58 protein-coding genes and 1 riboswitch (1 of these 59 only partly in view) are annotated in these 57,671 nt (G+C 40.0%); of the genes, 44 read left to right on the forward strand and 14 right to left on the reverse strand.

Annotated features, from left to right (window positions below):
• Window positions 1–25, forward strand: the 3' portion of a protein-coding gene (locus tag LCP48_RS08765; RefSeq protein WP_004229493.1) for a hypothetical protein. The gene continues 158 nt to the left of window position 1, outside the view; the window shows 25 of its 183 coding nt (coding positions 159–183); the start codon falls outside the window, past its left edge; it ends in the stop codon at window positions 23–25.
• Between the two features lie 118 nt (window positions 26–143).
• Complete coding sequence (locus tag LCP48_RS08770) at window positions 144–2,048, forward strand: endonuclease MutS2 (protein WP_004229491.1); 1,905 nt, start codon at window positions 144–146, stop codon at window positions 2,046–2,048.
• A gap of 40 nt (window positions 2,049–2,088) precedes the next feature.
• Here LCP48_RS08770 and LCP48_RS08775 read toward each other — a convergent pair whose 3' ends face one another.
• Window positions 2,089–3,342, reverse strand: a complete 1,254-nt coding sequence (locus tag LCP48_RS08775; protein WP_004229489.1) for a helix-turn-helix domain-containing protein — start codon at window positions 3,340–3,342, stop codon at window positions 2,089–2,091.
• A gap of 121 nt (window positions 3,343–3,463) precedes the next feature.
• Between LCP48_RS08775 and LCP48_RS08780 the strand changes: the two genes are divergently transcribed.
• Window positions 3,464–4,759 carry an MFS transporter gene (locus tag LCP48_RS08780; protein ID WP_004229486.1) on the forward strand — a complete coding sequence of 432 codons (1,296 nt, stop codon included), beginning with the start codon at window positions 3,464–3,466 and terminating at the stop codon, window positions 4,757–4,759.
• A gap of 746 nt (window positions 4,760–5,505) precedes the next feature.
• On the opposite strand, the gene LCP48_RS08785 is transcribed toward LCP48_RS08780, so the two are convergent.
• The 4 genes from LCP48_RS08785 to LCP48_RS08800 all read right to left on the reverse strand — a co-directional run bounded on the left by LCP48_RS08785 (window position 5,506) and on the right by LCP48_RS08800 (window position 9,252).
• Window positions 5,506–6,222, reverse strand: coding sequence for a LutC/YkgG family protein (locus LCP48_RS08785; protein WP_216485541.1), 717 nt, complete (start codon window positions 6,220–6,222; stop codon window positions 5,506–5,508).
• Entirely contained in the window at window positions 6,222–7,649 is a 1,428-nt protein-coding gene (locus LCP48_RS08790; RefSeq protein ID WP_004229482.1) for a LutB/LldF family L-lactate oxidation iron-sulfur protein, read from the reverse strand. Before LCP48_RS08790 ends, LCP48_RS08785 begins: the two co-directional genes overlap by 1 nt.
• Window positions 7,650–7,664: 15 nt before the next feature.
• The gene (locus LCP48_RS08795) at window positions 7,665–8,381 is read right to left on the reverse strand and encodes a (Fe-S)-binding protein (RefSeq protein WP_225340868.1); all 717 of its coding nucleotides are present in this window, start codon (window positions 8,379–8,381) and stop codon (window positions 7,665–7,667) included.
• Window positions 8,382–8,520: 139 nt separating this feature from the next.
• Entirely contained in the window at window positions 8,521–9,252 is a 732-nt protein-coding gene (locus LCP48_RS08800) for a FadR/GntR family transcriptional regulator (RefSeq protein WP_004229477.1), read from the reverse strand.
• Window positions 9,253–9,771: 519 nt separating this feature from the next.
• On the opposite strand from LCP48_RS08800, the gene LCP48_RS08805 reads away from it, so the two are divergent.
• The 3 genes from LCP48_RS08805 to LCP48_RS08815 are packed head-to-tail and all read left to right on the forward strand — an operon-like array spanning window position 9,772 to window position 11,423.
• Window positions 9,772–10,482, forward strand: coding sequence for a cytochrome c biogenesis CcdA family protein (locus LCP48_RS08805; RefSeq protein WP_004229475.1), 711 nt, complete (start codon window positions 9,772–9,774; stop codon window positions 10,480–10,482).
• A gap of 34 nt (window positions 10,483–10,516) precedes the next feature.
• Window positions 10,517–10,903 carry a response regulator gene (locus LCP48_RS08810; RefSeq protein WP_004229473.1) on the forward strand — a complete coding sequence of 129 codons (387 nt, stop codon included), beginning with the start codon at window positions 10,517–10,519 and terminating at the stop codon, window positions 10,901–10,903.
• 25 nt (window positions 10,904–10,928) lie between these two features.
• Window positions 10,929–11,423, forward strand: a complete 495-nt coding sequence (locus LCP48_RS08815; RefSeq protein ID WP_004229470.1) for a CcdC family protein — start codon at window positions 10,929–10,931, stop codon at window positions 11,421–11,423.
• Between the two features lie 212 nt (window positions 11,424–11,635).
• Here the strand turns inward: LCP48_RS08815 and LCP48_RS08820 are convergent, their stop codons facing one another.
• Window positions 11,636–12,064, reverse strand: coding sequence for a DUF2621 domain-containing protein (locus LCP48_RS08820; protein WP_004229468.1), 429 nt, complete (start codon window positions 12,062–12,064; stop codon window positions 11,636–11,638).
• 121 nt (window positions 12,065–12,185) lie between these two features.
• Between LCP48_RS08820 and LCP48_RS08825 the strand changes: the two genes are divergently transcribed.
• The 7 genes from LCP48_RS08825 to LCP48_RS08855 all read left to right on the forward strand — a co-directional run bounded on the left by LCP48_RS08825 (window position 12,186) and on the right by LCP48_RS08855 (window position 15,645).
• Window positions 12,186–12,401, forward strand: a complete 216-nt coding sequence (locus LCP48_RS08825; protein WP_004229465.1) for a DUF1659 domain-containing protein — start codon at window positions 12,186–12,188, stop codon at window positions 12,399–12,401.
• 14 nt (window positions 12,402–12,415) lie between these two features.
• A complete protein-coding gene (locus LCP48_RS08830; protein WP_004229462.1) occupies window positions 12,416–12,640 on the forward strand; it encodes a DUF2922 domain-containing protein in 225 nt (74 codons plus the stop codon).
• Between the two features lie 65 nt (window positions 12,641–12,705).
• Window positions 12,706–12,828 carry a YvrJ family protein gene (locus LCP48_RS08835; RefSeq protein ID WP_004229459.1) on the forward strand — a complete coding sequence of 41 codons (123 nt, stop codon included), beginning with the start codon at window positions 12,706–12,708 and terminating at the stop codon, window positions 12,826–12,828.
• Window positions 12,829–12,932: 104 nt separating this feature from the next.
• Complete coding sequence (locus LCP48_RS08840) at window positions 12,933–13,541, forward strand: SCO family protein (protein WP_225340869.1); 609 nt, start codon at window positions 12,933–12,935, stop codon at window positions 13,539–13,541.
• A 114-nt stretch (window positions 13,542–13,655) separates the two neighbouring features.
• Window positions 13,656–14,171 (forward strand): sigma-70 family RNA polymerase sigma factor, encoded by a 516-nt coding sequence (locus LCP48_RS08845; RefSeq protein WP_004229457.1) that lies wholly within the window; start codon window positions 13,656–13,658, stop codon window positions 14,169–14,171.
• A complete protein-coding gene (locus LCP48_RS08850) occupies window positions 14,164–15,045 on the forward strand; it encodes a hypothetical protein (RefSeq protein WP_225340870.1) in 882 nt (293 codons plus the stop codon). The genes LCP48_RS08845 and LCP48_RS08850 overlap by 8 nt, the downstream gene beginning before the upstream one ends.
• Before the next feature lie 63 nt (window positions 15,046–15,108).
• Entirely contained in the window at window positions 15,109–15,645 is a 537-nt protein-coding gene (locus LCP48_RS08855) for a DUF1572 family protein (RefSeq protein ID WP_004229455.1), read from the forward strand.
• A 30-nt stretch (window positions 15,646–15,675) separates the two neighbouring features.
• Here LCP48_RS08855 and LCP48_RS08860 read toward each other — a convergent pair whose 3' ends face one another.
• On the reverse strand, window positions 15,676–16,242 hold the full coding sequence (locus LCP48_RS08860) for a hypothetical protein (RefSeq protein WP_004229454.1): 567 nt from the start codon (window positions 16,240–16,242) through the stop codon (window positions 15,676–15,678).
• Between the two features lie 203 nt (window positions 16,243–16,445).
• Between LCP48_RS08860 and LCP48_RS08865 the strand changes: the two genes are divergently transcribed.
• The 3 genes from LCP48_RS08865 (at window position 16,446) to LCP48_RS08875 (ending at window position 21,133) form a co-directional block, all read left to right on the forward strand.
• Window positions 16,446–17,162 (forward strand): hypothetical protein, encoded by a 717-nt coding sequence (locus LCP48_RS08865; RefSeq protein ID WP_225340871.1) that lies wholly within the window; start codon window positions 16,446–16,448, stop codon window positions 17,160–17,162.
• A 155-nt stretch (window positions 17,163–17,317) separates the two neighbouring features.
• Window positions 17,318–18,997: a methyl-accepting chemotaxis protein gene (locus LCP48_RS08870; RefSeq protein WP_225340872.1), complete on the forward strand. Its 1,680-nt coding sequence runs from the start codon at window positions 17,318–17,320 to the stop codon at window positions 18,995–18,997.
• Window positions 18,998–19,171: 174 nt separating this feature from the next.
• The gene (locus LCP48_RS08875) at window positions 19,172–21,133 is read left to right on the forward strand and encodes a methyl-accepting chemotaxis protein (RefSeq protein WP_004229450.1); all 1,962 of its coding nucleotides are present in this window, start codon (window positions 19,172–19,174) and stop codon (window positions 21,131–21,133) included.
• A gap of 121 nt (window positions 21,134–21,254) precedes the next feature.
• Here the strand turns inward: LCP48_RS08875 and LCP48_RS08880 are convergent, their stop codons facing one another.
• On the reverse strand, window positions 21,255–22,652 hold the full coding sequence (locus LCP48_RS08880) for an alanine/glycine:cation symporter family protein (protein ID WP_004229444.1): 1,398 nt from the start codon (window positions 22,650–22,652) through the stop codon (window positions 21,255–21,257).
• Between the two features lie 227 nt (window positions 22,653–22,879).
• Here LCP48_RS08880 and LCP48_RS08885 point away from each other — a divergent pair, with 227 nt between their 5' ends.
• From LCP48_RS08885 to LCP48_RS08940, 12 genes are all read left to right on the forward strand, one after another.
• A complete protein-coding gene (locus LCP48_RS08885; protein WP_004229443.1) occupies window positions 22,880–23,578 on the forward strand; it encodes an aspartate/glutamate racemase family protein in 699 nt (232 codons plus the stop codon).
• A gap of 1 nt (window position 23,579) precedes the next feature.
• Window positions 23,580–24,638 (forward strand): DmpA family aminopeptidase, encoded by a 1,059-nt coding sequence (locus LCP48_RS08890; protein ID WP_004229442.1) that lies wholly within the window; start codon window positions 23,580–23,582, stop codon window positions 24,636–24,638.
• A gap of 455 nt (window positions 24,639–25,093) precedes the next feature.
• Window positions 25,094–25,708 carry a M15 family metallopeptidase gene (locus tag LCP48_RS08895; RefSeq protein WP_004229440.1) on the forward strand — a complete coding sequence of 205 codons (615 nt, stop codon included), beginning with the start codon at window positions 25,094–25,096 and terminating at the stop codon, window positions 25,706–25,708.
• A complete protein-coding gene (locus LCP48_RS08900) occupies window positions 25,705–26,499 on the forward strand; it encodes a M55 family metallopeptidase (RefSeq protein ID WP_004229439.1) in 795 nt (264 codons plus the stop codon). Before LCP48_RS08895 ends, LCP48_RS08900 begins: the two co-directional genes overlap by 4 nt.
• A gap of 332 nt (window positions 26,500–26,831) precedes the next feature.
• A complete protein-coding gene (locus LCP48_RS08905; protein WP_225340873.1) occupies window positions 26,832–28,661 on the forward strand; it encodes a peptide ABC transporter substrate-binding protein in 1,830 nt (609 codons plus the stop codon).
• 82 nt (window positions 28,662–28,743) lie between these two features.
• Window positions 28,744–29,688 carry an ABC transporter permease gene (locus LCP48_RS08910; RefSeq protein ID WP_202341811.1) on the forward strand — a complete coding sequence of 315 codons (945 nt, stop codon included), beginning with the start codon at window positions 28,744–28,746 and terminating at the stop codon, window positions 29,686–29,688.
• Entirely contained in the window at window positions 29,688–30,662 is a 975-nt protein-coding gene (locus tag LCP48_RS08915; protein ID WP_004229435.1) for an ABC transporter permease, read from the forward strand. The genes LCP48_RS08910 and LCP48_RS08915 overlap by 1 nt, the downstream gene beginning before the upstream one ends.
• Window positions 30,655–31,728 (forward strand): ABC transporter ATP-binding protein, encoded by a 1,074-nt coding sequence (locus tag LCP48_RS08920; protein WP_050779462.1) that lies wholly within the window; start codon window positions 30,655–30,657, stop codon window positions 31,726–31,728. The genes LCP48_RS08915 and LCP48_RS08920 overlap by 8 nt, the downstream gene beginning before the upstream one ends.
• Window positions 31,721–32,668 carry an ATP-binding cassette domain-containing protein gene (locus tag LCP48_RS08925; RefSeq protein ID WP_004229433.1) on the forward strand — a complete coding sequence of 316 codons (948 nt, stop codon included), beginning with the start codon at window positions 31,721–31,723 and terminating at the stop codon, window positions 32,666–32,668. The genes LCP48_RS08920 and LCP48_RS08925 overlap by 8 nt, the downstream gene beginning before the upstream one ends.
• Entirely contained in the window at window positions 32,665–33,597 is a 933-nt protein-coding gene (locus LCP48_RS08930) for a S66 peptidase family protein (protein WP_225340874.1), read from the forward strand. Before LCP48_RS08925 ends, LCP48_RS08930 begins: the two co-directional genes overlap by 4 nt.
• 7 nt (window positions 33,598–33,604) lie before the next feature.
• Window positions 33,605–34,417 (forward strand): serine hydrolase, encoded by an 813-nt coding sequence (locus tag LCP48_RS08935; protein WP_225340875.1) that lies wholly within the window; start codon window positions 33,605–33,607, stop codon window positions 34,415–34,417.
• Window positions 34,386–35,213 (forward strand): C40 family peptidase, encoded by an 828-nt coding sequence (locus tag LCP48_RS08940; protein ID WP_009370890.1) that lies wholly within the window; start codon window positions 34,386–34,388, stop codon window positions 35,211–35,213. Before LCP48_RS08935 ends, LCP48_RS08940 begins: the two co-directional genes overlap by 32 nt.
• On the opposite strand, the gene LCP48_RS08945 is transcribed toward LCP48_RS08940, so the two are convergent.
• The 3 genes from LCP48_RS08945 to LCP48_RS08955 all read right to left on the reverse strand — a co-directional run bounded on the left by LCP48_RS08945 (window position 35,214) and on the right by LCP48_RS08955 (window position 38,014).
• The gene (locus LCP48_RS08945) at window positions 35,214–35,630 is read right to left on the reverse strand and encodes a hypothetical protein (RefSeq protein WP_009370891.1); all 417 of its coding nucleotides are present in this window, start codon (window positions 35,628–35,630) and stop codon (window positions 35,214–35,216) included.
• Window positions 35,631–35,736: 106 nt separating this feature from the next.
• The gene (locus tag LCP48_RS08950; RefSeq protein WP_004229425.1) at window positions 35,737–36,462 is read right to left on the reverse strand and encodes a glucosaminidase domain-containing protein; all 726 of its coding nucleotides are present in this window, start codon (window positions 36,460–36,462) and stop codon (window positions 35,737–35,739) included.
• A gap of 163 nt (window positions 36,463–36,625) precedes the next feature.
• Complete coding sequence (locus LCP48_RS08955; RefSeq protein ID WP_004229423.1) at window positions 36,626–38,014, reverse strand: hypothetical protein; 1,389 nt, start codon at window positions 38,012–38,014, stop codon at window positions 36,626–36,628.
• Between the two features lie 147 nt (window positions 38,015–38,161).
• Between LCP48_RS08955 and LCP48_RS08960 the strand changes: the two genes are divergently transcribed.
• From LCP48_RS08960 to LCP48_RS09010, 11 genes are all read left to right on the forward strand, one after another.
• The gene (locus LCP48_RS08960; RefSeq protein WP_225340876.1) at window positions 38,162–39,220 is read left to right on the forward strand and encodes an AAA family ATPase; all 1,059 of its coding nucleotides are present in this window, start codon (window positions 38,162–38,164) and stop codon (window positions 39,218–39,220) included.
• Window positions 39,221–39,223: 3 nt separating this feature from the next.
• A complete protein-coding gene (locus tag LCP48_RS08965; RefSeq protein ID WP_004229420.1) occupies window positions 39,224–41,020 on the forward strand; it encodes a vWA domain-containing protein in 1,797 nt (598 codons plus the stop codon).
• A 92-nt stretch (window positions 41,021–41,112) separates the two neighbouring features.
• Complete coding sequence (locus LCP48_RS08970) at window positions 41,113–42,069, forward strand: ABC transporter ATP-binding protein (protein ID WP_004229417.1); 957 nt, start codon at window positions 41,113–41,115, stop codon at window positions 42,067–42,069.
• On the forward strand, window positions 42,059–43,579 hold the full coding sequence (gene opuFB, locus LCP48_RS08975) for an osmoprotectant update ABC transporter permease/substrate-binding subunit OpuFB (protein ID WP_318528171.1): 1,521 nt from the start codon (window positions 42,059–42,061) through the stop codon (window positions 43,577–43,579). The genes LCP48_RS08970 and opuFB overlap by 11 nt, the downstream gene beginning before the upstream one ends.
• Before the next feature lie 120 nt (window positions 43,580–43,699).
• Window positions 43,700–44,338, forward strand: a complete 639-nt coding sequence (locus tag LCP48_RS08980) for a DUF2975 domain-containing protein (protein ID WP_004229415.1) — start codon at window positions 43,700–43,702, stop codon at window positions 44,336–44,338.
• Between the two features lie 11 nt (window positions 44,339–44,349).
• A complete protein-coding gene (locus tag LCP48_RS08985) occupies window positions 44,350–44,568 on the forward strand; it encodes a helix-turn-helix domain-containing protein (RefSeq protein ID WP_004229412.1) in 219 nt (72 codons plus the stop codon).
• Window positions 44,569–44,593: 25 nt separating this feature from the next.
• Window positions 44,594–44,917: a DMT family transporter gene (locus LCP48_RS08990; RefSeq protein ID WP_004229410.1), complete on the forward strand. Its 324-nt coding sequence runs from the start codon at window positions 44,594–44,596 to the stop codon at window positions 44,915–44,917.
• A 12-nt stretch (window positions 44,918–44,929) separates the two neighbouring features.
• Window positions 44,930–45,280: a DMT family transporter gene (locus LCP48_RS08995; RefSeq protein ID WP_004229409.1), complete on the forward strand. Its 351-nt coding sequence runs from the start codon at window positions 44,930–44,932 to the stop codon at window positions 45,278–45,280.
• Window positions 45,281–45,398: 118 nt separating this feature from the next.
• A complete protein-coding gene (locus tag LCP48_RS09000; RefSeq protein WP_009370900.1) occupies window positions 45,399–46,058 on the forward strand; it encodes an HAD family hydrolase in 660 nt (219 codons plus the stop codon).
• A 148-nt stretch (window positions 46,059–46,206) separates the two neighbouring features.
• The gene (locus tag LCP48_RS09005; protein ID WP_004229405.1) at window positions 46,207–46,638 is read left to right on the forward strand and encodes a hypothetical protein; all 432 of its coding nucleotides are present in this window, start codon (window positions 46,207–46,209) and stop codon (window positions 46,636–46,638) included.
• A 79-nt stretch (window positions 46,639–46,717) separates the two neighbouring features.
• Window positions 46,718–48,910 carry a YheC/YheD family protein gene (locus LCP48_RS09010; protein ID WP_004229395.1) on the forward strand — a complete coding sequence of 731 codons (2,193 nt, stop codon included), beginning with the start codon at window positions 46,718–46,720 and terminating at the stop codon, window positions 48,908–48,910.
• Window positions 48,911–48,986: 76 nt separating this feature from the next.
• Here LCP48_RS09010 and LCP48_RS09015 read toward each other — a convergent pair whose 3' ends face one another.
• A complete protein-coding gene (locus LCP48_RS09015) occupies window positions 48,987–50,198 on the reverse strand; it encodes an ATP-grasp domain-containing protein (RefSeq protein WP_004229393.1) in 1,212 nt (403 codons plus the stop codon).
• Window positions 50,199–50,338: 140 nt separating this feature from the next.
• Between LCP48_RS09015 and LCP48_RS09020 the strand changes: the two genes are divergently transcribed.
• Both LCP48_RS09020 and LCP48_RS09025 read left to right on the forward strand, forming a co-directional pair.
• Window positions 50,339–51,733: a Mur ligase family protein gene (locus LCP48_RS09020; RefSeq protein WP_004229392.1), complete on the forward strand. Its 1,395-nt coding sequence runs from the start codon at window positions 50,339–50,341 to the stop codon at window positions 51,731–51,733.
• Window positions 51,734–51,872: 139 nt separating this feature from the next.
• On the forward strand, window positions 51,873–53,258 hold the full coding sequence (locus tag LCP48_RS09025; RefSeq protein ID WP_004229391.1) for a UDP-N-acetylmuramoyl-tripeptide--D-alanyl-D-alanine ligase: 1,386 nt from the start codon (window positions 51,873–51,875) through the stop codon (window positions 53,256–53,258).
• A gap of 42 nt (window positions 53,259–53,300) precedes the next feature.
• Here the strand turns inward: LCP48_RS09025 and LCP48_RS09030 are convergent, their stop codons facing one another.
• Together LCP48_RS09030 and LCP48_RS09035 are read right to left on the reverse strand one after the other, a co-directional pair.
• Window positions 53,301–54,656: a C40 family peptidase gene (locus tag LCP48_RS09030; protein ID WP_004229390.1), complete on the reverse strand. Its 1,356-nt coding sequence runs from the start codon at window positions 54,654–54,656 to the stop codon at window positions 53,301–53,303.
• Between the two features lie 241 nt (window positions 54,657–54,897).
• Entirely contained in the window at window positions 54,898–55,263 is a 366-nt protein-coding gene (locus tag LCP48_RS09035; RefSeq protein WP_202341823.1) for a VOC family protein, read from the reverse strand.
• Window positions 55,264–55,516: 253 nt separating this feature from the next.
• Window positions 55,517–55,708: riboswitch (cobalamin riboswitch) on the forward strand.
• A gap of 30 nt (window positions 55,709–55,738) precedes the next feature.
• On the opposite strand from LCP48_RS09035, the gene LCP48_RS23310 reads away from it, so the two are divergent.
• The 3 genes from LCP48_RS23310 to LCP48_RS09045 all read left to right on the forward strand — a co-directional run bounded on the left by LCP48_RS23310 (window position 55,739) and on the right by LCP48_RS09045 (window position 57,622).
• Window positions 55,739–55,861, forward strand: coding sequence for a hypothetical protein (locus LCP48_RS23310; RefSeq protein ID WP_004229388.1), 123 nt, complete (start codon window positions 55,739–55,741; stop codon window positions 55,859–55,861).
• A gap of 62 nt (window positions 55,862–55,923) precedes the next feature.
• The gene (locus LCP48_RS09040; RefSeq protein ID WP_004229387.1) at window positions 55,924–56,091 is read left to right on the forward strand and encodes a hypothetical protein; all 168 of its coding nucleotides are present in this window, start codon (window positions 55,924–55,926) and stop codon (window positions 56,089–56,091) included.
• Window positions 56,092–56,260: 169 nt separating this feature from the next.
• Window positions 56,261–57,622 (forward strand): PepSY-associated TM helix domain-containing protein, encoded by a 1,362-nt coding sequence (locus tag LCP48_RS09045; protein ID WP_225340877.1) that lies wholly within the window; start codon window positions 56,261–56,263, stop codon window positions 57,620–57,622.
• The last annotated feature ends 49 nt before the right edge of the window (window positions 57,623–57,671 follow it).

Raw genomic sequence — 57,671 nt, forward strand, 5'->3', positions numbered from 1 at the left:
GATGCCAGGAAAACGCGCCTTTTAAAGATAGAGCTGTGGGGATTCCTCGCAGCTTTTTTATGTTGTTTAAACCATCATTGCTATCTATTATTGGGTAGGTATCTTCATGTATGATAAAACATTACAATGAGGAGCAAAAAGAAATGAATAATACTACACTTGAAAAATTACAATATCATGAATTAAAGGACATCGTTAAATCCTATTGTGTCAGCGGGTTAGGAAAACAGCTTTTAGATAAATTAATGCCAAGCTCAAACTTAGTAGTGGTAAAAAATCGGTTGAATGAAACAACAGAAGCTCGTGCAATATTGGATGCAGAGGGGCATGTTCCGTTTTTAGGGGTATCAAATATTGAGCATATCATGACGAAGCTTGAAAAGGGGATGCTTCTCGATCCCAGTGAGCTAGTGAGTATCTCCGATTTTTTACGGGGCTGCCGCAACATCAAAAAATTTATGTTAGATAAGACATTTTTTGCGCCTGTTCTTTCCTCTTACGCTCATTCTATGGCTGAATTTAAAAACGTGGAGGAGGAGATTAATTTTGCGATCAAAGCCAATCGTGTAGATTCCGCTGCTAGTCGTGAATTAAAACGCATCCGACATCATATGGAAACGACTGAGGATAAAATTAAAGAACGTTTAACGAAATTTTTAAATAACAGTGCCAATAAACCGTATATTCAGGAATTTTTTATTAGTCAAAAGGATGATCGCTATACGATTCCGATTAAGGCGACCTATAAAAATCATGTACAGGGAACGGTCGTTGAAATCTCCTCAAAAGGGGCAACCGTTTTTATGGAGCCAAGTGTTATCGCTAAATTAAATGTAGAATTAGCTACCTTAAAGGCTGAGGAAGCCGTAGAGGAATATCAGATTTTAGCGTCTTTATCAGGGCTACTGATGGAACATCTTCATGCCATCACCATTAACATGGAGTTGATTAGTCAATACGATATGGTTTTTGCCAAAGCAAAGTTCAGTAGACAAATTGGTGGTAGGGAGCCGCGTATAAATGATTACGGTTATATTCAACTGATCAATGGTAAGCATCCATTACTACCAGAAAATGCGGTACCCCTTCAATTTTCCATTGCAAAAGACTACCGTAGCTTAATTATTACAGGTCCAAACGCTGGTGGGAAAACAGTTGTGTTGAAAACCATTGGTCTTTTAACATTAGCTACGATGTCGGGCTTCCATATTGTAGCGGACGAAGGAACGGAAATGGCTGTATTTGATCATATATTTGTTGATATTGGCGATAATCAAAGTATAGAGAATGCACTTAGTACGTTTTCTTCTCATATGAAAAATCTTTCAGATATTATGAGAGCTGCTAATAATCATACACTCTTACTGTTTGATGAAATTGGCAGTGGAACAGAACCAAATGAAGGAGCTGCACTAGCCATTGCGATATTAGAAGAATTTTATCAAATGGGCTGTATAACTGTGGCAACTACACATTATGGTGAAATTAAACGATTTTCTGAAATGCATCCTGATTTTATGAATGCGGCAATGCGCTTCCATGCTGAAACATTAGAGCCTTTGTACCAATTACTCATCGGCACCTCTGGAGAAAGCAATGCCTTATGGATTTCTAAAAAAATGAATGTCCGCGAAACTGTTTTACAAAGAGCAAAGGATTATATAAATAATAAAGAATATCAGCTGACGCTCATTCAGGACAGTAAAATTCGAAAGCCTAAAGAAGAGAAAAAAAGCTTGGCAGCAGCGTATACATTTGCCAAAGGGGATCGTGTGAAATTATTGGACTATGATGATGTGGGATTGGTGTATGAAGAAATGAATCCGTACAATAATGTCAGCGTATTCTATCAGGGGCAAATACTAGAGGTGAATGTAAAGCGGCTTGCCCTTGAATTACCTGCATCAGAGTTATACCCTGAAGGATATGATTTAGAGACATTATTTGTAGACTATCAGGATCGGAAGCTTCAGCACGATATCGAACGTGGGTCGAAAAAAGCGTTACGTAAGATCCATAAACAAATAAAGAGTGATCGTCAGCAATAAAAACAAGGGATTGCACAGCCTCGTGCAATCCCTTTCCTAATTAAGTTATGGAATCAATCTGTGCCTTAATCGTTCGGTAGACTTCCTCAATTTTTCGTTTATAGGGCAAATCCACTAAATCCAGTGAATCTATATAGGCCATTTTTGCAATTTCATAGGCTGTTGTTAGCTCACCAAAATGGGCATAGCAAAGGGCTTTATAGGAAAAGCATTCATTCAAGCTTAAAATATCATATGGATGATTAATATAGAGCGGTCTGTGTTTATACTGTTCGAATGCAGCCTTCGCCTCCTCATATTGTCCAAGTAAATATAAGGATTTTCCTTTTTCAGCATAGTAAAAGTTTGGATCTAGCTTGTCTAAATAATCATCGTGTCTAAGCTGATAAAAACGTTCTATTTCAATCAGAGCCTGGTCATAATTATTGCTGTAATTATTATAATAATGTGCCTTCAATACAAAGATAAAAGCATCAACCTCAACACGTTCAGCAAATGCCTGATATTGCTCCAGTTTCATAAACATATGATTGGTTTGTTCGAAATCACGATCAATCATGGCACAATAGGCACCAATTCTGTACATATTATCAATCTGATAGAACAGTTGGTTTTTATGAGCATTAGCAATCGTCTCTTGAATTAGTTTTTTCCCTTCCTCATGCTCACCAATTGCAAGTTGGAAAATACTTGTATAATAAGTCATTAATAAGGCATCACGAGAATCGAGCTGATAGTTCTCATGTTCAATAATTTCCTTTGCCTGTAAGATACGATCGTACGCCACTGTATATTGACGTTTTGCTGCTAAAATAGCTATCTCTAGGATAAAGGTTTTGAACCAATGGCTGAGTAAATTAATTTCCTTAAAAATAGTGCGGGCTTGCTGAAGTGGGCCTTCCCATGTTGTTAATCCAGCTTCATACTGGGCATCTGCGTAAATATACAATAAACGGCCAGCTTCATAACTTTGAGGCAGGCTCTCCACAGACGGCTTAATTAAATCGACAATTTCTTGATGATGATCAGCATCACCACGTTTTACTTCTGCAAATAAACTTTCCACCTGCTCTAATAGCTGGCGAATGGAGGATGGGGTTACTTCTTCCAGTAATGCACTAGCTTTTACACCTAAACGTTCAGCAATATAGTCAAGGCTTTCCATGGAAGGCTTGGCCTTATCATTTTCTATTTGGCTTAACATTCCTTTAGTTAGACGATCACCGGCAAGTGCCTCTAATGTTAATTTTTGATCTTTCCTTAATTTGCGAATTCGTGTGCCTAAAGAGTCCACTGCCTCGCCTCCTTTTGTTTAATTATATTAAACTTTTGCTTGCGTGAAAAGAGGGAGCTGTGGTATATTTTGTTTAACATAATTAAACTTTTTAATTTAGTTAAATAATGGAGGGGTTTAGATGCATGAAGCGGAAAAATTGAAAAAGGCAACCTATCACTTATGGACATTCACGGCAAGTAAAATGATTGCCATGTTGGGTGCAAATGTCATGGCATTCGGTATTAGCTTGTATATTTTAGCGATGACTGGTTCGGCAATGAGCTTCGCTACCAATATGATTTGTTCAGTATTACCACGCGCACTTGTAGCACCCTTAGCAGGCTATGTCGCAGATAATTTTTCAAAAAAACGCACGATATTACTAGCACAGGCAGGAACCATTTTGACAGTAGGGGGATTACTGCTTTATACAGAAACAGTAGGAATATCTGTTTATGCTATATACATAGCTACTGTTTTTAATACTATTTGCTCGGCCTTTTCTGGTGTAACGTTTTCATCTGCTATTGCCACACTTGTCAATCCAGAGCGATTACAACGTGCGATGTCATTTAACCAAATGTCAATGTCCGTAGCTGCAATTGGAGGACCAGTCATTGGTGGTATGATGTATGGATTTTTTAGTATGGATGTATTTTTAATGGTGAATATGGTGGCCTATGCGATTGCCTTTTGTTTAGAGGCAACAATGGATTTTAACCTTTATAGTACAAGAGGGGAAGATACGAAAAAAGAAAAGATGTGGGAAGGGCTGAAAAGTGGTTTTCATTATATCAAGCAACGTAACGTCATAAAGACCATTATGTGGGTAGCATTGTGGATTAACCTATTCTTTTCTGCCATCGCTGTTGGAGGAACGTACATCATTATTGAATTGCTAAAAGTAGAATCCACACATTTTGGCTTTATTGAAGCATCTGGTGCATTAGGCATGCTCTTAGCATCCCTTTATTTCGCAACAAGACCTGAAGTGAAGGTACCTTTACGCTTTTCGAAAATCAGCTTATTACTATTGGCGGGAAGTGTCGGCTTAGCAGTCATCCCATTAGTCACTGATTTTTCTTATATAGCCATCGTGATCTTCTATCTCATCATTTACTTTATTTTCGCAACTTTCGAAATGGGAATAAATATGCCCATCGGGGTGTATATGCAAAAAATCATTGCGGAAGAGTATCGTGGACGTGTTTTTGGGCTAATGGAAACGATGGCGATGTCTATGATGCCAATTGGTATGGTAGTCTATGGCATGTTATATGATACATTACCAGCAACTATTATTTTACCAGTAACGAGTGTCATTATTATTATCATTTCACTTGTGATGCTGCGCTCATCTATTTTAAAAGAGGCACATCCAGAGTATTACGAAAAAGCAGCTCTACCAGAAGGGGTCGCGAACACAACAACTTAAAATAACGAGGCTGGGACAGAACTCGATTATATTGAAAAACAATAAAAATGGATATTAGCTTTTTCACTTTAAGAAGTTAAATATGCCTTCCTAAATCAAAAAAATGTTAGACTAATTATATCTTGGTCTAACATTTTTTCTTTTTGTCCCAGCCTCGTTCTTAGTGTTGAAAAACAAAACAGTCAATTGAAAGGTAGAAATGGATTTCCGTTGTAGGCTACTTGCTTTCCTGTGGGCGAGCGCCGAATCGCTTCCTCCGCTACCGCTCCGTTTAGAGTTTCGCCTGTCTCGCTATCTCATGGGAGTCAAGTAGCCTTCCACTTCAACCCACTAACTTTTTAGCAAAGGTTTTCAAATAAAGTGAATGTCTTCACTACCCATTTTATGGAGGGCTTTTGACACTCATTACTTCTTCGCAATGAAATTAAGAGTCTATCCTTTCTCTAATCATACAAATAATAGGCTAATTTGATTACTATGGCTAGCTAGTATGAAAGATAAGGAAAAGCCCCTTTTGCAGAATGGTTGATTGGAGTGGAGCCAGCGTCACTCCTAGGGGATTGAGCGTCACAGAGGAGACCCTGGAGCGAACGGAAGTGAGTGAAGCGGCTCATCGGACGCCCCCTGGAAAGGACGCTGGCGGAACGGAAATCAACCCCTCACCTTGCAAAGTTGCTTTTTCTGCTGTTGACATCAGCTTTTTCAACAACATGAACAGGCATGCAGTGAAATGCATGCCTGTTCTTTTACTGATCCTCAATGACAATATAGGTTGCTTGAATAGGGCCATGAACTCCAACGATAAGAATCATTTCGATATCGGCTGAGTTACTTGGTCCCGTAACAAAGTTGATACAGGAAGCAATTTTTTCACCCTGACGGATTTTTTCACTAATCCAACGAGCTGCCTGTGTCATACGAGGCACAATTGTACTTTTAGGTATGATAATGATCGACTTTTCGGGTAAAAAGCTAATACATCTCCCTCTATCTTTGCTACTAAAGAGCACGGCAGTTCCTGATTCTGCTAACGTCATTTCACTAATGGTTATCCCGATATTTGCTTTTTCAGCTTGACGAATATTTTCCTCAGGGTGCTGTGAATTCCATTCATAAAGCTGAATATTGGCTTGTGGCCATTGTTCGTTCATAAGTGCGGATAATCCGTAGTCCTGGAACCGTTTATCCTTCCATGTAATAACAGACTGACCTCCATACTTGTCAACAACGTCCTGTAAATCCTCTGGAAGTGTGGCAGTATTAGAAATGACAATATTGGTATGGATGTTGGCACACTGCTTGATTAATATTTCCACCAATTCATCCTTTGTCGCATCTTTGAGCACACGATCTTGTGGCTGATACTGCCAAGTTGGTCGTGGTAGTTCTGTCTTAGGCGAGCGTCCGAGCTGCTTCGCAATATTTGCTAAAAAGGTTTCTCGACGCTGAATCATACCAGTCATTATTGCCCGCCTCCTTTTGTACGATGCTTCATCCAGTCTCTAAAGCTGTCTTTATTTGGTGCAGGGAAATCCCTTGCCTCAGTCCATGCTTTTAATGGGCCTGGCCCTTTAGAAATAGTCTTGTTTTTGATAAATGGAGACATGGCAGGTGCAGCCATTTTTGTCGCCATTTTATAAAGGGTAGGGGAGGAAGCCCCTAGACCAAATGCCTTCATTAAAAGCTTTTCAGGGATAGGTGCCTTGCCCTCATTTTCAACAATGACCTGACGATGGCGATGAATGAGCTGATGTAATGGAATTTTAACAGGGCAAGCATCTGTACAAGCACCGCACAATGTAGAAGCATAGGGCAGTTCTTTAAAATCATCGTAGCCTCCTAAAAGTGGAGAGAGCACAACACCTACAGGTCCAGAGTAGATAGAGCCATACGTATGCCCACCAACATGACGATAGACAGGGCAAGCATTAACACAGGCAGCACAGCGAATGCATTGTAAAATAGGCTGGAATTCACTACCTAAAATAGCCGAGCGTCCATTATCAACAATAACTAAATGAAATTCCTCTGGTCCATCCGTATCCTCTTCGTCCTTTACGCCTGTTAACGTTGTAATATAGCTCGTTAGCTTTTGACCGACAGCACTTCTTGTTAATAAACTAACAAGGACCTCCATTTCTTCAAATGTAGGAACTATTCTTTCCATTCCCATAACTGTGATTTGTGTTTTTGGTAGCGCTGTTACTAAATCAGCATTGCCCTCATTCGTAACGAGTGTAATCGATCCACTTTCAGCAATAGCAAAATTACAGCCTGTAATACCAATATCGGCTGTTAAATATTCCTGTCTTAATTTTTCACGTACATAAAGGGCAAGTTCCTCTGGTTTTTCTGTTTGACTGTAGCCTTGTTTTTCCTTAAAAACATCTCGAATTTGCTCCTTATTTTTATGCAAGGCTGGCGCCACAATATGCGAAGGGGGCTCGTGATCTGCCACCTGCAAAATATATTCACCTAGGTCTGTCTCAATCACTTCACAACCAAGCGCTTCTAAAGCCGTATTTAAGTTAATTTCTTCTGTCACCATTGATTTGGATTTCACAATTTTTGCTGCATTTTTCTTTTTAGCAATGCTTTGAATATAGTCGGTTGCTTCCTGTGCAGTTTGCGCAAAGAACACATGCCCACCTCGTTTGGCAACATTTTCACTTAATTGATAAAGGTAATAATCAAGATTTGCTAAAACATGCTTGCGAATTTCCTCTCCATGAGAACGCCATTCTTCCCAATGTCCTAATTCCTCTGCTTGTTGAAGGCGACGTGTTTGAAAACGTTCTTGCGCACTCGAAACCGCACGACGCATAAACGGATTATCTAGCTCTTTCGTGACACGTTGTTGAAACCGATCATCACTTGTTTTCATGGCCATGTTTATTTCCCCCTTTTATCGACAATTTAACACTTCTGCAATATGCATCACTTTAATTGGCTTACCCTGACGTTGAATGCGGCCACCGATATTCAATAAGCAGCCTGCGTCAGCTCCTATTAAAATGTCAGCGCCTGTGTCTTCCACATTCAGTACTTTTTCATTGACCATTTCTCCAGAAATATTGCCCATTTTAACTGAAAATGTACCACCAAATCCGCAGCATCGATCCTTACCAGGGAGATCCACATAATGCAAGCCCTTGACGTTCTTTAATAATTGGAAGGGTGCCTCTGTTACACCAAGTAATCTTGTCATATGGCATGACGTATGATAAGTAGCTTTACCTTTTAGATGCGCTCCCACATCTTCTATCTTTAATACGTTGACAATAAACTCTGTGAATTCATAGGTTTTAGCTGCTAATGCTTGCGCTTTTGGCTCCCATATGGGGTCTCCTTTAAAAACTTCTGGATATTCCTTCAACATATAAGCGCAGGAACCAGAGGGAGAGACTACATATTCAGCATGCTCAAAGGCTGTGATCATTTTTTTCATCGCATTTTTCGATTCTTCGACATAGCCGCTATTGTAAGCAGGCTGTCCACAGCAAATTTGATCCTCTGGAAAGTCGATGTCACAGCCAAGTCTTTCTAATACTTCAACAACTGCTTTTCCCACATCCCCTTGAAACATATCCACTAAGCAAGTGGCGAATAGTGTGACTTTCATATTCATCGCTCCTTTTATAAACAACTGGTCATCAGATGACTTATTAATAAATTAATCATACAACAAATTTGAAAGAGTGAAAACGTTTTTTAATGAATTTTCAGAAAAGAAAAACTACCTAGCGTGTACTAGGTAGTTTTTAGTGTGAATTGGATTCTGTTGTTTCGAAATATTGTAATAGCACTTTTTCAACATTGCTTAGATGAGATGCCATTGCATGTTTGGCTAGCTCTTCATTTTGCTGTTTAATCGCGAGGAAAATCTGCATATGTTCATCATATAATTGTTCGCTCGTTGTTTGTTGTGAGTACAACCAAATTCGCCGTGTCTCTTTCATCGTTTCGATCATTAAACCAGAAATTTGATCTAAAATTGTAGTGAGTAGTGGATTTTGAGAGGCATTGGAAATAGCTGCATGAAATTGATAATCTGCTTTTTCACCAAGCTCGCCATCACCATGTGCCTGCTTCATATCCTCTAAAATTTGTACCATTGCCTGAATATCCTGATCTGTACGTTGGAGGGCTGCACGTCCTGCTGCTCCCACCTCAATAATTTTGCGCACTTCTAGTAAATGAGCAATATCCTGTCTATTCGTTAACATAGCGGTGGATAAAGGAAAGTCAAGCTGATGGGCTGGCACACTTTTGACAAACGTTCCAGAGCCTTGTTTGATTTCAATCAATCCCATTGCTTTTAATGCAGATAATGCCTCCCGTACAGCGGAACGACTCACTTGTAATTGCTCGGCAAGCTGCTCAACTGAGTCAAGCCGATCACCAGGCTTTAGGACACCAGCTCGAATTTTTTCATGCAAGATTTCGGATACTTCTTCATAGATCTTTTTTGGTCTAATCTTTCTTAATTCCAAGGGCTACACCTCTTTTTTCGCTCATTTGCTATCACCATTATACATGAAAATAAGTCATTTACTCATGGTTTACCATGAACACGTTGTGTAGAGTAGAGGACTGTCGAAATTTAAAGAAATAATAATGAAACATATAAACATATAAACATATAATAAGGTCATCTGATGACTGTATATCCAGATGATTTAAAAGATGAGTCTAAAATAAATAGTTTCTTACTATAACATGGGCGTGATAGTGTCTATGAAAAACAGAAGCTTCTTTCAACATTAATGACAAGTAATCGACACTGTCAAGAAAAAGGTAGAAAAATTAGCTATACTCTTTTTGCAAAAGGGGGAAGATTGGCGGATTTTGTTGACAGAAAATCAACAGGAGCGCATAATGCAGAAGTAGCTTGATGGGACTTCTCAAAAATCTCATCATTTTGCCATGAAACGTTCACAAACTAGAAGGGCGCTTTTTATTTTGTTTTTTGGTACGATGGATGCAGTAACTGTAAGGAGCGAATAAAAAATATGGGATCTGATATTAACGTATTTTTAGCTTTTGGTGCAGGGTTCTTAAGTTTTATTTCACCATGTACTCTTCCACTATATCCAGCATTTTTATCGTACATAACGGGTATGACATTAGATGAGCTAAAATCAGAAAAAGGCATGCTACAAAAACGTGCCATTTTCCACACACTATTCTTTTTACTAGGCTTTTCCATTATCTTTATTATTATTGGACTAAGTGCTTCATATGCAGCAGAATTCTTCCTGAATTATCAAACATTATTACGACAGGTTGGGGCTATTTTAATCGTCGTATTCGGTTTAATGATTGTGGGATTATTGCAGATAGACTTCTTAATGAAGGATCGAAAGTTCCAATTTAAAAATAGACCATCTGGCTATTTTGGGTCTGTCTTAATTGGTATTGCCTTTGCGGCAGGCTGGACACCATGTACAGGACCAATCCTTGCATCGATTATCATGTTAGCAAGTACTAACCCAGGTGCGGGCTTTAGCTATATGTTTGCGTATTATTTAGGATTTGCCATTCCATTCTTCGTGCTATCTTTCTTCATTTCACGAATGACTTGGATTCGTACACACAGCCAGAAAATTGTAAAAGTCGGCGGGTACATCATGATTGCCGTTGGGATTTTATTATTCTTTGATGGCTTAACGTATATTACACGTGTTTTACAGCCTATTTTCGGTGGATTTACAGGGTTTTAATTTGTTAAACTAAAGAGGCATACCGAACTTTAACGTGGAGGGAGATGAACATGTGCCTACAGTTTTAGTAGTAGATGATACGCTATTTATGCGTGTTGCAATCAGTAATATGTTTACAGAATGGGGTTATGAGGTAGTCGGTAAGGCAGTAAATGGTAAGGAAGCTGTGGCGATGTATCGAGAGTTACAACCAGATTTAGTCACAATGGATGTAACGATGCCCGTTATGACAGGTATTGCAGCCGTAAAAAAAATCATCCCAGAATTTCCAGATGCAAAAATCATTATGGTAACAGCATTAGGTCAGCAAAAATTAATCGTAGAAGCGATTGAGAGTGGGGCAAAGGATTTTATTACAAAGCCTTTCGAGCCAGAACGATTAAAGGCTGTTGCTGATCAATTACTTGGACAAAATTGTTAATTAGACATTAGAGGAGGATTTTTTTATGTTAAGCAGCATCCCTTCTCACTATTATGTTATAGGGTCGACCATTATGGCCATTCTTATGGGAAGCTTTGTGATGGTCATACGAATGAGAGCTTCCAAAATGCCGACAAATGAGAAGAAAATTATTATTCCACCAATAGCGATGTCCTCAGGTGCACTGATGTTTTTATTTGAGCAATTCCGTGTACCACCAATGCAAATCTTAGAGGCGGCAGCTGTAGGAATGGTGTTCTCGACAATATTAATTGCTACTTCTAAATTCGAAGTAAAGGGTCGAGATATTTATTTAAAACGTTCAAAAGCATTCGCTTTTATATTAATCGGATTGTTAATATTCCGAGTGGTGGCGAAAATGATTTTAAGTAGCTCCATTGATGTCGGTGAATTAGCAGGTATGTTCTGGATATTAGCCTTTGCCATGTTAGTACCTTGGCGTATTGCAATGCTCATCCAGTTTAAACGCGTCAAAAAAACAATTCCAAAACTACACTAGTACTGAAGCTAGTGTAGTTTTTTTATGCTTTTAAGCGTGGGAGGAACTGGATAGCCTCAAAAAAGTAGAGGATAGAGCAGCAAAGCATGGATAGAGGTCCAAATGAAGAGGATAAAGCTAGCAAAGTGCAGGATAGCTTCTTAAAAACACAGGTTAAGACAATATCCCATAGCTAAGTAAAAACGCTGCACAAAGATTTGTGCAGCGTTTACTCATTCGAATAGATGTTCGTAGGGGGAGATGTCAATTTGCATTTGCTCTAATTTTTTGCGTAAAAATTTGTGATCGCGTTTTGGTGTTGCTTGGATATAGCCGCGAATAATGAGGTCATTGTTAATGGCTGCTGCTTTTTCTTCTAATGCGAGCTCGCCAATTTTTCCTGCAATTTTTTCCTTCGCCACTTGTCTAAAAAGCTCAGGGACGGGGCTTACGAGTTCATAGAGTAATTCTTTTTCAGCTTGTCCCCACAAGTGAACGGTTTTATCTAAATAATATTCTTGCCAATCTAAATCTGATTTTCCATCCTGCTTTGGGAGAGCCTTTAAAAATTTGCGGAACATGAAGAATCCGCCAATAGCCATCAATGAAATGAGGACGACAACCCAAAATAAAATAAACCATAAAAACCAACCTTGTAACAAATCGTTCACCTCTTTGCCTTCTCTCACTCTATTATAAAAGCTTCTGAAAAAAAATTCATCCTTAATGTCCCTTTTTTAGCAATTCGCCTTTATATAGTGTGCAGAAGGGAGGTGAAGCTACATGGCTAATGTTAACTTTGTAAATGCTACACTACGTCTCAAGTATGTGGATGGCTATGATGAGAACAATGAACCAACGTTCACCACGAAATCATATCGAAATATTAACAACACACATAGCGCGGACGATTTGTTAGCTGTTGCTTATGCGATTGCTAGTCTTTCATCACAGTCACTGGCTGGCATTGCGAAACAGGAAACACATGATTTATCTTAAGGAGGGATCACAAAATGACACAAGTTCTAGAATTACACTTTGCAACAACTGATGGGAAAACGACAACTCTTTCGATTGATGCACCGAAGCCGAATATCACGGTGACTGACATTCAGCAGGCAATGGCAACGATTATGGCTAAAAATGTCTTTACTGGGCAAGGTGGTGCACTGTCAGCCATCAAGGGAGCTCGTATTGTAGATCGTCAAGTAACAGAATTTGAAGTAGTAACAGAATAATTCAACAATGGTCTTTGCTACGAGAAGTGCAAAGACCATTTTTAACGGAAGAGAGGAGGAGAAGGGTGGAACAGTGGTTGAACATGATATCCGATATCGGTTTTCCGATTCTAGTGTCATTTTATTTATTGCACCGCGTCGAAGTAAAGCTCGATGCGATACATGCTGCACTTGTTTCATTAAAATGAAATGGATTTCACAAAGATGTACGAAAGCTGTCACTTAGAAGTTCTTGTCAACGCTTACAACCTACGTTAGGATGGGGATAGTGTAGGTTAGGGAGAGTGTTGACATGAAACGTAAATTAATAGGGCTAGTGCTGCTGTTAGCCTGTGCATCTGTTTTAGGCGCATGCGGAAATTCAAAATTTAAAGCAGATTATAGTCTAGAAATACCCGATTTCGAACATGTTAATCAACGTGGTGAAACGGTTTCGCTTGAAAGCTTAAAAGGTAAGCCTTGGATTGGCATGTATATTTTCACAAACTGTGTGTCCATCTGCCCGCCCATGTCATTAAACATGGCACAAGTCCAAGAAAAGCTTCAGAAAAAAGGCGTAGAGGACTATAACATTGTTGCCTTTTCAGTAGATCCTGATGTTGATCAGCCAGATGTGTTAGCGAATTATCTTAGTAAATACAATGTTCCAGATGAATCTAAATGGAACCTTCTTACAGGGTATTCACAGAAATATATCGAACAATTTGCGGTGAAAAATACAAAGATTTTAGTGAAAAACGACCCTAACAGTGACCAAGTCATTCATGGTAATCAATTTTTCTTAGTCGATAAAGATGGTGTCCTCGTCAAAATGTATAATGGCTATGCTGAAAACATTGAAGATGTACCGATAGATACGATAGCTTCTGATATCGAAACATATATTGATGAAAATTTATAAAGTAACAATAAACCGTCTCAAATGGTTGAGGCGGTTTTTTATATGTTTTTCTATCTGGAAAAATAATCTTTTTCTGGTTGGGAGTCGTTTATAGTGTAGAAGGAGGGTGATGGCGTGTCTGATCATGAAAAATTCGAGCAGTTAATGGCTATACATACGGAGCAATTGTTTCGAATTGCTTATTACTATACAAAGGATTTACAAATAGCCGAGGATATTGTACAGGATGTGTTTATTAAGTTCTATCATCAAAAACACTATGAGGAACGAGGAGAGATGAAGGCATATTTAGCTCGCATGACAATCAATAAATGCAAGGATTATTTAAAAAGCTGGGCATACAGAAAAATAACATTTCAGCATAAATTTTTTACCAAACAAAAATCAACATTGCCGGACACACTGATTCGTCAAGATGAACAAACGCTGTTAGATGATGCCATTTTAAGCTTACCACTCAAGCCACGAGAAGCGATTGTCTATTTTTACTTGGAGGAGATGACGATTAAAGAGATTGCGGAGCTACTTGCGATTCCTGAAGGTACTGTGAAATCGCGTTTAAAGAAAGGAAAGGAGCTATTAAAAGTAGAGTTACAACATATTGAGTGGGAGGTGCTTTTCCATGGATAAACATACAATGCAGATACTACAAGATGTTTCAGCACATAAGGAAGCCATTATTCAAAAGGTTCGACAACAAATTCAGCAAGAGCCTATTATGCCCAAGCCAAGGTGGGCATATCGTGTCGTTACGATGATGATTACCTGCTCTATTTTACTATTTATTGCCTGGCAAGCCGCCAAACCGATGGATGAGCTGGCGACACAGGATGAAGGGGTAACACCTACATTCACAGATTTATTTCAAACAGAAGTGGAGGGCAAAGACACAGCATTCAGTAATTTTTTTCCACTTGCTAATTATTTAAGTCAGGCAAAACATATCCAATATTATGCACCACTTCAAGGTTTAGAGGCAATGCAATCAGTAGCAACATCACTGGAGGATGTCGTTCATCTCACTGATCCTGAAAATTTACCATTTCAACCAAATATACAGGAGGTCTATGCACTTTCAGCAAAAATGGAGGATGGTAGCAAACAAACGCAATTTCAATTTAGCTATAAAGAAAAATCCTCCACTGGGGTGGATTTACAATTTATTAATTTTACCGTGACAAATGTAAAGTATAATCCCTTAGCGAGCTATGTGAAGTCGAAAAATATGGAAGAAACTTTAGGGATGAAAGTTTCGAATATAGGCTTAAATTTTATGAATCCCCTGTTTTATCGGGAGATGTCACCAGAACGAGGTTATGTATATACTTATTATAATTATGATGAGACGGATAAGCGAATCTTTCAAATGACTACTAGAGCCAATGAGTTTTATTCTTACTATAACGGCTATGTCTATCACATCGGGTATCAACTTGAGGGAGACCCACAGGAGGTGCAAGAAAAAATGGCGATCCTTGCAAGAGATTTTATTCTTGGCGAATAAGTCATGAGACATTTCAATTGAGCTATAATAGAATGATAGAAAAGAGGGGATGGAGGTTCGACTATGACAATAGCACAAACCTATTTACAGGTTGTTCAGAAAAGATTTCAAAGTGTGAAAGAGCTAGGGGATAAAACGCTTGCCCAAATGGAAGAGGCACAATTGCACTGGGCATACAATGAAGAATCCAATAGTATTGCAGTGATTGTAAAGCATGTAAGTGGTAATATGATTTCCCGCTGGACAGATTTTTTAACGACAGATGGAGAAAAGCCAACGAGAAATCGAGATGATGAGTTTGAGGATAGTCTTCACACCAAAGAAGCAATCATCTCAGCTTGGGACAAGGGGTGGCAAGTGTTTTTAGAGGCCTTGGCGAGTTTGACAGAATCCGATTTACAGGGACATGTTACGATTAGAGGGGAGCGGCTAGCAGTCATTGATGCTATTGAAAGACAAATGGCGCACTATGCACAGCACGTCGGTCAAATCATTTATATCGCCAAATTGGTAAAGGGCTCTGATTGGCAAACACTCAGTATTCCTAAAGGACAGTCACAAGCTTTTACTGAAGCCATGCTAGATAAACATCAACGCTAAAGAAGAAAAATCGTAGCCAAGTAGTAGGTGCTACGATCTTTTTTCTGCTAAATAGAGCTTGTATAAGGCTGTTTCTAGGTCGGTCGCTTGAGCGAGTTCAAATGCCTCCTGCTGACTTCTATGATTTGTGATTATCTCATAGAAAAAGTGAATTAGAAACATGAGATTAGCATTACCCTCAATATAATCATCAGGAGCTAGGTAGGAATGACAGCCACTCTCTAAAAAGGCTGTCGCTAGCTGCTGCCAGCCTAATGTACAGCCTGCCGCAATGACCTTGACACCCTGTAGCTGACAATAGGTTAAGACATCTTGAGGGTCAAAATAGATACTCCTTGGTTCATTTTCTTCATATACCTCTTCTCCTAGCTCAGGCAGACAAAATCGCCCCTCATCGCCGTGAAAGTTTAATAGCAAATAATCCATTTTGTGAGGAAGATCATTTCCAGATAAAATATCAATTAAATCATTTGGTCTACCAATTAAATCAAGTGTCACTCCTGCACCAAAGGATTCCAGTGCCGCTCGAATGGCCATGGATTCAAAATCACAATCAGGACCGACTACTAAATGTACATATAATTCTGGTCTACTCATACATCATCACCTCTATTTAAGTATAGCTGAAACTTATTAGCGTAGTAAATCGTATATGACAATAATTACTATAAATGTAAAGTGGTAAAGGAGGTGATAAAGTGCACAAGGGTGGTTATATTTATACACTTATTCTGGGCATGGTTCTGAGTATAAGCACACTACTACTCTTCATTTACAATGAAAGGCAGCGGGAGGAGCTAGTGCCGCTGCATACTCCCATTCAATCAATTAAAGAGGCTTGGTATTTGTCTGGAAGTAATGGCAAAGAGCACTATTTATATCCATTAAAGCAAGTATTCTACGTCGACCGCTATGAGGTGAAAGATACAGATCGCCTTCAGCAAGTTTTACAAACTAAAAAGGACCTTAGCAGTCGACCAGCAGACCATGAAGCAGTAAGTGATTTATACATACACTTCCATAATGGCAAGGAAACGGCCTTGAAAGTAATAGTCGAGGATGAACGATTCTTCCTAATGGATCAAAAAACAGGATTGTATTATGTACTGCAAGCACAAGAAGCTGAGGATTATTTTCATTTGTTAAATGAGAAAAGCAAAATGTCGTGGCTATTATTTATTGTTTATACAATTTTATTTTTTGGTCTTGTCTATATGCTTGTAAAGAAACTAATAGCCGCTAAATCCACAGAGAAAGAAAGCATTCCCTCCGATACGAGGGAAAAAAGATCACTAGCAGATTCTATTTATCCAGCCATCCTGCCCTTGGTCATCACATTCTCTATGCAGATTTATGGGGCTCAACATAGCTTACTATTACTGAGTGCGATGATGCTAACTTCAGGCATGCGAGAGTTTTTAGAAAAAAGAGGTCATTTTCTGAAAATGCTTCTACTTCTTCCGCTCTTTTGGTGTTATCTCTATGGTTTCCAAATGATTACTTCCTATTTCAACTAGTATAATAGTGGATATTATTGTCAATAGCTTAGATGCGAAATTCTCATTATTGTTAAATTTTAGCGATAGTTTAGGAGGAGGAGCATAGATTTTATAGGCTAATAGGTTTAGGTAGGCTATACTCAAGTGGATTATAGAAGAATAGAGGGAATCATATGAGACTAACTGTGGAACGGAAATTGCAATTTGCTTTTGGTATTGTCCTCATCTTTTTACTGCTTATTTCAGGGATTGCTATGTACTACTTGAATAATAATAATCAGACATTAGCAGAAATCGAAGACAATACGGAATTAATCCATTTATATCAAGATATCTCGTTCCAAACCGTACGAGCGAATGCGGCTATTCGTGGGTATATGTTATATGGCAAGGAAGAAATGCTCAACAATCATCATGAAATCCGAAATACCTTACATACGTCGATTAATCGACTTCAAGAAGTAGGCGATAGTAATCAAGATTTTGATCAATTTTTATCGCAGCTTGACGACTGGGAAAAGGCTATAGATGGGCAGATTGTGCCTCTTTATCAGCGAGGGGATCATCAGCAAGCACAACAAATGGCTTTACCGATTTTAGGTGAGGGCTCTCAGAAATTGGTTGTCTTTGGAAAAACGATGGCTACAGCTCAGCAAGAAGATATGCAGGCTCATATTGAGGCTACCAAGCAAAAAGGAGAAAGAAGTGGCCTGGAAATTATGATTCTAGTGGCTATTTCTCTACTTATAAGCATTATCATTGCAACACTATTTGGTAGACGGATCGCAAAAAATATTCAACAAACAGTAGTTGAAATGGATAAGTTTTCGGAAGGGAATTTGCATACGCATTTACAATTTAAAACCAAGGATGAGTTTGCGCACTTAGCCGATTCCTTCAATAGTATGTCAGAAAAGCTTCGACTCATGATGAAACAAGTCGGAAACTCCTCTGAGCAAGTTGCCGCAACATCCGAACAGCTAACAGCAAGTAGCATGGAGGTTACACAGGCGACAGAGGTGGTAACAGAATCTATTCATGATATTGCACAAGGTATTGATCAGCAGGATACATTAACAGGTGATGTACGAAATTTATCTGCGCATATTTTGAAGAAAATGAATGATATTTCAACAAGCATTCAAAGCGTGAATCAAGCAACAGTCAACACGAAAAATATGGCACAAACAGGTCGTTCTTCTGTGCATGATGTTACAGCGCAAATGAATGAAATTTCTACTAACACAAGTGAGCTAAATACACGTGTGCAAGATTTAGATGACAATACAGCGGCGATTGTATCAGCAGTAAATGTCATTAAGAGTATAGCGACACAGACCAATTTACTAGCAATCAATGCCTCTATTGAAGCCGCAAGGAGCGGGGAGCATGGGAAAGGCTTTGCGGTAGTGGCAGAGGAAGTCCGCAAGCTAGCAGATGAGTCAAATCTTGCTGCAGTCGATATTGAAAAAGTAGTGGCCCAAATTACAGATAGCACGAGGATTATCGAGGAAGATATGGTTAATAGTAATGATTCTGTCCATGTAGGTCGTGAAAAGGTTAATGTGGCAAGGGATAACTTTATACAAATTGATGATGCCATTAATGATGTACAAGCACAGACCGAGCTAGTAACGGCAGCCATTCAAGCAATTCATCAAGATATTGAAAAGTTAGTGCAGGAAATGGACTATATGAGTGAAGTGTCGATAAAATCAAGCCATCATGTGCAAAGTGTTGCAGCCTCTTCAGAGGAACAAAATGCAGCTATGGAGGAGGTAGCAGCAGCCTCTACCCATCTAGCAAAGATGGCAATAGACCTGCAAGAATCCATTCAATCGTTTAAATACTAAATTCAATTGACCCCTGTCTAGTTACAGGGGTTTTATTTGTCGGTAAAGCCTGAATAATATGAAAATCGTAAAAATGTTAGAAAAAATTTTTTTCGTCCGATAAAAGCTTTGGGAGAAATGTTAAGCAGATAAAGAGAGGGAGAGGTTTAGAAAAAATCAAAAGGAGATTGATATATGAAGAAACTATTTAGCAGTTTTAAGGGCAAGCTTTATACGCTATTTGCACTAGTATTACTTATCCCTGTCATATCTGTTGGGAGTTTGTCTTATTTATCTGCAAAAGACTCGATTGAAGAAGAAATTTTATTTAGTGCCAATGAAAGTGTAGGCATTTTAAATAAGCTCATTGACAAAACGATTAGTGAGAAAATGAGTGATATCAATGTATTTAGTAGTGAAATAGATGTGCGCCAATATGAAGAAGCACAAGCTTCGATTGTGGCTAAATTTCAGCAATATACAAAGCTTAATGCAGATGTATTGAGTGTTTATATTGGCATGAATGACGGTCGATTTACACAGGAGCCAAAATTGAATGGTGCAGACTATAATCCATTAGATCGAGATTGGTATAAAGATGCAACAGCTTTAAAAGGAGAAACCTTAATTACCAACCCTTACAAGGATGCGGGGACGGGTGATATGGTGGTAACAGTTGCTAAGCAGACGAAGGATCAGGCTGGAGTTGTGGCCATTGATATTAAATTAACCGATCTTCAAAAAATTGCTGATTCAATTCGAATCGGAAAAAATGGGTATCCTTCTATTTTTGGAGAGGACAAGATGGTCATTTCACATCCTACACTGGAAGCGGGTGGGGAGCTGAAAGAAAGCTTCCTTGATAAAATGTACGAAAGTCCATCAGGTACGTATGAATATGTCTTTAATGGTGATGATCGTCTATTATTCTATACGACAAATGAGCTGACAAATTGGAAAATAACAGGAACAATTTTTGCTAAAGAAATTGATGAGTCTGCTTCCTCAATTTTATACCATACGATTCTAGTCCTTATAGCAGCAATAATCATCAGTTCCATCATTTTTTATTTTGTAATGAGGGCTGTCATTAAACCAATTAAAGCCTTAAAGGATAGTGCTGTTACAATCAGCAAAGGGGATCTCACGGAAATAGTAACGATTACGTCAAAAGATGAGATTGGTCAATTAGGACAAGCCTTTAATGATATGCAAGAAAGCTTGCGGACACTAATTCAAAAAATTGAACAAAATGCAGAGGAGGTTGCTTCTTCAGCAGAAGAACTAACTGCCAATGCCAATCAGACAAGCATTGCAACGGAAAAAGTGGCGATTTCCATTCAGGATGTTGCAACAAGCGCTGATTCTCAAACGATAAGTGCCAATAAAAATGCAGCTTCTTTACATGAGCTTTCTACTGCTATTCTGCATATTGCAGAAATCTCCTCCGCTGTGACGGACCTTTCACAGCACGCGACATTACAGGCAGATGAGGGTGGACAAGCTGTTCAAAATACAAAGGATCAAATGCAATCCATTCATTTATCTGTAGCAGACTCCAATGCGAAAATCCAGACATTGCATGAACGCTCTCAGCAAATTACATCCATTTTAGATGTGATTACAAGCATTGCAGATCAAACAAATTTACTTGCTTTAAATGCCGCTATCGAAGCAGCGAGAGCAGGAGAGCATGGGAAAGGCTTTGCAGTTGTGGCAGACGAAGTGCGGAAGCTTGCAGAGCAATCACAGGAATCAGCTAAACAAATATTTGAGCTTATCCGAGGGATTCAGCAAGAAACGGAGCAATCTGTCAGTATTATGGCGAAGGTTACAGAGGATGTGCAAAGTGGATTGCATATTTCCGATGAAGCCATTGCAAAATTCCAAGTCATTATGACAAGTATGAATGAAATTACCCCTAAAATGGAGGAGGTCTCTTCAGCCTCTGAACAGATGTCTGCAGGTGTTCAAGAGGTAGCAGCAGTAACAGAAGATTTGGCATTCTCCGCGAAAGGCAATGCAGCGGCGTCTGAGGATGTAGCGGCATCAACAGAGGAGCAATTAGCCTCAATGGAGGAAATCAATGCCTCTGCGCAAGCACTCGCGCATATGGCGGATGAATTAAAGCTACTGATTAGTCAGTTTAAATATTAAAGCACAACGCCACTCCAAATTTGGGGTGGCGTTAAGTGTTAATAAATGCCGTACTAGTAGAGCAAAGCAACCGTTTTTATCAAAAAACGCCACTCCAATCTTAGAAGTGGCGTTCAGTATTTTATCGATCTTCTTCTTCCCAACAGTCAGTATTTTTTAAGGTTGGGATTGATTTTGCATAGAAGACAGGATTTTTGCCTGCTCTACGTTGCTCAGTAAAGTCGTCTAGCACAAGGAAGGCAACTTTACCGAGCATCATAATAATGGCGATATTGATAAGCGCCATCAGCCCCATAAAGAGGTCAGCAAGATTCCATACAAGCTGTACCTGTGCGATAGAGCCGAACATAACCATAACTAACACTAAAATTCGATAGCAAAACATCCAAGCTTTATGGGCATCCATAAATTCAATATTGGATTCACCATAATAATAATTACCAATAATTGAACTAAAAGCAAAGAAAATGATGGAGATGGCAATAAAATAAGGAGCCCAATCACCAACATGAACAGCTAAAGAGTTTTGCGTCAAGATAATACCATTACTCTCACCTTTATCATATAAGCCCGCTAAAATAATGATAAACGCAGTGGCTGTACAAATCATAATCGTATCAAAAAAGACACCTAAGCTTTGTACAAGTCCTTGCTTAGCAGGATGCGAAGTATTAGCAGTCGCAGCAGCATTCGGTACACTCCCCATCCCTGCTTCATTGGAAAATAAACCGCGACGTACGCCCTGCATGATTGCTGCCCCAATTGCGCCACCAGCAGCTTCCTGTAGGCCAAACGCATGAGTGAAAATTAATGAAAAAACATGTGGGATTTCCGATAAATTGGTCACCACGACCAAAAGAGCTACAAGTAAATAGAAGATGGCCATAACTGGAACAAGAACTTGTGTCACCTTTACAATTCGATGGACACCACCAAAAATAATTAATCCAGTTAACATGACAAGTATAGCCCCGATAATCTTTGGATTTACATTGAAGGCTTCGCCGACTGAAGTGGCAATTGTGTTGGATTGCACAGCATTAAAAATAAAGCCAAAGCTTAATGTTAATAAAATACTAAAAATAATGCCAAGCTTTCGTTGACCTAACGCTTTCTCCATATAGTAGGCCGGTCCACCACGGAATGTATCGCCATCCTTCACTTTATAGACCTGCGCTAAGGTACTTTCAATGAAGGCAGTGGCCATCCCTAAAATTGCGATTATCCACATCCAAAATACTGCACCAGGTCCGCCTACACCAATGGCTAAAGCTACCCCTGTAATATTTCCTGTGCCGACACGTGAAGCAGCACTAATGGTAAAGGCCTGGAACGGAGAAACCCCCGAATCGCCCTCTCTTTTTTCTACAATTAAACGAAACATTTCAGGAAAAAGACGAATTTGTACAAACTTCGTACCGAATGAAAAATATAATCCTGCTACTAAAAGTAAGATAATGAGGATATATGTCCATAAAATATTATTTCCGCTATCAACTATCGTTGAGATCCATTCCATAAGTTGTCCTCCTTTCACAATACGCTTTAGTCTACACTGTTTTTTTATATAAAATCAACTTTTTTTAATATAATGAATTATGCTAAGATTTTGATATTTTAAATTTATTAATTGCGAAAATTCCCTTTATGTATTATTTTCCAATCGTCATCTATTGCTTTTGGAAAATTCTCTTATTTTTGTGTGAGAGAGGCGTATAATAATAGAAAAAAGGGAGTGGTGTAGACATGAAAACAATCGGCTTAATTGGTGGGATGAGCTGGGAGTCATCTGCTGAATATTACAGACTTATCAATGAACAGGTTAAACATAGACTAGGGGGCTTACACTCTGCGAAATGTATTTTGTTTAGTGTAGATTTCCAGCAAATTGAGCATTTTCAAGCTAACGCTGAGTGGGACAAAGCAGGTGAGGTGCTAGCTCAAGCTGCACAAGCACTGGAGCGGGCAGGTGCAGAACTAATCATCATTTGTACCAATACAATGCATAAGGTCATTGATGTTATCGAGCCTGCTATAACCATTCCTATTTTACATATTGCGGATGCCACAGCTAAGCAAATCAAAGAAGCGGGGCTACAGAAAATAGCGCTTCTTGGCACAAAATACACAATGGAGCAAGCGTTTTATAAGGCAAGGGTAGAAAGCTTTGGCATAGAGGTGATCGTGCCTGACAGCAACGACCGAATGGAAGTAAACCGAATTATTTACGATGAATTGTGTCTTGGCACCATTGTACCAGCATCTAAAACGTACTATAGCCAAGTGATCGAGGAGCTTGTACATGCGGGGGCACAAGGGGTAATTTTGGGCTGCACAGAAATCGGCTTATTGATTCAGCAGGAGGATGTCAGCATTCCGGTGTTTGATACAACGGCGATCCATGCACAGGCTGCTGTATTAATGGCGGTTCAGGAGGAGGCATAATATGCAGGGAAAAGTAAGACAATTGGGCATTGAAATTGGCATGTTACCAGTTGGGCAGAAAAACTGCATCACGGATGTAGAAGGAGTCCAAGTGGGACATGTGACATTAGATGAGCCATTAGATCAGAATGGTGCCTATGCGTGTACAGGCGTTACAGCTATTTTACCGCATGGAGGCAATGTATTTCAGGAAAAGGTAACAGCGGCAAGCTATGTACTAAATGGCTTTGGGAAAACAACGGGACTTGTGCAAGTGAATGAACTAGGTGTACTGGAATCGCCCATTATGTTAACCAATACTTTTGGCGTACCAGCTGTGACACAAGGTACATTAAGCTATATGCTTGATAGGAATGAAGACATTGGACTGACAACAGGAACCATTAATCTCGTTGTAGGCGAGTGTAATGATAGTTATCTTAATTCGATTCGAGCTTGTCCAGTGACACCTGGTCATGCTATAGAAGCCATTCGCCAAGCCTCTACAAAGACGGCACAGGAAGGCGCTGTTGGTGCAGGAAAGGGGATGATGTGTTTCGGCTATAAAGGAGGAATTGGTTCTTCCTCTCGCATCGTCAAAGTAGAATCAAATGAAGTGAACTATACAGTAGGCTGCCTAGTTCTTAGTAACTTTGGACAAGGTGGGGAGTTTTTAGCTAAGCATTACAAAGTCTCAACTATGCAAAACCAATCTACTCTATCACCAACAGATGGCTCCATTATCATTGTCCTTGCGACAGATGCCCCGCTAAGTAGTCGACAATTGACACGTGTCATTAAACGCTGTGGTATCGGTTTAGGACGGACAGGCAGTCATTTTTCACATGGTAGTGGTGACATTGTGATTGGCTTCACGACGGCATATTGTATTCCTCATACCGCTGATCAGCTTATAGAGACAAGAATTCAGCTTCGTGAGGATCATCCCATCATGAATCAATTGTTTACAGCCGCAGCGGAAGCGACTGAGGAAGCGATACTGAATTCGTTATCGCAGGCACAGACAACAACTGGCCGCAATGGTCATACTGTACAAGCTTACTCCTTTCATCAGGCATAAAAGAAAAAGCCATTGAAACAGCAAATGAACTGCCCCGTAAAAGTTAGACATCAATCTAACTTTTACGGGGCAGTTCAGTGTTTCAATGGCTTTTTTTAGGTAACCAAACAGGATTCGTTAATTTTTTAGCATGAGCGAGCTATAAGATGAATAAAATCCTTAATTAGAGGATATAAGTGGTTTTTCGACCCGTCAATTGCTGGAATATGTATCATTATAAGAGTATATCCATTATTTTGTAATTATTCTTTTTTTATCTAGTCAATGGTAGGGAGATCTGATAATATTCAACTTAAAAAACTGAATTATCTAACTATTTGAAGGGGGGTTCCGTTATTATTAACCTTTTTCAACCGATAGCACCTTCTCTAAATGGAAGCCCTTCGCCATCACCAGTTGTATGTGAAAACAATGAGCCGCTTATCCAGCTTACAGGTGCTCATCCTAGGGTATTTATGAAGCCAATCTACTATCAGCAACAGATTTCTAATAGTTTACGCGTTATTTATGTAAGAGAAGGTGTCTATGAGCGTTTGCAACAGGTATTAACATTATTACCTCAAGAGTATGGCTTATTACTTTATGATGGCTATCGCCCATTTCAAGTACAGCAGTATTTGTTCAGCCATTTTTCTCGGCAATTAGCAAAAAGGCTGCCGCAGTTAACACCACAAGAGATTATGCAGGCGACCAAAAAATATGTAGCATTTCCAAGTAAAGATGCAGCCCATTTAGCCCCCCATTTAACAGGGGGTGCCATCGATGTAACACTGGCTAATGTTCATGGTAAAGCCCTCGATCTTGGGACAGCGTTTGATGAAATGAATGAAAAATCAGCGACCCGTTATTTTGAACAGCATACGCAAGAAAATCCGCTTGCCTGTCAGCACCGACGTTTGCTGTATAACTGTATGACACTTGCTGGATTTACGAACTATGCGGAGGAATGGTGGCATTACGATTATGGCAATGTGGCATGGGCTAGACGTGTTTATGCACAGGTAGCTCATTACGGAGCAGTACACGCAACAATTCAACATCACAATGTAAAGGAGTTTCGATTTCTATGAAAGTTTATATTAGTGCAGATATTGAAGGGATTACAGGTACAACCTCGTGGAGTGAGACCGAGTTAAACGCACCTGACTATCAGTTTTTTCAAAGACAAATGACGCGAGAAGTAGAAGCTGCCATTGAAGGAGCGATAGCAGGGGGAGCAACTGAAATTTTATTAAAGGACGCACATGATTCAGCCCGCAATCTAGACATTTCCAATTTACCAATCAACTGTAAAGTCATCCGTGGCTGGACATATGATCCTATGTGTATGGTAGCAGGTCTCGATCAAAGCTTTGACCGTGCTATTTTTATCGGTTATCACAGCAAGGGTGGCAGTGAGCGTAACCCACTAGCCCACACACTTTGCACATACGCAGATGTCAAAATCAATGGCGAATATGCGAGCGAATTTCTAATCAATACGTATGCAGCAGCGTTACACGATGTGCCCGTGTCCTTCGTAAGTGGTGATGTGGGGTTGACAGAAGAGATTCAGGCGATAAATGAACACATTGTCACGTTTGCTACAAAGGAAGGCATCGGCAATGCGACGATTAGTGTCAGTCCACAACTAACCATAATGGAAACCAAGCGACTGGTAGAGTCTTCTATGAAGATCCCTCGTGCCGCATTACAGGTAACGTTGCCAGAACACTTTATGGTTGAGATTATTTATCGTGACCATACAAGAGCCTATCGCAATTCATTTTATCCAAATGCCAAATTCAAACCACATAATACCGTGGAGTTCTTGACCCATGATTTTTATGAGGTGCTGCGTGTCCTGCAATTTTTAACATGATGGAAAGGTCTAGTGGGAGCTTTTACATCAAGTGAGGATTCTATTTCTTGAAAGGTGAGAAGTGATCCATTTGGTGAGGGACCCGCTCACAAGGGTGTGAGAAGTGATCAAAAGGTAGATAGACCCGCTCAAAAAGCAGTGGGACACGCTGTCTGAGTGGTTTGATAGAACCGACAATTTAATCTCATAACCGTGACAACGAGTATGTACCGTTGTTCATTTCATCGATAGATGGTCGATTTAGACAGACCTAGCTTATGTTTGAATGATCCTAGGGAAGGTGCAATCCATCCTACCAATAGGATTTTCATTATAAAAAGATGACTAGGGGGATGCTTGTGAGAAAATATTGGTTGCTGTTCGTATGTCTGGTCGTATTATTTTGTGTAGCCTGTAATGACAAGTCAGCGAGTGAAAAAGCATCGGAATATCGAGTGGTGTATTCAGGGGAAATTAAAACGTTAAATTATTTAAAGACGTCAGAAACAAATGAATTTGCGGTGGCTGCGAATATGGTGGATGGGCTCATTGAATATGACAACTATGGGGTGGTCCAGCCAGGATTAGCGAAAGAGTGGTCCTCGAATGAGGATGCTACGGTGTGGACATTCAAATTGCGTGATGACGCAAAATGGGTAACACATGAGGGCAAGGAATATGCAGCTGTTGTGGCACAAGACTTTGTGGATGGCTTACACTATGTGCTTGATGCTAAAAATGAATCATCGACAGCATGGATTGCGACGGTGGTGAAAAATGGGGAAGCTTTCTATAATGGCGAGATGAACGATTTCAAGGAAGTAGGCATAAAGGCGCTAGATGAACATACAGTAGAATATACTTTAGAGGCGCCGACACCCTATTTTCTTTCTATGTTGAATTATGTTTGTTTCTTCCCTGTAAATGGCAAGTTCATTGCGGAAAAAGGAGCGGATTTTGGCACAACACGTGAAAACTTCCTCTATAACGGTGCCTATATTTTAGATAAATTTGAGCCACAAAATGAACGCGTTCTTGTGAAAAATGAAACGTACTGGGATAAAGACAAGGTGCTGATTGATCGTATTCGCTATAAATACAATAAAGAAGCGGCAACTGTGGCGCCTGAGCTGTTTTTACGTGGCGAAATCGATTCGGCTAGTATCCCTACCTCTATCATTGATGAATGGTTTAAAGATGAAAAGAAAAAATCTCAGGTTCGTCAAACACAAAATAACTTCTATACCTACTTTTATGCACTCAACTTCAACCCACAATTTGACGCACAATACGAGCCTGATAACTGGAAAATCGCCGTCAATAATAAAGATTTCCGCAAATCCTTGTTCCATGCGCTTGATCGTGTGTCCGCGATGCTAACGGTTGAGCCCTATAATCCAGCAGATTTGTTGAGCAATACCATTACACCAAAAAACTTTGTTGATGTGGAAGGCGTGGATTATACACAACTAGCACCACTTACATCCATTTCCAATGAGGATTCCTTCAATAAAGAGCTGGCCCTTGAGTATAAAGAAAAAGCAAAAACGGCATTAGCGGGTAAGGCGACATTCCCTGTGAAAGTCTTAATGCCTTATAACGCTGGTATGCCGGATTGGGCTAATCGCTCTCAAGTAGTCGAGCAGCAAATGGAAAAACTACTAGGGACAGATTATGTCGACATTATTGTAGAGGCTGGTCCATCCACAGGCTTCTTATCAGAGGTACGTCGTCCAGGTAAATTTGCACTCTTAGAGGCGAACTGGGGTCCTGACTTTGCAGATCCATCTACGTATACAGATCCTTTCACAGTAGATGGAACTTACAATAAACCAGAATTAGCAGAAGGCTATAAAGAGGCGAATGGTAAAATAACATATCAAAATCTTGTAGATCAAGCGAAAGAAACAATTGACACAGCCAAACGCTATGAGCTATTTGCGAAGGCAGAAGCGTTTTTAATTGAGGAAGCCTTTGTTATTCCATATTCAGTTGGTGGTAGTGGCTATATGGCATCTAAATTAAATCCATTCGAGGCGCAATATTCGCCATTTGGTGTAACGGCAGAGAAATTTAAAGGCCAGCAAGTGCTAGAAAAGCCAATGAGTAATGAAGAATTTAAAAAAGCGCTTGCTGAGTGGGAGCAAGAACGTGCGGAAGCACTAGCCAATGCTGAAAAGTAGTAGAATTTCGTAGATGAAAAGGAGATACCGAAAAGAATAGTCGGCATCTCCTTTCGTCTTTTTGACAAAGGAGGATGGCGCGATGTTGCAGTATATAGGAAAACGACTCTTACAATCCGTTTTAACCCTTTTTATTATCATCACCATTGTCTTTTCATTATTACGGCTAATGCCAGAGGAAGGCTATTTAGGAGCGGCTGCTGATAAAATGTCACCTGCTCAGCAGGAAATTTACTTAACAAATCTCGGCTTGCGAGACCCAATGCTTGTCCAACTGGGGAATTTTTACAAGAATTTACTGCAGGGAGATTTGGGCAAATCAGTAACTTATCGTACCGATGTCTCAGTAGTGACGATTATTGCAGATAAAATCACGTATTCTCTGCTCTTTGGTTTAGGAGCCGTCGCTTTATCACTCCTGATTGGTGTACCGTTAGGAATAATGATGGCCTATCGTAAGGGACGTTGGCTGGATCGACTTGGGACAGGCTATATCGTATTTGTTGTTGCAGTCCCTGCAGCCGTTTATTACTTAGTTATTCAAATGTATATTACAGAACTCTTTCAATTACCGATGCTGTTTGATGAATACAGGCCGATTACTTGGATTCTTCCACTTACGTCAATGGCATTGGCTCCAACTGCCTCCTACGCGATGTGGATGCGACGTTATATGGTGGATGAACTGAACAAGGACTATATTAAGCTAGCTAGGGCAAAGGGCGTAAAGGAGCGGACATTGATGTTCAAGCATGTATTACGTAATGCCTTTATTCCCATGGCACAATATTTACCTGCAACGATTCTGTTTACGATTACAGGCTCGATTTATATAGAGTCGTTGTATTCCATTCCAGGGATGGGGGGCTTGCTTGTGGATGCTATTCAGCGACAGGATAATACAATTGTGCAAGGCCTAGTGTTAGTGTTCTCTTCCCTGGGTATCATTGGACTTATTTTGGGGGATATTGCCATGGCACTTGTCGACCCTCGTATTAAATTAGGCAAGGGAGGGGGTGTGCGTTAATGGGGATGTATACAGATGAAATCAATAATATTTCCAATAAATCGCGTGAAACCTTGTTTGAATTTGCTGAAGTAGATGCAAGGCAGGCGGAGGAAACGGGCTATTCAAATTATTCTTATTGGCGGTCTACATGGCAATCCTTTTTGAAAAATCGACTGGCCGTTTTTTTATTAGTTGGGGTGATCATCATTGTTGGCTTTACGATTCTACAGCCCTATTTACCCGCGCAAAAATCACCAACTGAAATTTATTTGGATGAACAAACGGGGATGCAGGCACGTAATATGGTACCTAATGCAGAATTTTGGTTTGGTACGAATTCAATTGGTCAGGATTTATGGTCTCGTATTTGGGCAGGCACACGGACATCCCTCTTTATCGGCTGTGTTGTGGCTTTAGTGGAGGCAGTTGTGGGGATTACAATCGGTACGCTGTGGGGCTTTTCAAGGAAATTAGAAGCGCCTATAACACAGCTTTATAATGTTATCGATAATATCCCCACAACTATTGTGCTCATTTTAATGTCCTATATCTTACGGCCAAGTATTTCAACCATTATTATTGCCATGTGTATTACGGGGTGGGTGGAAATGGCGAGGTTTATCCGCAATCAAATTGTTATTTTGCGGGACCGCGAATACAATCTAGCCTCAAAGTGCTTAGGCACACCTGATTATCGTATTATTCTAAAAAATCTATTACCTTATTTAATTTCTGTCATTATGCTACGCATGAGCTTAGCGATACCCTTTGCAATTGGGGCAGAAGTCTTTTTAACGTATATCGGCTTAGGGCTTCCGATCAGTGAGCCATCCTTAGGAAATTTAATCAATGAAGGACGTGTCCTTATGATGTCACCAGATCTACGTTATCAGCTTATTTTCCCAAGTATTGTGCTAAGCGTTATTACGATCGCATTTTATATTATTGGTAATTCCTTTGCAGATGCAGCAGATCCGAAAAACCATGTTTAAGGAGAGGAAGCGAGTGACATTGAAAAAATCACGCATATTAGGCATTCAAAATTTAGTGATTCAGTTTACGCTACGTGGGCGAGTTTTAACAGCGATTCGCGATATTTCACTCGACCTTTACAAGGGAGAAAGTTTTGCCATTGTGGGCGAATCAGGTTCGGGTAAATCCGTGCTGATGAAATCCATTATGGGCTTGCTTGATAAAAATGGTCGCATTAAGCAGGGACAAATTATTTACAATGCACAGGATTTAGGCAAGTTCACAACAGAGCAAGAATGGCTAGGGATTCGTGGCAAGGAAATAGCGATGGTGACACAGGATCCGATGACATCGTTAAACCCGCTCAAAACCATTGGAAAGCAAATTGAAGAATGTGTGGTTATGCATCAGGGCTTAAGAGGCAAGGAAGCCTATGCGGAAACACTAAAGCTGTTAACAGATGTCGGCATTACCGATGTACAAAAGCGCTATAAGCAATACCCGCATGAATTTTCAGGAGGGATGCGCCAACGCATCGTTATTGCGATTGCGATTGCCTGTAAGCCGAATATTTTAATATGTGATGAACCCACGACAGCCTTGGATGTAACCATTCAGGCACAAATTTTACAGCTCTTAAAAAGTCTTCAGCAAAAATACGACTTAACAATCGTCTATATTACGCATGATTTAGGTGTAGTCGCAAAAGTGGCTGACCGTATTGCCGTAATGTACGCAGGCGATGTCATAGAGGTTGGGGAAACACATGAAATTTTCTTTCATAGCAGGCATCCATATACGTGGGCGCTTATTTCCTCCTTACCACAGCTTGGCTCAAAGGGAGAACAATTGTATTCCATTAAGGGCACGCCTCCTAATCTATTTCAAGAAATCAAAGGTGATGCTTTTGCGCCACGCAATCCATATGCACTAAAAATTGACTTTATCGAGCGACCTCCCTTTTTTCAGGTCAGTGATACGCATTATGCGCGAACATGGTTGTTAGATCCACTGGCGCCAAAGGTAGAGCCTCCAGCAGCCTTACAGGCATTTTTTGCCGAGGGGAGGCAGTATGCGAATGAGTGATAAAGAGGTGCTCGTAGAGATAAAAAATTTATCTGTTGTTTTTGGCAAAGGAAAAAATAAGTTTACAGCCATTGATGATGTCAGCTTTCAAATTTTTAAAGGTGAAACATTTGGCATTGTAGGTGAATCAGGCTCAGGGAAGACAACGATTGGTCGAGCGATTATGCGCATCAATGAGGTTACAGAGGGACAAATTTTGTACCATGGCAAAAGTATTCAGGGGAAAATACCTAAAGATTGGGATAGAGAAATTACACAAAAAATCCAAATGATTTTCCAGGACCCTATGGCATCTCTGAATGAACGAGCAAAAGTAGATTATATTGTCTCAGAGGGCTTATACCCTTCGAAAAAATATAAAGATGAGGCAGATCGGCAACAAAAGGTGCGCGATGCTTTACTGAACGTTGGGCTACTTCCAGAGTTCTCAAGCCGCTTTCCGCATGAGTTTTCAGGAGGTCAACGCCAACGTATTGGCATTGCTCGAGCGTTAGTGATGGAGCCTGAATTTATCATTGCAGATGAGCCTATATCTGCTTTGGACGTATCCATTCGAGCGCAAGTATTAAATTTATTAGCAAGCCTTCAACAGCGAAATCATTTAACATATTTATTCATTGCCCATGATTTATCGATTGTCCGTTTTATTACGGATCGTACGGCGGTCATTTATAAGGGGAAAATTGTGGAGCTAGCGGAAACAGAAAAGCTTTTTGCTCATCCGCTGCATCCTTATACAAGGGCTTTGTTATCAGCAGTACCAGAGCCAAATCCCTATAAGGAGCGGGAGAAAGTTGTAGAAGTGTATGATCCGTCACAGCATCGTTATGATGAGAATCCCCCCTCATTTGTTGAAATAGAGGAAGGTCATTTTATTTTAGCCAATGAAGAGGAACTTGCCCATTATCGTACTTCACTGAAAAGGGAGGAAAAGATATGATTTGTCCAAAGGCATTGAAAAAGGGTGACACAATTGGTCTTATTAGTGCTTCTGGAGCAACGCCACCTGAAAAGCTGCAACCTGCTATTGCTAGTATCGAAAAGCTAGGGCTCAATGTGGTCGTTGGGGAGACCTGTCACGCAAGACATGGCTATTTAGCAGGCACAGATGATTTACGGGTAGCAGATGTTCATCGTATGTTTGGTGATCCAATGATTGATGGCATCTTTTGTATACGTGGGGGCTATGGTGCGACGAAAATTTTAGCTCAATTAGACTTTGACTTGATAAGTGCCAATGCCAAAGTATTTGCTGGCTATAGTGATGTGACCGCTCTACATATAGCTTTTAATCAGCTATGCGGCTTTGTAACCTATCATACGCCGATGCCATCCACAGAATTTATTAGACAGGAGATGGATGACTATACTTGGCAGTCGTTCATTCAGCTGATTATGGAGAATGAAAGAAAGGCGTACTACTTAAAAAATCCCTCTCACCAGCCCATGTCTACACTGGTTCCTGGGAGCGCTTCAGGTCAACTCATCGGTGGCAATTTAACATTAGTGACAGCTTCACTTGGCACACCCTATGAAATTGATACACGAGGTAAGATTCTGTTTTTAGAAGATATCGATGAAACAGAGCAACGGGTGGATCGTATGCTGACACAATTAAAACTGGCAGGAAAGCTAGATGACCTGGCAGGCATTTTATTAGGCGCTTGGACAAATTGCGAACCTGAAAATCCCGAGCAGCCAGCACACAGCTTATCATTAAAAACTATTTTTCAAGAAATTCTAGTGCCTTTAGGGAAGCCTATGATTGCAGATTTGGCATGTGGTCATTGTTTACCAACGATGTCGCTTCCTTTAGGAAGAAGCGTCAAAATGGATGCGGACAATCAGCGTATCCATGTAGTTGGATAGGTGGTCTATGGAGCAGAGAATTACGACACTTATTCAAGAATCGCCCTACAACGTACATTTGTTTATTAAAAATCTAACAACAAATCAGTTGCTCATCAGTCATCAGCTAGAGGCTTCATTTTCAAGTGCAAGTTTAATCAAAGTGCCGATTCTGTTAGCCTTGCTCTCATATATAGAGAAAAACAAATTATCACTTGATTCTACGCTTACGATTTCACCAACTGATTGGGTGGATTTTAGTGTGATTAGTGAACAAAGACTTACACAAAGCACTTTCTATGAGCTGCTAGTGTGGATGATTATTACTAGCGATAATACAGCTACGAACGTCTTAATCGATGTAGTTGGCATGGCATATTTGAATGACTATTTTCAGCATATCGGTTTACAGGACACACTGCTACAGCGAAAAATGATGGATGTGGATCGGCTAGCAAAGGGCATAGATAATCGCACATCAGCAAGGGATATGGCGCATCTTTATACGTGTATCTATCAGCAAGAGCTTTTATCGCCTCCTTACAATAAGCTAGTCATTGATATTTTAAGCCGTCAGCGTGTGCATGACTCCCTAAAGCGCTATCTAATAGAAGATGTGAGGCTGGCACATAAAACAGGCGGACTAGATACCATCGATCATGATGTAGGGATATTTTACACGAATGCAGTCGATTATAGTATGGGTGTTTTTATAACAAATGTAACGGACAATGATCAGGCGCGCCAACTCATTGGTCGTCTATCGAAAGTTGTCTATGACCAGCTAGTGAAGCGGAAGGGGGAGAAGGATGAAGGCTATCGTTACAGCCATGATTGCTAGCTTGCATGCCATGCCAGATAAAGCTTCTGAATTAGTCGATGAAGTGCTTTATGGGATGACCGTCGAGATCATCAGTGATGTCAATGACGCTTGGGTTTCTATTCGAACGGCCTATCGTTACGAGGGGTATTGTCAGAAGGCAGATTTACTACAAGAGGAGGCTCTTGCGTCTACATGGCAACAAGAGGCACAGTATGTAATCTGTCAAAGCTTTGCAGATGTTTTGCAGCAGCCACGTATTCAAAGTACAAAGCTGCTAACGCTTGTTAGAGGCTCTTCCATTCGTGTTATGTCAGACGATGCAGTACCTGAAGAATGGTCAGCCGTACAGCTAGTGGCAGGGCAAATAGGGTACGTTCGAACAAAATGGCTACAGCCTAAAATAACAGTACAGTCATTATCAGAGCAGCAGTTCCGAGAAAATGTGGTGGACACAGCGCTCAGCTATTTAACGGCCCCTTATCGATGGGGTGGCAAATCGCCATTAGGTATTGATTGCTCTGGTCTATGTTCGATGGCCTATATGTTAAACGGTGTCTATATTTATCGTGATGCCCGAATAGTAGAGGGCTTCCCTATCGTTAACATAGACCAAGACCAAATGCAGAAGGGTGATTTAATCTATTTTCCAGGTCATATTGCTTTATATATGGGTGATGATTTGTATGTCCATTCATCGTTAGGTGGTAATGAAGTAACCATTAATAGTCTAGATGCCAAACATCCCCTCTATCGACAGGATTTAGCCACGACCATACTAGCAGTAGGTACTTTATATAACTCACAGAAAGACTAGTTAAGCTTTTTTAAAGGTCAGTCCCATTTTGAGGATGATCAACGTACTGAGATGGATCAGTACTAACACGATGAACTGCCATAGCCCAATTAAAAATGTACTCATGCATAAATCAAAGACTGCTTCACCTGGAGGCATATCTGGATAGGGCTCTAGTTGCCCATAATGCCACACAAAATAACAGGCTATAGAAGTGCCTTGTCCCACATAGATAAAAGTCCAATGGATAGAGGCTGCTACTCTTTGCCAACTACAACATAGTAAGAGGTTCGATAAAATAATAAGAGTGGGCAAAATAATAAGATAAAAGGAACCCTCTGCTATTTTTGTTATGAAATATAGGTGGTAGCTAAGCTGAATCAATGGCAATAGCACAAGGTTAACGGCGAGAAGACTGAGCAATTGTGTACGCTTCACTGTGTTCCTATCCTTTCCGTATTTTTACATTAAGACGTTTTGACAAACGAATTAGTTTCATGAGAAAAAACGTCCATACTCCTTGATGAGTCATGGACGTTTTGTGTTAATAATGATAAATATTGAGTTGCTGACCTGCTTCAAGTCGTTCTGTTCGAAGCTGATTCCATTGCTTAAGTGATGTCACTTTCACATTATAGGCTTCGGCAATCTTCATAAGTGAATCGCCATCAGCCACCGTGATGGTTTTCTTATCTTTTACAGGACTATCATATTGTTGAAGGTCATATTTTGCGATCAATGTATTTAATTTTTCATTGTAAGCCGAATCAGTTGCATAGGAGCCTGTTAAAAACTTGGTCGCATCTGTATAGGTAGTTGTGTTGCTTTTGAAAACGCCTGCGTAAAAATCTTTATTCCATGAAACGCCATTACGCATTAATTTTACATAATCCTGCATGGATGCTTCATAGGAAGGGTATTTGCGGAAGTCAGCCATGATGGTAGAAAGGTTGCCTGACCCATCATCCTCTGTGGTTTCGAGTGTGACGGAATTATTTTGGTAGCTACCTTTCATTCCAAAAAGATTATAATTAGGGGCAGAGCCAAGTCCACTTTGCCCATGCTCACTTTCTAGAATCGCCTGAGCTATCATCACGGATGCATATAAGTCATTGTCAGCACCAAGATCTCGTGCGGTCTCTGCAATCTCACCGATAAACTCTTCCACACTTGGACGATCATCAATAACCACAGACTCTTCTCTTTCAGTCGTATTAAATAACTGTGTCACCATATAAAACGAAATACAAATAACAACAACGACAATCATAAGTCCTTTAAAAAAGTTTAGCACGTATTTCATTGTAGCTGGATGTTGGTCGTGACCACATCTCCCTCCCTTCTATTAAAAGTTTAGTTATCTCTCATTATTACAGAGAGTGAAAGAGATGTATAGTTGAATAGACTTCATCATTAATAGAACGTTTCTTGCCTTAATTAGTTCCTAAATCTATCTTAAAATTCTGAGACATAAATTGTTTGAATCTCTCAAAATATCGCTCGGACGCTTCCCATTGAATCGTGTTTAAATAAGATAGCTCTTGTCGACCAAAAACGTTAGGAGGCTGATAGTGGCGAGCAACATAGGATTGATTTTCGAGCGTATAAAAATAATACGCTTCATCAGGCGTCATAATTTCAATGCGAGCATGTATCCTATCGCCTTCATCATCCAAATAGGTTTGACGGAAGCTATAGCATTTGGAACCATCCCACAATCCATCATGTTCATCGTCTAAATCCAGAATCGTAGGATGCTGGAGAATTTGTTGTACATCTCGCACCTCGATACTATCCAAGTAAAGTTCTGCTACATTGATGCAGGTTAACAACATCAGCCAGTGCTGTTGTAAATCCACTAAATCCTCCTGGGGGGATGCTGTAATATCCCACCATTCAGCTTCTTCATCTAGTGTTTTTGTCAAGAGAGAGACGGATTGATCCTCATTAAGCCAAATAAAATAATGACACTGCGAGGTCAATATATAAATACTATCATTGCGTACATCTCCATCAGCATTGGTATGTGCGCGTTGGATCATAAAATAAACTTCCTGTTCCGTCAAATCGAAAGAAGGTTTGTCAGGTGTCATCAGAATACATGAAGTCAGTTTCAGTATGTTTTCCGCATTGATCGAATGGTGCGTGAAATAAATAGGAGCTGCTATTGTCCTTTGAGGAACGCTTGTAAATTGAGTGAGTGCAGAACGCCCTTGTTTTAGAATTTCCACGAGTGAAGTGAAGGAAAAGCCGATGTCATCCTCATCCTCAGGTAAAAATATCTCGTCTACTAATACATCTTCAATACGGATAGGGAGTTCCTGAAAAACGCCATCTCCGTGCCATATATTTACGATACAAGGAATCGACTTCTGACCCTTTACGTTGATGCGATACTCATCATCTTGAACCAAAATTGCTGCCTGAAGATTGCCATTAACGATCGTTTCGCCATGATTGTAGGAGCCACATAATATATTCTCGACTGTCAGATGCCCGTGCACATAGATTTCCTGACCACCTACAGCTATATTTTTAGAAAGTACATTGCCCATCACTATCAGCCCAATTGCCCCATCTGTCTCTAAATTATAGAGGGTGTCTACGGTTAAATGTCCATTGATGAAGATGAGAATGGTCTTGTCCTGTTGTGGGAATGGCATATCCCAGTCCAAATCAAGAGAGGGAAGTGTTAAATCCCCCTCATAGTACGCTACTAGATCATCCTCACTAAAATCCTTGTAAAACTTTGCCCACCAAGAGTCTGCTGGAAACCTTTTTGCTAGTTGTGAAATCGCCAAAAACTGAAAGCCATTATGCATAGGTCACGACCTCTCTACTACAATTTTTATTATTTTCTCACAGCTAGTAATTGGCAGTCAATTTCATAGAATGGTAGAGACAAGATTAATTTCATAGAAAATGGTATTATTAACCTTTAAAAACAATGAGTTGAAAGGGCGTTTTGATTGAATACGATTTTTAATGTGACACAAAAACAACTATATGATTTTCTACTGAATGTAGCGACAGTAAGACCAGTTTTTATTTGGGGAGCACCTGGCATTGGGAAATCAGCGATTGTTGAAAACTTTGCTAGTGAATTAGGGCTACATTGTGTATCGTTATTGGGCAGTCAGCTAGCACCTGAGGATATTATTGGTGTTCCGCAGATTAAGGATGGCTACAGTGTTTTTTGTCCACCCAAAATGATTGCACGCGATGAACCTTATTGCCTTTTTTTAGATGAATTAAATGCTTGCTCACAGGAAGTACAAAAAGCGTTTTATAGTCTTATTCATGAACGCAGGATTGGAGAGTTTACATTGCCAGAGGGTACGATTGTTATTGGTGCAGGCAATCGGGCTCAGGATAACGCCATTGTGAAGCCGATGTCCTCCGCATTAATCAATCGGATGGTCCATGTTCAGCTTAGGGCATCGCATAAAGATTGGCTTGAATGGGCCTATACACATGAAATACATCCATATGTGATTGAGTATATTCAAATGCGTCCCGATCATTTATGGAGCGAACCTCCGAAAACAGAAGAACCCTTCTCCACGCCTCGTTCATGGCATATGTTAAGTGATTGTTTGTATGCATATGGCAATAGCTTACAAGAACAAACAATTGATCTATTAGCAAGTAGCTGCCTATCCGCGCATACTGCCAGTCAATTTAAAGCCTTTATCAAGCAAGTGCAGAGTAAATATGATCTTGCTAAAATTATTCAAGGAGAATTACGTTGGCCCGATCAACCTGATGAAAGAGATTTGCTTTATTTCATGGCACAATCCTTCCGTGCTCAGTTACTGAAGGAACTTCCGAACGAGCATACGACATTGAAGGGCAATCAACGGCAATTAGCCTTTCGAGCCAAAGACTTGATCAAGGACTTATCATCCATCAGCTTAGAAATTGCACAGATGGTTGTATCAGAGCAAAAGGGTGAAGCATTGCCTGCCTGGTTTATGCTGGAGGTTATCCGAGATTTACCTCGTTTAGTAGCCAAAAAGGAAGGGTAGCTTATGGCCAAAAAAAAGAAAGCATCACAGCAGGAGCATAAAAATGAGAAAGCCATCGCACGTGGGCATGACATCGTCTCTACACATCCCCTGTTCGAGGCGTTATGTCATGCTGTTTACATGCAATACGAAAGTATGCCCCAAAAGGATTGGGCTTACGTTACAAGCGCAGGTGTTATTTATGTGAATCAGGATAAAAAAGGTCAGCCAAATGAATGGGCTTATGTGATAGCGCATTGCTTGCTACACCTTGGCTTACATCATCATCAATCAAAAGAGCAGCAGGAGCTTTGGAATATTGCCTGTGACTGCTATATAACAAAATTTTTAGCAGAGCTAAAATTTGGTCAAGCACCAAAGGAAATGAGTAATCCTCTTTTTGAGGCCATTAGCTCTGAGGAAAAATTATATGAAAGATTATTACGAGAAGGTGTACCAGATGATTTGAAAGGCTATAGTACAATGCCAGGCCAAGTGGACTTTGTGATTTCACAAAATCAAACAGGCTATCTTTATAGAGGGAATAGTGATTTCGCTGCATTATTTGCAGAAGGTTTATCGAAAGCCGTGCAAAGTGCCATTCGAGTAGCAGGTGGGGTAGAAAACACATTGGGAGGCACAACGAGGGTAACACAAGCACAACGCGCAAAGGCTTGGTTTATGAGCTCCTATCCCTTATTTGGTGCTTTGGCAGCAGATTTTACGATCATTGAAGACCCACTTATTTGTACAAGAATGGATATCTCGGTCGCAGCCATTGCAGTGGAAACAAAGGAGATTTATTTGAATACGGCTGTGGGAATGACCGATGAGGAAATGCGATTTCTAATGGCACATGAATTGCTGCATGCGGGTTTAAGCCATGCTACCCGCAGACAAGGACGTGATCCCTACTTATGGAATGTTGCTTGTGATTATGTTATCAATGGCTGGCTCATCGATATGCAAATCGGCGAGATGCCAGCATTTGGTGGGCTATATGATCCAACATTAAAAGGATTTTCAGCAGAATCTATTTATGATCGTATTGTTACAGATATTAGGATGTATCGCAAATTAAGAACCTTTCGAGGGCAGGGCATAGGCGATATGATTGAAACGAATCCACCAAATTTTTGGGAAGGCAAGGTAGGTGTGGATTTAGATGCTTTTTATAGAAGGGCATTGAGTCAAGGGTTAAGCTATCATATGACCCAAGAGAGAGGATATCTGCCACAAGGGCTCATTGAGGAAATTCGTAGCCTAGCACAGCCTCCTATTGCTTGGGATGTGGCATTAGCCAAATGGTTTGATCGGATGTTTCAACCGATAGAGAAAGTTAGAACGTATACCCGCCCCAGTAGAAGACAAGCATCGACACCCGATATAGCAAGACCAAGATGGATTCATCAAAGCGGTGAGGAAGATGGACGAACTTTCGCAGTCCTTATTGATACATCAGGCTCCATGGACCGTATCTTACTAGGAAAAGCACTCGGCACAATAGTGAGCTATAGCATCGCTAGAGATGTCCCCTTTGTTCGCGTTATATTTTGTGATGCTGTTGCCTATGATGCGGGCTATCTAGCACCTGAAGAACTATTAACGAAAGTGAAAGTAAGAGGTAGAGGAGGCACAGTTTTACAGCCTGGTATACAGCTACTTGAAGCAGCACAGGATTTTCCCAAAGATGGTCCTATCCTAATTATTACAGATGGACAATGTGATCGTTTAGCCATTAAAAGACAGCATGCCTTCGTACTACCACAGGGGGCCAAGCTACCGTTTGTGCCTAAAGGCGAAGTATTTAGAATGAAATAGTTTCATCTATCTACAAATGTTTGAAATAATTTTTGTTGGTGAAATATAAAAAGTGAACGCATTTATTGAGCACATTTTAAAGGAGATGACAGATGATTACATTTGACAATGTCTCAAAACAATATGATAACAACCAAATAGCTGTCAAAGCGCTAAATGTAGAAATTAAAAAGGGTGAATTCTTTGTTATTATTGGCCCTAGTGGATGCGGCAAAACTACTTTGTTGAAGATGATTAATCGATTAATCCCCCTAACAGCAGGCACCATCTGGATCAATGATAAAAGAATTAGCGATTATAATATCCATGAGCTACGTTGGAGTATTGGCTATGTACTACAGCAAATCGCCCTATTTCCGCATATGACGATAGAGGAAAATATTGCGGTTGTACCAGAACTGAAGAAATGGAGTAAAACGAGAATCCATCAGCGTGTAGACGAACTATTAGCGTTGGTGGGGCTGGAGCCAGCGAAATATCGTCAGCGTAAGCCAAAGGAGCTGTCAGGAGGCGAACAGCAAAGGGTTGGCGTTGTTCGTGCCTTGGCAGCAGACCCAGAAATTATTTTAATGGATGAGCCCTTTAGTGCGCTAGACCCTATTAGTCGCACCAAACTACAGGATGATTTACTAGAGATGCAGCGTACCATCCAGAAAACCATTGTATTTGTATCACATGATATGCAGGAAGCACTGAAATTAGGAGATCGTCTCTGTATTATGAAAGATGGCGAAATTGTTCAGATAGGCACTCCACAGCAATTGCTACAAAATCCTGTAAATGATTTTGTCCAACAGTTTATTGGAGGTAAGCAGTTGGATCAATTGTTTACGATCCATGATGTGTTACAGCCAATCACAGTGACAAACGACTTTGGGCATACCATTCCTGTTGATGCCCCATTTCCGATGATTCTTGAAAAATTAGCCGAGCATGACTTGTTAGGTGTCGAAGAGAATGGCAAGCTCATTGGTATGGTGACAAGAGCTTCCACGCTTCGTTATTTAGCAGCGGATTCTAAGAAAAGAGGGCATGGGCATGGTGGCTAATGTGATAGATGTATTTCAGGAACGGAAGGCACAGCTGCTGGCTGCATTACTAGAGCATATCCAAATCTCTTTTATTGCGCTATTTTTTGCTGTCCTCATCGCTATTCCCCTAGGTATCTATTTAACCAATAAAAAGAAAGTAGCCGAGAGTATTATTGGGATTAGTGCTGTGCTGCAAACGATTCCTTCCTTAGCGTTGCTCGGCTTATTAATTCCTTTATTCGGTATTGGGAAAGTTCCCGCAATTATTGCGTTAGTCGTCTATGCGCTGTTGCCTATTCTACGAAACACCTACACAGGCATCAATGAGGTTGACCCATCACTGAAAGAAGCGGCATTAGCTATGGGAATGAATCGATCAAAGCGTTTAGTAAAGGTAGAGCTACCACTTGCTATGCCTGTTATGATGGCTGGTATTCGCACAGCAATGGTGCTGATTGTGGGGACGGCAACATTAGCCGCTTTAATTGGTGCAGGAGGCTTAGGAGATATTATATTACTCGGGATTGACCGAAATAACACGGCACTCATTCTTATAGGAGCCATTCCCGCCGCTATTTTAGCCCTGATTTTTGATGTGGCGCTTAAAAAATTAGAATCTCTGTCCTTTAAAAAAACAATAACGACATTAAGTCTCATAAGTTTAGTGGCACTGGGAATGATTTTCTTCCCGCTTCTAAGCAGTAAACAGCAAGATGAAATTGTCATTGCAGGAAAGCTTGGTGCGGAGCCTGAGATTCTCATCAATATGTATAAATTATTAATTGAGCAGGAGACCGATTTAACGGTGACATTAAAGCCAGGGCTTGGTAAAACTTCATTTGTATTCAATGCATTGAAATCGGGCAGTATTGATATTTATCCTGAATTTACAGGCACCGCCATTTCGGAGTTTTTAAAGGAAGAAGCCATTAATAATAACCAAGAGGACGTCTATCTTCAGGCAAAAGAGGGGATGCAGAAGCAATTCGATATGGTCATGCTGAGTCCTATGCGCTATAACAATACGTATGCACTCGCTGTATCAGAGGAGCTGGCTGAGAGCTATCAACTGCAAAAAATCTCTGACCTTAAACCAATAGAGCAGAAGGTGAAAGCAGGCTTTACATTAGAATTTAATGACCGTGAGGATGGTTATGTGGGCATACAAAAACGCTATGGAATAGCCTTTACGACACTTGCAACGATGGAGCCCAAGCTTCGCTATCAGGCAATACAATCAGGTGATATTAATTTGCTCGATGCTTATTCAACGGATAGTGAAATTCGTCAATACAAGCTACGTGTATTGGAGGACGATCAAGCATTATTCCCACCATACCAGGGAGCGCCTTTACTAAGGAAAGAAACGCTATCTGCCTATCCAGAGATTGGAGAAGCGTTAAATCAACTAGCTGATCACATTACAGATGATGAAATGCGAGAAATGAATTATCAGGTGAATGTAGAAGGAAAGCTTGCAGCAGAAGTAGCAAAAGAATATTTAGTAAAGATAGGATTACTAAAATAAAACCCTCTAAACTTTAGAGGGTTTATTTTTATCAATAATTTATTAATGATAAACATTAAGAAATTATTGATAGAGATAAAAGGGGATGTATAATAGAGAGAAAGGAGGGAGAGGTTGATAATGGGGCAAGCAATTCAAAGTAAAGAATTTCGATGGATGACAAAGGGGCTTCGTACCGCTTTTACCATCATCATGGTGATGATGATTTTTGCCTTGACGATGCTCGCGATTTTTATGGTGGGAGCAATGGTGGTATCAGAGCAACAAGTGAATCATTTATTAGCAAAGGGCAGTGTGACCGCTGCCGTTCAGTTAGAGGGATTGGAAATGGAGCTGGCAGACCATGTGACAAGGGACATTCACTATTCAAAAAAAGATGTCATGACCTTTCTATTTACTGCTACAATATACATAGCTATTTTATTAATGATTATTGTACAAGTGAGGAATATATTAAGTAATTTATCAAAAGGTATTGTATTTTCACTCGCAAATAGTAAAAAAATGGAGAGAATTGCCTACTGTGTGATTGTATTGAGCTTGACAGTGAATGCATTTCGTACATATACCGTCTATCTGATTATGCAACAATTTCAATTGGAGTCCCGATTTGTCGAGACGGGTTTGATCAAGGGGATTAGCTATCATTTTACAGGCATTCACTGGACTCTTTTACTATGTGGTGTGGTGATTTGGACCTTTGCACGTATTTTCCGATACGGTGCATTCCTTCAGGATGAATATGATGCAACAGCTTAGGAAGTGAAAACATGACCATAATTATTCGATTAGATCGTATGCTAGCGGATCGTAAAATGCAGCTGAGTGAACTTGCAGAGAGGGTGGATGTATCGATTGTCAATCTCTCTAATTTAAAAACAGGCAAGGTAAGAGCCGTACGTTTTTCTACATTAAATGCCATTTGTAAAGCTTTGGGCTGCCAGCCAGGAGACATATTGGAATATGTAGAGGAAGAGGATGACATCTAAAAGCAAAGCAGAAAGGATTTTTTGAATGACGGCTTTTAGTTTTTTAACTCTCGCTATCATAGCAGAGGTTTTTGCTAGTTCCATGCTCAAACGTACTGAGGGCTTCACACGAATTGGGCCATCAATCGGCGTAGTAGTAGGCTATGGAACGGCATTTTATTGTTTAGCCTTAACATTAAAAGTGATTCCTATTGGCACAGCCTATGCAATTTGGGCAGGTTTAGGGACAGCGTTAACCGCTATTGTGGGGGTTGTCCTCTATAAGGAACGATTTAATCGCAAAAAGATATTAGGGATTCTATGCATTATCTTGGGTGTCGTGGTACTCAATCTTGCTGGTGGTCATTAGGAGTTGAACATGATGAAAGGCTATTTATTTTTAACACTATCGATTATAAGCGAGGTCTTTGCAACAACCATGTTGAAGTTCTCAGACGGCTTTACTGTCCTCGTTCCATCCTTGGCGGTAGCAATTGGCTATGGTATTTCGTTTTATAGCCTATCTCTCTGCTTAAAAACCATGGCATTAAGCTTGGCCTACGCTATCTGGTCAGGTGTCGGCACAGCCTTAACCGTTCTGGTAGGTATTGTCATTTGGCACGATATTTTTACTGTTTATTCTGCGATCGGTATTGCCCTCATTATAGGAGGCGTTAGCTTGTTGAATCAGGGGGATAAAGGTGAAGAAGTGGTGGATAGCAAAAGCAGATAGAAATGCGAAAGTAGCGGATAGCGGGTCTAAATTGATGGATAGGATTAGGAAATTGACGGATAACTCTGCCAAAACCTGGGCTTGATTCAGCGCAAAACAATTGAATGGAGAGAATTTGATGATAAAAGCTCTAATTTTTGATTTTGACGGTACTATCATTGATACGGAAACAGCATGGTATAACGTTTTTAAGGATGCCTATGCACAATATGGTGTTGAATTATCGTTAGCGACCTATGCTAAGTGCCTTGGGACCAATCTTCAAACTTTTAATCCCTATACATATCTTGTTACACATCATCACATACAACTGGATGTGGAGGCTTTTCAAACAGCCATTCAGCAACGCCATGCACAATGGATGGAAACGGAAACGCTAAGACCTGGTATTTTAACATTGCTACAGCAGGCAAAGGAAGCGGGTTTGAAAATTGGACTTGCTAGTAGCTCCAGTCGTCAATGGATTGATTTGTATGTGGATCGGCTGGGTATCCGACAATACTTTGATTGCTTTTGTAGTGCTGACACGGTGACAAATGTTAAGCCTGATCCAGAGCTTTACTTGCAGGCGCTTGAACAATTAGGTGTAGAGGCTGATGAGGCCATGGCAATTGAGGATTCACCGAATGGCGCACAAGCCGCAGTAGCAGCGGGTCTTTTTACAGTGGTCATTCCGAACGAGATTACCAAACAATTACCATTCAATACAAAACATCATACTGTAACTGCATTAGAACACTATACGATACATGATCTCCTCGCATGTTTTGCAACATAAACTTTTGCAAAAGCCTCCCCTCATTGGTGGAGGTTTTTTTAGTTTCTTTAGGAAGAAGTCGCCATATTTTTTGTCACAACATATGATAACGAGAGGGCAACTTACAGGGATCAAATCGTATAGTCAAACTAAGAGAGGGGGCTACGAATTGAATAGTGATAAGAAAAGAAATCACTTTTTATGTGAAGCTTTAAGTGATTTAAAGGATCTTCAGGATATTATGATGAATTTTCATTCTAAATATTTTGGTCAGCTACTTATTAAAATTGTCGGGAGTGATACGATTCCATTTTTCTTAATTACACATAGTGGTGCTCATTTACGCTTATTGGATACAGTGAAACAATTTGAGACCGAGTTTTTCCGCATTGAGGCTGTTGATAGAGAGCGTTGCCGTGGCACAGTATCGTTGTTGCGTGCTTATGATTATGAAGGAAACGATACAAATTCGATTGCAGATGTGGTGAGGTTAGAAAAAACAAGTACAAAGAAATCTATTGAACTCAGCGGTATATCGGCCATTCAGCTCTTAAAGCCAGACATGTTGAAGGGGAAATTTATCATAGAGCCGAAATGGTAGTGCCATATTAAACTACTAAAGCTAGAGCATCTGTCTATATGCTAGGGATACTAAGTGAATGTAATAGAGAGAGAATCTAATGAAAGGAAGTTTAGCTATGACGATTATTGGTATGCTGCATCATCGACTTGATCCGACAACAGTGCTCAAGTCCTATGCCTTTGCAGCAGTTGCGAAAGCTGAAGGCGCAACATTTTTTTACTTCACACCTAAAAGTGTGGACTTTGCCAAACGTTCTATTCGAGCAAAGGTCTATGAGAATGGACAATGGCAGGAAAAAACAATGCCCTTTCCTGATGTTATCTATAATGCAGGAAGCCCTGAGAAATTATCTGTCTCCAAGGAGATTATTGACCGTTTAAAAGAGGAGATTCCATTTACCACCCATTCAATCGGGAACAAATGGAATGTGATGAAACGATTAAAGGAAGCGAAGGAATTTGAACAGTATTTGATTCCCTCTGAAATTGTAAAGGATGCCGATTTATTTCATAAGTTCGTTAATTATTATAAACGAGTGGTGTTTAAGCCAATTGATGGACGAAAAGGGAAGGGCATTTATTTTATAACGAAGGCGGGAGCCAAGTATTTTGAGGTGCGAAAGGATAGCACCACGACAACCTATACAAAGCCACAATTGGATTCATTGATAAAGGAGCAACTTGCGTCTGGCACCTTTATTATGCAGCCGTATATTCAATCTGTTACAAAATCTGGTCAGGTCTATGATTTCCGCCTGCATGTTCAAAAAAATGGAGAAGGTAAATGGGTAGTGACAACGGTATATCCACGCATTGCACCAAATGGCTCCATCATACCGAATATTAATAATGGTGGCTATACCAATTATTTAGATCCTTTTTTGGAGCAGGAGTTTAAGGAAGAGGCCTATAATATCCGACGAATGCTTGAGCATTTTTCACTGGCGCTGGCACATCATCTGGATGAAATTCAAATGGCGAAATTTGGGGAGGTTATTGATGAAATTGGCATTGATGTGGGCTTAGATCAACATCAAAAAATTTGGATGTATGAGGTCAATTGGCGCCCAGGCTGTCCCCCTGCCTTTTACTTGGAATTAGATGTGGTCATCCATTCCATCCGTTATGCGATGTATCTTGCCAAAAATCAAAAACCGCTGAAAAAGAACATTGTCCAACAAAAAAGTAAGCAAGTGGAGGCAAAGAAAACCCTGCCTATTATTGCGATTACAGGAAGTGCAGGGAAAACCACAACAAAGGCATTTATTGGTTCCATCTTATCGAAAAAATGGAATGTATTTGAATCAAAGGATTACTGGAATACGACAGAGCATACGAAAAAGCATAAGGAAGAAATCAATGATTCACATCAGGCCGTTGTATTAGAGTATGGGATGGCTTACCCAGGCATTATTACCAATCACTGTAGCATCATCCAGCCGAATATTAGTATTGTAACGAATATAGGCTTAGCCCATGTTGGGAACTTTGATGGAGATGTAAGGGGTGTTGCCAAGGCAAAATCGGAATTGATTCATGGCATGGATCAACAGGGCTTACTCATTGTCAATCAAGATGATGACAATTCAAGATACTTAGAGACACAGCAATTTAAAGGGAAAATCATCACGGTAGGCATAAAAAAAGAAGCGGATTACCGTGCATATGATTTGCAATATAAAGATGTCGGCATGTCCTTTAAAATGAAGCTACATGGGCAAGAAATAGAATTATATATTCCTATTTTAGGAGAACATCATGTATATAATGCATTGAATGCAGTGGCAGTGGCTGATCTTTTAGGGTTTAGTCCACTTGATATTCAGTCTGGGCTCAACTTTAAAAAACCACCAAGACGCTTAACGATTTATAATTGCCGAGATGATATAACGGTTATTGATGATACGGTACACTCTCATCCGCAGGGGGTTCGTGCTGCGCTCGATGTACTGACGAATATCGCAACAAATCGAAAAGTAGCCATTATTGGGCAAATGCGAGAACTTGGTGTCTTGAGGGAAGAGGAGTATCGTAAGGTTGGGGAATACGTATATGACATAGGCATCGATGAATTTATTACCTATGGCTTTAGGACAGATGAAATGAGTAATGCAGCCATCGCGAAGGGCATGGACCCATCCAGAGTCCATCATTTTATTAATAAAGATCAATTGCATGTCCTCCTTGAAAAGCTCATTAAGCCTCATGATACCATTCTTGTGAAGGGTGCAAGTAAAACCAATATGTTCGAAACCGTGAAGTTTTTAGATCAAACGTTTAAAGAAGAATAATGGATTACGACTTATGAAATTAAAAAAGCCCGAGTAACTGTCCACTGGCAAGCGGCAATTATTCGGGATATTTTTTTCAAACTCTCAAAATGAATTTTATTTCCTTCGCTGCATTGATTGCGTGATTTCTTGCTTCCTTCAAGGTTGCTCCCTCTGCAATGACATAGGCATAACGGTGACCCATTGATAAAGGTGGGGTGAGGAGGGTACCTCTTCTCGGTTTGACATATACTTCAACGACGCCAGTTGATCTTGTCGCTCTTGCCTTGCCAATAACCTTTTCTAATATTCCTCTACTTTCCACAATGACATATTTTGTATAAACAAATTTTTTGTGTCTTGGTTGCAGATTAGGCTGTTCTCCTAGCAATATCTTCAATGTTTCTTCTACTAAACTAAAACCTAGAGCTGCTTGTAGCATATTATTCATAGCGCCACCTGAAATTCGAGGATTGATCTCGATAAGCTTCCAACCATTTTGGGTTAATCGAAGTTCTAAATGAAGCGCCCCATTCTCAATATCAAAGGCTTTCACGATGGAATGGAGTACCTCCTCGATGCCCGATTGGATGTCTTTAGGGGCTTTCACTAGAACACCATAGCCCGTAATAATAAATCGTTTTCCTTGCGTAATTTCTTGCTCAATTATACCAATGACATGTGGTTGACGTTGATAAACAACCGCCTCTACTAAATATTGAGGGCCATCTAAATATTCTTCAATCATGATGGTTTCATAGGGATTTTTACTGCGAAGTGCTTTGAGGTGGTTATTGAGCTGATCGGCATCCGTTGCTAGTAAGACATCTTTTGAGCCTGTTGATTTAGGAGATTTTACGATTAATGGAAAGGTCAAATTTTTAGCTATGGGTTCGTTCGGTTTCATGAGCAAAAATTTTGGCGAGTATGGTTGATCTTGTAAAAACTTTCTTGTTTTTTCTTTATCCTCCATAGTTTCAATCGCACTGGAGGATGTATAGTTCTGACAAAATTCATCACACAGTGTTGAAGCAATATGAACAAATGGATCAACAAAACTAACGATACTTTTAATATTTAATCCAGTTTTTCCTAGTTTCTCAATTTCATCTTTCATGCTCTCGATATCAAAAGTATCAATGAGTATCATTTTATGGATGTCGGGGTAGGCTCTGCGCTGTTCAAGTTGTTTTTCATTATTTGTGAAAAGTACTGTGAAGTAGCCTAATTTTTCTGCTGCCCTTGTTGCTTCACGACTAGACCCAGATTTGTTTGTACCGATAAATACAATGGCTTTCAGGTATATCACTCCTTCTATTGGTACTTAGATACTTAATCACCTTTATATATATGCAATGAAATAGATTTCCTCTAGTTATGTATCTTGTCTACATCCAAGCAACTTTTAAAAGGTTACATATACTAGAAAAGAAAGGAGGGAGAAAAGATATGAAGCCTCTTTCGGTGAAAAATTTAGCAATGATTACGGCAGGCTATCTAGTGCACGGGTCAGAGGATACACTGATTCAGCATGGGGCTTATCGATTAAAGCAAGTGAAAAAATCCAATACGGCCCTTTTTACAAGTAAACGTATTGTTAATTGGAAAAGTCTTGAGCCACTTTCTCCTCTAGTGCTAGTGACCGATAGAGTTTATCGGCCTTCTGACATTCCCGATCATGTCATGCTGATACAGGTAGCGAATGCAGAAGAGGCCTATTGGAAATTTGTTCATTTTTATCGCAGCCAGTTTCATATTCCGATTGTCGCGATTACAGGTACATCAGGCAAAACAACGACAAAAGAGATGATTAAACATATTCTTTCGGCTGATCGGAAAGTGACTGCGACGACATTGAGCAGCAATTCTAGAACGGCTTCTTTGCAATATTTACTGGGCATTGAGGATGATACCGAGGCTGCCGTTTTTGAAACAGCAGTAGGCTCACCTGGAGACGTTACGAATGCAGGGAGATATTTCAAACCGACAATCGGTATTATTACGAATATCGGAGCCCATCATTTAAATTATTGCAAAACATTAGAAGGCTATATTCAAGCAAAGGGAGAAATGGTAGATATCATTCATCCAAAAGGTACATTAATTATCAATGCTGAAGATATGAATACGAAAAAAATAGATGTTTCGAGATTTCGTGGGCGTTTGATTAAGGTAGGAAAGCATGACTCCTGTGATTTTCGAGCAAGCCATATCCACTACTATCAAAAAGGGATGAAATTTATCCTGCATCATGATAGAAAAAGCTATGACATTCTTGTACCAGGGTTTGGCGAGCATCAGGTTTATAATGCTCTTGCTGCTATTGCCGCGGTCCATGATATGGGGATGCCTATTCCAGTCGCAGCAAAACAGCTTCAATCATTCCGTCTATTGAAAAAACAGCTGCAACTCTTTGAGGGCATTAATCATTCCATGTTATTGGATGATACCTGGAGTATTACAACCACTTCCTTAGAGGCTGCCTTAAAGGTGTTGAATGAGTTAGGTGACGGCAAGAAAAAGATTGCGGTTATTGGTACGATTACCGATTTAGGTTCTTGGGGCTACATTATTCACGAACAAGCGGGTGAATTAATTCAACGTATTGGCGTGGATGTCCTGATTACCATTGGAGAACACGCAAGGATTATGGCTGATCACGCAGTAAAGCTAGGATTTAGCGCGCCTGTTTACACATTTAAAAATAGTACGCTAGTCTATCCGTTATTGCAGAAGATTGTGGATGAAAATACCATCATTCTCATAAAGGGAGATATGTATAGCAAACAGGTCTCTAAACTAGCAACGGAGCTAAAGCTAAAGCCTCCACCACCTGCTGATTAGCTTCTTTCAATATAGGATATTGACTGTGCCACATAGAGGAGCTTTCTAATAAGGTATAGTAATTGATCAAAAAGCAGCCTAGATCAAGAGAAGAAATAAGTTATCTACAAGATTGATAAAGAGAGGAGGCGTAGTACACTTGCAATCCATTAGTGTGCAGAAACTTAGGAATGTCCTACAGGGAAAGCTCATTCACGGATCTGAACAATGGTCTGTTAAGCAGGCGATCTACTATAATCGGCATGATTTAACAAAGAGCCATTCGCTCCTGTTTGTTAGTCGAAACGATCACATCAACTGGCAAGAGATTGATCGGAAAGGTCCGTCTCTTATCATATCCGATAAACCGTCTACAGAGTTAAAAAATGCACTGGAGAATACAACCGTTTTACAAGTGAAAAGTGTTGCACAGGCATACTGGGCATTTATCGAGTATTATCGTGGGCTCTTTGAAATTCCCGTTGTGGCTTTAACAGGAACTTGTGGGAAAACAACAACAAAAGAGATGTTAAAACATATTGCTAGTAAGCATTGGCAAGTGCAAGCATCCGTCAGCAGTAAAAACGAGCCAAGGCAATCATTACCTTATTTAACGGGCATTGACGATAAAACACAAGCCGCTATCTTTGAACTAGGCTTAGGGAATACGGGGAATATTAAACATCAATGTATGATCTATCAACCAACTATTGGCATCATTACAAACATTGGTGTACATCATCTAGATGGCTGTCTCAATTTGGAGGGCTATATTAAGGCCAAGGCAGAAATTGTGGAAGGCATTAAAGAAGATGGCACGTTAATCATCAATGCTGATGATGCCAATACTAAAAAAATCTCATTGAAAAGATTTAAAGGGAAGATTATCAAGTTTGGCTTACAGGATACGGCAGATTACAAGGCTTCGAAAGTGGAGTTTGCCAATACGGGCATGAAGTTTGTTTTAGAGGTGGCGGATGAAAGATACAATGTGTTTGTCCCAGGCTATGGTGAGCATCAGGTCTATAATGCCTTAGCCGCAATTGCAGCTAGTCATGAAATGGGGCTGACCATTCGTCAGGCAATCGCAGGACTCAGAACATTTAAACAGATGGCAAGACATTTAGAATTTACGACAGGACTTGGTGACAGTACGATTATTGATGATACATGGACAAATAACCCAACATCTGTAGAGGCAGCCTTAAAAGTTATAGATACGGTGGGAAAAGACAAAAAGGTCATTCTTGTTTTAGGGGATATAAAGCGATTAGGCAATTTTGAAGAAAAATATCATCGCGAAATCGGCTCCATGGTAGCAGTAAGAAAGATCGATACATTGATTACTATCGGCAAAAGGGCAGAGAAGATTGCCGATCAAGCGCAAAAGGATGGAACCAGCGCAGAGGTTCATACGTTTAAAGAGGTAGCAGGCGTTTTAGAATTATTGAAGCCAAAGCTTGATGCAGACACGATAGTTTTAATTAAGGGACCGATGTCTAGTAGATCCATGATCGAATTTGCCAATAAACTAAAAAACGCATAGAAAAAGGGTGTCTCAACATGATTGAGACACCCCTTTCCTCATTTATTTTAAGACGCGTCGAGCGGCTACAAAATTCTTTTGTGCCCACGTCGAAGACATGTTTTGTTTTACAATATTATTCGTTGTCATACTAATATATTGGTTATTGCCTATATAAATACCCGTTTGTGTGATTTCTTGTCCACCATTATTCGTAGAGAAGAACAGTAGATCCCCTTTTTGTAGTTGTGATTTTTGAATACGTGTCCCTACTAAAGCCTGTTTACTTGCTAGTTTATCTTTTAAATCAATACCATGCTTTTTAAAGACATAATAAGTAAAACCCGCACTTGTAAAAGTCAGTGCACTCTCATTGTACGTATAGCCGAATTTTGCTTTGCTTGCTAAGCCAGTAGCAGTGGCAATAATTTTATCGGCAGATGTACTTGCTGAAGGTGCACTTACGCTGGGCGTAGAGGTGCTACCAGAGAAAACGCGCTTCGCTGTAATATAATGTTCAGTATAGTAATCTACAAATAATACTCTTGTCATTACACCATCTGAATTAGGGATGATGATACGGTGATCTCCTGCATAAATCCCGACAAGTGAAGGTGTTTTAGAGCCTTTGACACTATTAAAGAAAACTAGGTCACCTTTCTTTAAGTTAGCACGTGCCACAGTGGATCCTTGGTTCATTAATTGGTTTAATGAAGTTGCGCCAAGTGTCACACCACTTTTACGATAGATAAAATCAACGAAAGTTGGAGCTGTAAAGCGTAAGCTAGCCTCATTTGTTGTGGAACTAATCGTTACTTTGTTTTTATAGGATAGAGCATTCTCTACAATTTTATCGCCTTTTGTAGCAGGGTTGGCAGATAGTAGAGTAGGTAATACTCTACGTGCAGATACATAGTTTTCCGTATAATATGGCTTACTATTTAAATCAGAGATAACTATATTTTGTTTGGTATCAGCCATATGGATGATTTTATTGTCGCCAATATACATACCGACATGATCGGGATCAGTTCCTGTTTTTTTACTTTTAAAGAACACTAAATCGCCTTTTTGTAATTGGTTTCGCGCTACATAAGTCCCTTGCTGAATCATATAATTTTCATTATACGTACCAAGGTCTACCCCGTTTTTCTCGAAGATGTACATTAAAAATGAAGCACAAGAAAATTTGTATGGGTATGTAGGCTTGTAAACCGAATTGCTGTATGTTGCTTGCCCCATTAAGCTTTTACCAGTCTGAATTAATTGGTCTGCTTTTGCAGCTACCGCCTGTGCGTTGTTCTGAGCATTTGTTGTCGCAGCCTCTACTTGTATCGGCTGGACCGCTGTTTGCACCATTCCAAATGAACTAAATCCAATGGTTAATGCAAGTGTTGTAGATAAAAATCGTTTATTCATGTTGTGTAACCTCCTAAAGCATCTAGTAGGATTTCTCCTGTATACCTTTGCCATGGAAATAATCGTAGCATGAAAAAGTAGGGCTTCTGGGCGGTAAATGTTACCAGGGTAACTGAAGGGAGGGCTTCAACACTTGCTATAAAAGGCTTTATCAAGAGAATTTACAGTTTTATTACAAATGTTTCAGTAAGATGTAATATGGAACAATTCCATGAAAAAAGCTGCCCCAAAACGAGGCAGCCTACACGATTTTCTGTATCATTTCTACACGATTACCAAAAGGATCACGGAATTCAAAACGCTCGTAATGAGGAATAGGCACAGAATCGAGTATCTTGATTTGATGTGCTGCGAGCTTCTTCCGCCAATACTGAATATCCACTACTTGATACGCAATATGCGCCTTTGTGGTCAAACGATCGAAGCCATCCTCTGTCCCTACATGGACCTCCTGTTGACCAAGCTGTAACCAAAATCCCCCACGTCCTTTGAGAGAGTCAGGCTTCTCCAATTCTGGAAGTCCTAAGACATGACAATAAAAATCCTTCCCTTGCTCCTCACAGCCTTTCGGAATTGTAATTTGCACATGATGTAAACCCATAATCATCTCAGACCGCCCCCTTTTTCCTTAATTATAGATTAATTTCTAGATATTTGAAATGGATGAGAGGATAGACTTTAAACTAGCGGATAGAACTTCAAAAGAGGAGGATAGGATTCTAAAACTGGTGGATAGCGCTTCAAATTAAGTGGATAAAACCTCAAAAGAGAGGGATAGAGTTCTAAATCTAATCTTTAGAACTTTAAAAGCCCAACATTTCTATTCTGTTAAGATTTAATACTATGGTATAATAATAAAAACGGAATAATAGGATAGAGGTACAAATTAGATTTTTTAATTTGTTTAAAAGGGAAGATCGGTGTGAATCCGACGCTGTCCCGCAACTGTAAATGGGAGCACATTTCAAAAGACCACTGTTACGAGTCGTAATGGGAAGGTGAAAGGTGTGATGAACATAAGCCAGGAGACCTGCCTTTATCTAGTACAGCCAAAAAACCTACGCGGATAGGGGGTGTTGAGTGTGACTAGAGAATTTCTCCTGCATGCTCATAGTACGATGATTGCTAAAAAGGGTGCTTCTATGTTTAATAGAAAGCTTCTTTCCATCTGGCAATCACCGTATTATGTCGTGTATTTGTCATAGTAGACATCTTTCTGATGAGGGAAAGATGTTTTTTTATGTAAAAAATTAAAGGAGCGGTCCACATGAATCCACAAGTTGTTGAGTACTATGAAAGCTTATTCAAATTTGAAATTATGCAAGAGCCTAAACCCTTAAAGGAGCTTGTTGAACATTATGTTGGGCATGATGCTTCACATGAGCAATCTATTTTAGCAGCGTACGCCAATGTTTTGAAAGAATTAAGAGGATAGAATATGTTTGGCTACTTCGAAAAATGAAGTAGCCATTTTTCTGAGTAAATAACATAATACCAATTGGAATACATTTGTTTGTCATAAAACTGCCTTTAGGACTTCATTCATATTTCACTTTTTATTTATATAATTAATCTGCTATAAATAGAGAGATTGGAGATCAAATATGAAAAATTTGCTTTATTCTAGGTTTTGGCGCTTGCATTTTTTCGCAGCACTTTTTATTACACCTTTATTGCTGTCTCTCACATTAAGTGGGATTGGTTATTTGTTTTTTACAGATGTAGAAAATCGATTATATGACGATTATTTTTTTGGTGAAAGCCATAAGGAAGAGGTCTTAACAATTGATGAGGCCGTGGAAAAAGCGGAGGCGGCATTTGCAGGATACTCTACTACAAAAGTGATTATGTTGGAGGAACCTTATAATACGCGTTTAACTTTATCAAATGGCGCTAAACAAAAGTACGTATTTTTAGATGATCACAATCAAATGGTTGGTAGTCAGGATGCCGATTATACATTTTCAAATATTATGAGAAATACGCATAGCTCTCTCTTTATTGGTGGGACTTTTGTAAACTATTTAGTAGAGCTGGCAGCTTGCTGGACGATTTTTTTATTACTGTCAGGTCTTTATATGACATTCAAAGGAAATCTCCTAAAGAAGGGCAAGTCGGAGAATAAGAGGCAAAAAAGTAAGAGATTGCATGCACTTGTTGGGACAATCATTACGATTCCAATGGTGATGTTCATTTCGACTGGGCTATTATGGTCTGCTTTTCAGGGTTCCATGCTAGCAGATATAGCGTCAGAAAATCCTACTTTTGGCTATCCATTACTCCAACAAAAGCCACCAACATCTGATGTCTCTGAAATTCCATGGGCCACTCGTCAATTAGAGGCACCGACATCAGAAGGAGAACATGCACAGCATCATGGTGGTAGTGCTGTCCGTTATACGAACGACAGCCAAATGCCGATTGCTCAGCTTGAAAAAGAGATCAATTCGATGAACGTTGCTAAGCCTTACTCTATAATTTATCCGTCAAACGGTGAGGGCGTCTATACAGTGGCGAAGGCTAGTAATTCTGGTGTAACAGGGCTAGATGTAAAACCTACAGCAGAAGCCACAATGTATTTTGATCAGTATAGTGGCAAGTTTATCGATCAAGTGAATTATGACGATTATGGCCCATTAGCTAAATTCTTTACATGGGGAATACCATTACATGAAGGGCATTTATTCGGCTGGCCGAATAAGCTTTTAAACTTAGTGGTTTGTCTAGCCTTTTTAGCCGTAATCGTGTGGGGCATTCGCACTTGGATTTTACGTAGAAAAAAAGGGGAGCTGTCTGCACCACCGCAAATTTCTCATAAAATATCCATGCCATTCATCATTTTCCTTGTCATATTAGGGATTATGATGCCGCTATTTGGTGCGTCATTAATCGCTGTGGTAGTAATTGAATTTATCCTTTTAGGTTGGCAAACAAAGAAGAAGCTAAGAGCACAAGAAACTAAATAAAGCAAAGATGATACGGCACAGCGGGTTTGTGCCGTATCTTTTTTTGTTT

This window comes from Lysinibacillus capsici, from assembly GCF_020217405.1.
GTDB classification, from domain to species: Bacteria; Bacillota; Bacilli; order Bacillales_A; family Planococcaceae; genus Lysinibacillus; species Lysinibacillus capsici.

Excerpts from the sequence above, each read along its gene's own strand:
- LCP48_RS08770 (WP_004229491.1), top strand. The coding sequence starts at position 144 with ATGAATAATACTACACTTGAAAAATTACAATATCATGAATTAAAGGAC.
- LCP48_RS08780 (WP_004229486.1), top strand. The coding sequence starts at position 3,464 with ATGCATGAAGCGGAAAAATTGAAAAAGGCAACCTATCACTTATGGACA.
- LCP48_RS08785 (WP_216485541.1), bottom strand. The coding sequence starts at position 6,222 with ATGACTGGTATGATTCAGCGTCGAGAAACCTTTTTAGCAAATATTGCG.
- LCP48_RS08790 (WP_004229482.1), bottom strand. The coding sequence starts at position 7,649 with ATGGCCATGAAAACAAGTGATGATCGGTTTCAACAACGTGTCACGAAA.
- LCP48_RS08795 (WP_225340868.1), bottom strand. The coding sequence starts at position 8,381 with ATGAAAGTCACACTATTCGCCACTTGCTTAGTGGATATGTTTCAAGGG.
- LCP48_RS08805 (WP_004229475.1), top strand. The coding sequence starts at position 9,772 with ATGGGATCTGATATTAACGTATTTTTAGCTTTTGGTGCAGGGTTCTTA.
- LCP48_RS08815 (WP_004229470.1), top strand. The coding sequence starts at position 10,929 with ATGTTAAGCAGCATCCCTTCTCACTATTATGTTATAGGGTCGACCATT.
- LCP48_RS08825 (WP_004229465.1), top strand. The coding sequence starts at position 12,186 with ATGGCTAATGTTAACTTTGTAAATGCTACACTACGTCTCAAGTATGTG.
- LCP48_RS08830 (WP_004229462.1), top strand. The coding sequence starts at position 12,416 with ATGACACAAGTTCTAGAATTACACTTTGCAACAACTGATGGGAAAACG.
- LCP48_RS08840 (WP_225340869.1), top strand. The coding sequence starts at position 12,933 with ATGAAACGTAAATTAATAGGGCTAGTGCTGCTGTTAGCCTGTGCATCT.
- LCP48_RS08850 (WP_225340870.1), top strand. The coding sequence starts at position 14,164 with ATGGATAAACATACAATGCAGATACTACAAGATGTTTCAGCACATAAG.
- LCP48_RS08855 (WP_004229455.1), top strand. The coding sequence starts at position 15,109 with ATGACAATAGCACAAACCTATTTACAGGTTGTTCAGAAAAGATTTCAA.
- LCP48_RS08860 (WP_004229454.1), bottom strand. The coding sequence starts at position 16,242 with ATGAGTAGACCAGAATTATATGTACATTTAGTAGTCGGTCCTGATTGT.
- LCP48_RS08870 (WP_225340872.1), top strand. The coding sequence starts at position 17,318 with ATGAGACTAACTGTGGAACGGAAATTGCAATTTGCTTTTGGTATTGTC.
- LCP48_RS08875 (WP_004229450.1), top strand. The coding sequence starts at position 19,172 with ATGAAGAAACTATTTAGCAGTTTTAAGGGCAAGCTTTATACGCTATTT.
- LCP48_RS08880 (WP_004229444.1), bottom strand. The coding sequence starts at position 22,652 with ATGGAATGGATCTCAACGATAGTTGATAGCGGAAATAATATTTTATGG.
- LCP48_RS08885 (WP_004229443.1), top strand. The coding sequence starts at position 22,880 with ATGAAAACAATCGGCTTAATTGGTGGGATGAGCTGGGAGTCATCTGCT.
- LCP48_RS08890 (WP_004229442.1), top strand. The coding sequence starts at position 23,580 with ATGCAGGGAAAAGTAAGACAATTGGGCATTGAAATTGGCATGTTACCA.
- LCP48_RS08895 (WP_004229440.1), top strand. The coding sequence starts at position 25,094 with ATGAAGCCAATCTACTATCAGCAACAGATTTCTAATAGTTTACGCGTT.
- LCP48_RS08900 (WP_004229439.1), top strand. The coding sequence starts at position 25,705 with ATGAAAGTTTATATTAGTGCAGATATTGAAGGGATTACAGGTACAACC.
- LCP48_RS08905 (WP_225340873.1), top strand. The coding sequence starts at position 26,832 with ATGCTTGTGAGAAAATATTGGTTGCTGTTCGTATGTCTGGTCGTATTA.
- LCP48_RS08910 (WP_202341811.1), top strand. The coding sequence starts at position 28,744 with ATGTTGCAGTATATAGGAAAACGACTCTTACAATCCGTTTTAACCCTT.
- LCP48_RS08915 (WP_004229435.1), top strand. The coding sequence starts at position 29,688 with ATGGGGATGTATACAGATGAAATCAATAATATTTCCAATAAATCGCGT.
- LCP48_RS08920 (WP_050779462.1), top strand. The coding sequence starts at position 30,655 with ATGTTTAAGGAGAGGAAGCGAGTGACATTGAAAAAATCACGCATATTA.
- LCP48_RS08925 (WP_004229433.1), top strand. The coding sequence starts at position 31,721 with ATGAGTGATAAAGAGGTGCTCGTAGAGATAAAAAATTTATCTGTTGTT.
- LCP48_RS08930 (WP_225340874.1), top strand. The coding sequence starts at position 32,665 with ATGATTTGTCCAAAGGCATTGAAAAAGGGTGACACAATTGGTCTTATT.
- LCP48_RS08935 (WP_225340875.1), top strand. The coding sequence starts at position 33,605 with ATGGAGCAGAGAATTACGACACTTATTCAAGAATCGCCCTACAACGTA.
- LCP48_RS08940 (WP_009370890.1), top strand. The coding sequence starts at position 34,386 with ATGAAGGCTATCGTTACAGCCATGATTGCTAGCTTGCATGCCATGCCA.
- LCP48_RS08950 (WP_004229425.1), bottom strand. The coding sequence starts at position 36,462 with ATGATTGTCGTTGTTGTTATTTGTATTTCGTTTTATATGGTGACACAG.
- LCP48_RS08955 (WP_004229423.1), bottom strand. The coding sequence starts at position 38,014 with ATGCATAATGGCTTTCAGTTTTTGGCGATTTCACAACTAGCAAAAAGG.
- LCP48_RS08965 (WP_004229420.1), top strand. The coding sequence starts at position 39,224 with ATGGCCAAAAAAAAGAAAGCATCACAGCAGGAGCATAAAAATGAGAAA.
- LCP48_RS08970 (WP_004229417.1), top strand. The coding sequence starts at position 41,113 with ATGATTACATTTGACAATGTCTCAAAACAATATGATAACAACCAAATA.
- opuFB (WP_318528171.1), top strand. The coding sequence starts at position 42,059 with ATGGTGGCTAATGTGATAGATGTATTTCAGGAACGGAAGGCACAGCTG.
- LCP48_RS08980 (WP_004229415.1), top strand. The coding sequence starts at position 43,700 with ATGGGGCAAGCAATTCAAAGTAAAGAATTTCGATGGATGACAAAGGGG.
- LCP48_RS08985 (WP_004229412.1), top strand. The coding sequence starts at position 44,350 with ATGACCATAATTATTCGATTAGATCGTATGCTAGCGGATCGTAAAATG.
- LCP48_RS08990 (WP_004229410.1), top strand. The coding sequence starts at position 44,594 with ATGACGGCTTTTAGTTTTTTAACTCTCGCTATCATAGCAGAGGTTTTT.
- LCP48_RS08995 (WP_004229409.1), top strand. The coding sequence starts at position 44,930 with ATGAAAGGCTATTTATTTTTAACACTATCGATTATAAGCGAGGTCTTT.
- LCP48_RS09000 (WP_009370900.1), top strand. The coding sequence starts at position 45,399 with ATGATAAAAGCTCTAATTTTTGATTTTGACGGTACTATCATTGATACG.
- LCP48_RS09010 (WP_004229395.1), top strand. The coding sequence starts at position 46,718 with ATGAAAGGAAGTTTAGCTATGACGATTATTGGTATGCTGCATCATCGA.
- LCP48_RS09020 (WP_004229392.1), top strand. The coding sequence starts at position 50,339 with ATGAAGCCTCTTTCGGTGAAAAATTTAGCAATGATTACGGCAGGCTAT.
- LCP48_RS09030 (WP_004229390.1), bottom strand. The coding sequence starts at position 54,656 with ATGAATAAACGATTTTTATCTACAACACTTGCATTAACCATTGGATTT.
- LCP48_RS09035 (WP_202341823.1), bottom strand. The coding sequence starts at position 55,263 with ATGATTATGGGTTTACATCATGTGCAAATTACAATTCCGAAAGGCTGT.
- LCP48_RS09040 (WP_004229387.1), top strand. The coding sequence starts at position 55,924 with ATGAATCCACAAGTTGTTGAGTACTATGAAAGCTTATTCAAATTTGAA.
- LCP48_RS09045 (WP_225340877.1), top strand. The coding sequence starts at position 56,261 with ATGAAAAATTTGCTTTATTCTAGGTTTTGGCGCTTGCATTTTTTCGCA.